Origin of the sequence: Paenibacillus sp. FSL R5-0766 (assembly GCF_037971845.1) — a bacterium.
GTDB lineage: Bacteria > Bacillota > Bacilli > Paenibacillales > Paenibacillaceae > Paenibacillus.
In genome coordinates this window covers 3,748,293-3,805,963 of record NZ_CP150227.1, presented here as the reverse complement: position 1 = coordinate 3,805,963, position 57,671 = coordinate 3,748,293, and the positions used below count along the sequence as shown (strand labels likewise).

The 57,671-nt window shown below is 49.4% G+C and carries 15 protein-coding genes (2 of these 15 cut by a window edge); all 15 read right to left on the bottom strand.

The window, feature by feature from the left end:
* Positions 1 to 5,367 carry the 5' portion of an SDR family NAD(P)-dependent oxidoreductase gene (locus tag MKY66_RS16240; RefSeq protein ID WP_076216840.1) on the bottom strand. The gene continues 1,950 nt to the left of window position 1, outside the view, so only the first 5,367 of its 7,317 coding nucleotides appear in the window; its start codon is at positions 5,365 to 5,367; its stop codon lies off the left edge, out of view.
* A gap of 19 nt (positions 5,368 to 5,386) precedes the next feature.
* Entirely contained in the window at positions 5,387 to 16,420 is an 11,034-nt protein-coding gene (locus MKY66_RS16235; protein WP_076216841.1) for an SDR family NAD(P)-dependent oxidoreductase, read from the bottom strand.
* A gap of 111 nt (positions 16,421 to 16,531) precedes the next feature.
* Positions 16,532 to 34,141 carry an SDR family NAD(P)-dependent oxidoreductase gene (locus MKY66_RS16230; RefSeq protein WP_076216842.1) on the bottom strand — a complete coding sequence of 5,870 codons (17,610 nt, stop codon included), beginning with the start codon at positions 34,139 to 34,141 and terminating at the stop codon, positions 16,532 to 16,534.
* Between the two features lie 41 nt (positions 34,142 to 34,182).
* Positions 34,183 to 40,092: a type I polyketide synthase gene (locus tag MKY66_RS16225; RefSeq protein ID WP_076216843.1), complete on the bottom strand. Its 5,910-nt coding sequence runs from the start codon at positions 40,090 to 40,092 to the stop codon at positions 34,183 to 34,185.
* A 35-nt stretch (positions 40,093 to 40,127) separates the two neighbouring features.
* Positions 40,128 to 45,395 carry a beta-ketoacyl synthase N-terminal-like domain-containing protein gene (locus tag MKY66_RS16220; protein ID WP_076216844.1) on the bottom strand — a complete coding sequence of 1,756 codons (5,268 nt, stop codon included), beginning with the start codon at positions 45,393 to 45,395 and terminating at the stop codon, positions 40,128 to 40,130.
* Between the two features lie 48 nt (positions 45,396 to 45,443).
* Complete coding sequence (locus MKY66_RS16215) at positions 45,444 to 46,685, bottom strand: NAD(P)/FAD-dependent oxidoreductase (RefSeq protein WP_076216845.1); 1,242 nt, start codon at positions 46,683 to 46,685, stop codon at positions 45,444 to 45,446.
* A gap of 409 nt (positions 46,686 to 47,094) precedes the next feature.
* Entirely contained in the window at positions 47,095 to 48,381 is a 1,287-nt protein-coding gene (locus MKY66_RS16210) for an IS110 family transposase (protein ID WP_339805241.1), read from the bottom strand.
* Between the two features lie 171 nt (positions 48,382 to 48,552).
* On the bottom strand, positions 48,553 to 51,834 hold the full coding sequence (fabD, locus tag MKY66_RS16205) for an ACP S-malonyltransferase (protein WP_083657009.1): 3,282 nt from the start codon (positions 51,832 to 51,834) through the stop codon (positions 48,553 to 48,555).
* Positions 51,835 to 52,513: 679 nt separating this feature from the next.
* Positions 52,514 to 52,843: a metal-sensitive transcriptional regulator gene (locus tag MKY66_RS16200; RefSeq protein WP_047843212.1), complete on the bottom strand. Its 330-nt coding sequence runs from the start codon at positions 52,841 to 52,843 to the stop codon at positions 52,514 to 52,516.
* A gap of 142 nt (positions 52,844 to 52,985) precedes the next feature.
* On the bottom strand, positions 52,986 to 53,225 hold the full coding sequence (locus tag MKY66_RS16195) for a glutaredoxin family protein (protein WP_076210396.1): 240 nt from the start codon (positions 53,223 to 53,225) through the stop codon (positions 52,986 to 52,988).
* A 33-nt stretch (positions 53,226 to 53,258) separates the two neighbouring features.
* Positions 53,259 to 53,462, bottom strand: coding sequence for a heavy metal-associated domain-containing protein (locus tag MKY66_RS16190; protein WP_076210398.1), 204 nt, complete (start codon positions 53,460 to 53,462; stop codon positions 53,259 to 53,261).
* A 5-nt stretch (positions 53,463 to 53,467) separates the two neighbouring features.
* Positions 53,468 to 54,097, bottom strand: a complete 630-nt coding sequence (locus tag MKY66_RS16185; RefSeq protein WP_179088508.1) for a nitrite reductase — start codon at positions 54,095 to 54,097, stop codon at positions 53,468 to 53,470.
* Between the two features lie 16 nt (positions 54,098 to 54,113).
* Positions 54,114 to 54,971, bottom strand: a complete 858-nt coding sequence (locus MKY66_RS16180) for a hypothetical protein (RefSeq protein ID WP_256704202.1) — start codon at positions 54,969 to 54,971, stop codon at positions 54,114 to 54,116.
* A gap of 51 nt (positions 54,972 to 55,022) precedes the next feature.
* Positions 55,023 to 57,461: a heavy metal translocating P-type ATPase gene (locus MKY66_RS16175; protein WP_256704203.1), complete on the bottom strand. Its 2,439-nt coding sequence runs from the start codon at positions 57,459 to 57,461 to the stop codon at positions 55,023 to 55,025.
* 29 nt (positions 57,462 to 57,490) lie between these two features.
* Positions 57,491 to 57,671 carry the 3' portion of a cation transporter gene (locus MKY66_RS16170; protein ID WP_047843207.1) on the bottom strand. It continues 20 nt past the right edge of the window, so only the last 181 of its 201 coding nucleotides appear in the window; its start codon lies off the right edge, out of view; its stop codon occupies positions 57,491 to 57,493.

Genomic DNA, 57,671 nt, shown 5'->3' with positions numbered 1-57,671 from the left:
CGGTGCATAACCTGCATCTTCAATCACTTTCCACACATGCATCATCAGCAAGCGCTGTTGCGGGTCCATGTGAATGGCTTCCTTGGGAGAAATGCCAAAAAACAGTGGATCGAACTCACTGATTCCGCTCATAAATCCCGCATGTTTTACGTTGGTTTTGCCGTTCTCTCTAAGTGGATCACCCATATAATCCTGCCAGCGCCAACGTTCCTCCGGAATCTCCGAAATGCAGTCTTTGCCATCAAGCAGATTATGCCAAAATTGCTCCGCGTTATCGGCCATCGGAAACTTGGCGCTAATACCCACAATGGCTATGGGCTCGGGGGAAGACAGCTGGTCTGAACCCGAATTAAGCTGGCTGTCCGTCCCTGTATGGGAACGGGCAGATGTGTGTTTCTTCTCTTCTGAAGCCGTTGACCGCAATGAAGTTTGCAGCAAATGAACCGCCAACTGGCGAATAGTGCCATGCTCAAAAAAGATGGCGGGTGTCAAACCCAATCCATGGTCGCGGTTCAACCGATCCGCGAGCTCTGTGAACAGAATGGAATCAAAACCGTATTCTGCCCATTCCGCATCACTGTCCAAATCGTAGGTGCTGACTTTCAACAGAGAAGACACCGTTTGGGATAATAAGGATAGAACCTGTTCTTCCCCCTGCTTTTCCTGAAACGAAGGCGTCATTGCAGATCCCGTAACAGGATTGGATGTTTCATTCATATGCTGAACAATGTCCGCGTCTGCAACTTTGGAAGGGGATGTTTCCGCACGGTTCAATTGCGATCCCTTTTCCCTCGTTGTCTCTCCAAGTGATTGATCTTCAGCCTGAATCCAGTAACGATTTCTGGCAAAAGGATACGTGGGTACACGGACAATAGTAGGTTTTGTCTGAAGATCATCATACAAAGCTGTCCAGTCTACCCCATGTCCCTGCTCCCACAAGGCAGCCCATTGATGAAGCTTCTCCTGCGACGAAGGACGATCTTCCAGCAAAGTCATATCATCAAATTTTTCACTGGAATTTTGTTGCAATGAGGATTGACCGTGTAGGAAGCGATCGATCTGTTCCACCAGTTCACTGTGGCTGCTGCCCGTCCAAGCAACCCTGTATTTCATGTCCGTTCTTCCAACCTGAAACGTGTAGGCGATGTCTATTAGGCGCTCAAACAAACCACCGTTCTCCAAATAAAGACGAACCTGGCGAGCGTATTCGATCAATCTTTCCTGTGTTCTGGCCGAGATTGGAAGAACCACTTCCCTATTCCCTGAAGCTTCCGCTCCACTGGAACCCACATCTAAGGCAGAATGATCTGTCCATGAGACAGCAGTTGGAATATATTCCTCTACGATCAGATGTGCATTGCTTCCGCTTGCGCCAAAAGAACTCAACCCGGCACGAACAGGCCACTCCGCATAGCGCCCATTCTGTTTCCCATGACGGCGCTCCCAGGGCGAGGTTGTCTGCTGCACGTGGAAGCAGGTGTTCTCAAACGGAATAAGCGGGTTCAGCTCCTCAGCATGCAGCGAAGGAAACAGCTCCCTGTGCTTGATTTGAAGGATAAGCTTGGTTAGCCCGGCGACACCTGCCGCTGCTTCCAGATGTCCAATGTTGGACTTCAGGGAACCGACAGCACAGTTTTGGCCCGGATTGCGGCTATTTCTAAAGGCACGATCCAGCCCCTGAATTTCAATGGGATCACCCAGTGACGTTCCGGTTCCGTGGGCTTCGATATATCCGATGGTTCCTGGCTCAATGTCTGCTGCCGCGAGTGCATCTGCGATGACTTCCGATTGGGCCACTGGATCTGGTACCGTCGTTCCGGACGTTTTGCCAGCATGATTCAGAGCTGAACCCTTAATGACGCCATAGACCGGATAACCTTGCTTGCGGGCTTCAGCCACCGTTGTGAGCAGGACAGCGCCTACCCCTTCACTTGGTACATAGCCGTCCCCATCCTTGCCAAAGCTGCGACATTTTCCGTCCGATGACAGAAACTTAGCCTGTTTCAGAAATACATACTTATGGGGATGGGTGACCAGATTCACCCCTCCTGCTATGGCATACTGGCTCTGTCCATGCCGGATGCTCTCACATGCCAAATGTATCGCTGTCAGTGAGGAAGAACACATGCTGTCTACAGCGATGGATGGCCCATGAAAATTCAGGTGGTAAGAAACCAGATTGGCGATGGCTGAAGCGTTGCTGCCCATAGCCGTAGGCGTGCCTTGCTGCGTCATGGCTGCGCCAAGCAGTTCATAATGGTTCCAGAACACGCCAGCAAATACACCGACATTCCGCTTGGCTGCTGAAGCATCATGATGCTTGTCACGTTCAATAGCAAAGCCTGCATCTTCACAGGCTTCCCATGCCGTCTGCAAAAACAGGCGTGCCTGCGGGTCCATCCTCTCGGCCTGAAGCGGCGAAATTTGAAAGAAGGCCGGATCAAAGTCATCGATCATGTCCAGAAATCCGCCAGCCGGGTAATATTCAGAAGCGGAATACGGAAGATGCAGCCCCGCCCAGCGTTCATCTGGCATGGGCGTGATACAATCTCGTCCCTCTTTCAGAATCCGGGCCAATTCGTCCATGTTGTTCGCCGAGGGATACCTTCCCGCCATGCCGATGACAGCAATATCTTCCGGATCAGATGGCGGCGGCAAATGAATAGCCATGTCGTCTCCCATGACGGACTGAATCCGGGATTTGTTTCCATAGAGAAGTACGACCTGCGAAACATCCTGAGCAATAATCCGGTCGATAAGCGCCATCCCCTCTGCCAGCGGCAGCGGCATTGAACCGGAGGAAGAATACATGCTGCTGCGAATGTGATCATTCACTTGCATGCCGCCATCTGCCCATAACGGCCAGTTAATTGTAAACTGGCGTGTAATTGTCCCGTTTGTTCCACCTCCCTCCTGATGATTCAACAAAAGTCTGTCCATACAGCTGTTGGCCACAGCGTAATCAGCCTGCCCTTTGTTGCCTACAATGGCTGACAGGGAGGAAAACGCAACCGTGAACTCTGGTCTGAGATCATTTAAGGCCTGCTCCAGATTCCAGAGCCCATCCATTTTGGGCTTTAACACCTGCTCCAGGTCGGACAAAGGCTTTTGCAGCATCAACTGGTCTTTGGCAGTTCCTGCACAGTGAAATACCCCCGTGATTTCGCCATACTGATCCCGAATCTGCAGGACAGCCTGCTTCATCTCGGCCTGAACGGTTGTATCGGCCTGAATATACATGGCTTCTGCACCGTTGATTCTCAGCGGATTCAGTTTGCTCTGAATGTTCTCACTCAGCGGAGAACGCCCGACAAGAACCAGCTTGCATCTGCATTGACGGGAAAGATGCACGGCCAGCGCATACCCCAGCCCCCCCATGCCGCCGGTAATAACATAGACTCCGTCAGGCTTATAGTTTTTTTCCAATGCGGCCCCCGGAACAGGTATCTCCACCAGCTTGCGAACATGCCGCTGAAGGGAGTCTCCTTTGTACCATATGGAGACAGCGGACCCTGACGAGATGTTTTCGGCTTCGAGTCGAAGTTGACGAATTAACGTCTCATCCATGGAGCTTTCATGCAGATCCATTCTGATTAATTGAGCCCCAAAGACTGGAAGCTCCATCGCAGCTGTCTTTACCAGCCCTTCAAATCCGTGAATGTATCCTCCCGTGTCACGGGAATCCGACAGCACTTGAAGAACGATTCGTCTGCCCTCATTCGGGTGAATTGCTTTTGCCTGGATCATTCCGTATAACGCGGTTACCTTCTGGCGGTACAGATCAACGTCCATGGACAAATGATCAGGCAATTGATGAACCTCGTATATGTCAGATTGAAGCTCCAACTTGGCAGCAAGATCCGGATAATTGCCATAGAGAACAACTATCCGGTACGGGGTAAGATCGGACTGCAGCTCTTTTCCATCTGCTATCATGTGTCGGGCAGATTCAGCCTCATGGATATCCAGTGTTTTAATCCATTTAGGCTCATAACATACAGGTTCTCCTTTCCCCTCGATTTCTCTGGCTGTTGCTGGTATTTCCGAATGCGTTGCAGGTTGTTCATCAGTCGAATGACTGCTTTGAGCCGGGAGCGTATTCAAGTTCACACGTTCCGACACCGCGGCTGCCTCATTCCAGGCGTCGGAACAATGTGTGTATAGGTATTCGGTCAACGCCTGCACGGAAGAGTGCTCAAACAGCAGCGTTGGATAAAGCGCCATGTTCACCCGGTTTTCCAGCCGTTTCACGAGCTCAAGCAGATGCATGGAATCTAGTCCCTGCTCATAGAAGCCTGCATGCTCATCCACTGTCTCAGGTAAAATGTTCAGCATACGTGCGATTTCAGCTTTCACATAAGCCGAAATCGTGGTTCGGACCTGATCTTGTGAGCCCGCAGACAATTGAGTTGTCTTTGCCCATTCGGAACTTTCAGCTATGGCCGCTTTAGAAGCTGGTTTGTTGCTGCGTCCAGTTGTCATTGGGTTTGTCAGTCCGGTAATGGATGCGGCATGGCGAACCCTTTTTGCCTTCAAATGCACAAACTCCGCAAGCAATCTGCCCTCCCGATCCGTAACAGCAATGCTGCGGGAGATGATATCCCCACCGGAAAGATCACTTGGTGTTTGTTCGGTAAACGTGCGAATCTCAGCTGGAAAACGGTCGTATATAACAAATCGTTCAATCATGAACGGAATGTATGGCGGAACTTCTGCATCCAGACCGTCGACATGCCCCAGGCGGAAGGACGACCCGGCAAAGGTCGCCCCATCCAACAGGGCCACATGAGCGTGGAACTTGTCCAAATACTGCTCGGCCAGGCTACTCAGCTGGATATCCATCCACTCCATTTGGTCTTGTCTGTAGACTTCTCCGTTGTTTTTCATAAAGGAAAAATGTTGTATATCCGCCTGTCGGGCGAGCTGATAGATCTGATCCATATCCCATGTCTGAAGCCCGTCTGTGTCTTTGGAAGGTAGCGGTTGTGTATGCTGTAGAGGTTGTACAGGCTCCCTCCCTCCGAGCAAATACAGCTTGCATTCCATATTCAGCACATCAGATGAAGGCGGCTCACCGTCTTTTGGTACTTTGCGGCTATGAATCGTGACCTGACCCTCATCTACCTTCATGGACAATGTCAGCCTAATATCCACATCAAAATCGGTCGAAGTGACAATCGGCTGTGTAAACACGATATCCCGAAGTTCAATGGAGGTTGTACGCAGATGGCTGTTGCTCAGTCGATACACCATATCCAGCAGTACTACACCCGGAAGGGTGCAGACGCCGTGAACACGATGATCTCTCACGAAATAGTCGCTGTGGCGCAATCGCTGTAAAAATGATTCGGTTGCAGGCAATGTCATGATCCGCGTCACTCCCTTCTCATAGCTTGATAAAATCAAAAAAGCTTGATTGCTCCGAATGCTCCGATAGCTGTTGCATCGACGACGCAGCTGAAGCAATGGACGATGCCTCCACCGATTCCGTTGCCTTGACGGGTGGCCAGCAATACTTGCGTTGAAAAGGTGAATCAGAGAAACGAAGCGGCAGGCTTACCATACGTTCGGTAGGAATACCTTCGTTGCTTACAATAATGTGTGCGTTATTGCCTCCAAGTCCGAATGCACTAATGCCTGCACGCAGTAAGTCGCTGGGACCACTTCCCCATGGCTGGTGCTGCTGTACAATATAAAAAGGAGATTCCCTGAACTGGAACCGCGGATTGGGCTGGTCGCAGTGAATCGTCGGCGGAAGCTCGCGGTGAGCAAGCGAGAGCAATACCTTAATCAGGCTGGCAATGCCCGATGCGCTCAGCAGATGCCCGATATTGCTTTTGACACTGCCTACGCCGCAAAACTGGCGCTGATTTGTATATTTTGCAAAAACACCTGTCAAAGCCTTAAGTTCGATGGGATCACCAATTAGTGTCCCTGTTCCATGTGTTTCAATATAGCTGATGGTGGAAGGATGAATCCCTGCATTTAAAATCGCTTTTTCCAGCAATTCCTGCTGGGCTTCCGGGTTAGGTGTGGTAATGCCCATCGTTTGACCATCATTATTGATGGAGGTACCATCGATGACCCCATAGATCGCGTCCTGATCGGTGATGGCTGATGACAGCGGTTTAAGTAATACAACGCCGCAGCCTTCTCCCAGCCCGATGCCGTTTGCGTCCGCACTGAACGTTTTGCAACGAGAATCCGGAGATAATACGCTGGCAGCTCCAAGCATCTCGTAGGGCGCATCATCCAGCAGAATATCCACACCGCCCGCAAAAGCGAGATCGCATTCCCCATCCAACAGACTTCGTACAGCAAGATGAACTGCGGTAAGTGAACTGGAACAAGCGGTATCCACCACCATGTTGGGGCCTTTCAGATTATAAAAATGGGACAGATGTGCAGCGATAAAGTTTTGGCCGATGCCAACGATTGTATCTTTGGTGCTACCGCCCAGCTTGGACGAAAAGTTGCTCGCTCTGGAGCCAACAAATACGCCGGTCTGCGAATTCCATAAACGTTCCCGGCTGTATCCTGCGTCTGCGGCGGCCTCCACGCTCACTTCCAGCAGTTGGCGCTGGAGCGGATCGAGCTGTTCTGCCAGCGTATCTGTAATTCGGAAAAATGCCGGATCAAACTGCTCAATGTCCCGAATGAACGCCCCAAAGCGCTTGCTGGAAGCGAAAGTCCTATTGGTGCTACTACCTGTCAACCTCAAGCGTTCCGCCGGGATCTCGGTCATGCTATCTTTGCCCTTTTGCAGATTGGACCAGAATTGCGCCGGATTCTCGGCATCAGGAAAATGACAGGCGACCCCAACAATTGCGATTTTATCCGGTTTTTTGGTTTGCTCCGGCTTCGCTGGCTCTTCGTATGCTTCATCCACAGCATCATTCGATTCGATCAGTCCGGTGTGACCATCCATACCTTGTTCAGCACGTTGCACAGGAGGAGTGGAAGTCATTGAACGAACATCGGAAGGTTTTCCATTCGAATTTTCCGCCAACTTAGTGTTGGGTTCCATCAACAGGTCAGTCAAAGATTCGGGATAGATCCGAACCAGATGTTGTGCTAATTGGCGAAGTGTTGGGTGTTCAAGCAGCAGCGAAGGATCTGTTGCAACATGCTGCAGCTCCCGGTCCATGACCGTCAGAACCTGGACAAGCAGGATCGAATCCATTCCGTAATGCTGAAAAGGGGTATCTTCATCCAGCCGGGATTCATCCAATCTCAGTTCTTTTGCCATCAAAGCCTTAAGCCACCCCAGTGTCCTGTTCTGCAGCTCCGCCGGGAAGCTTGCGGTCATCCGCTCAGCCGGAAGTGGAATTAACGGAATGGATACCTGCTGTGCTTCACTTAACGATGCCTCTGCCTGATACTCCGCTTGTTGCTCTCCCTTGTGAACAGTTTGCGATGCAACTATAGCCGGCAGAATAACAGGTCCCCTGTTTTCCCGAATAATCCGATCCAGCCATAACATTCCTTCCGCATCGGTGATGCCGAGAAGGCCGCTCTGGCGATATGCTTCGCTTGTGACCTCACCAAAACCGGATTCCTCCCAGCTTGGCCACTGGATGCTGATGACCGGGAATGGAGAGATCGCACTTTCCCGGGATGCGGCTTCCGCAAAATAGTCCATATACGCGTTAGCCATCACATAATCGCTCTGTCCTGCTCCCAGTGAAGGCATCGCTGAGGACACAGAGGAAAACAGCACAAAGAAGCGCAGTCGCTCATGCCTGAACGCATGAAACAACGTATGCACCCCGCCTGTTTTTGGATCAAGCACCCGCTGCATGGCATCCGCCTGCTTGCGAATAAAAGCCGGATTGGCAGTATCCACGTTGCCAGCACAATGAATAACCCCTCCAATAGGACCCATTGAGCGCTTAACTCTGGCCAGTTCTGCCTGAATGGCGTTCTCGTTTGTAAGTGGGATATCCGTAACAAGCACCTCGGCCCCCAGTTGTTCGAGTTCCAACAAGGATCTGACTTTGGCGCCCATCGCAGTGTCATGGCTTGCATATACGTCCCATTCCTCCCGCTGAGGAATGGCTTCCCGTCCAGTCAACAACAGCCGCTTCACGTTGTGATGCTTCACGAAATGGCGAGCACATGCCATTCCAAGTCCGCGGGTACCTCCGGTAATCCACAACACCTGATTTGCTTCCAGGAAAGGTCGTTCCGGATCGATCCAAGATTCCATAACATCTTTGTTCATACCCGTCCCATAAGGCAACTCACGCATATAGGAACGCCAGCGTTTACCATCACGGTAGCATATCTCCGGTTCCCGATCTGTTTGCCGGAACTCTGTTGTAATACATTCTATCTTTGCCTCTTCCGATGCCGATGGATCAACATCCAGATGTCTGGATTGGATGCTTCGGTATTCGGATTGCAACATGCGGAACAGACCCGCACGAGAGGCGTGGGCCAGATTCACTTTCGAATTGCGGAACGACTCCAAGCCACAAGTCACCAACAGCAGCAGCATCCCCTCATGACCATGGACTTCAATGACGTCCTGCACAAGCTGCAACCATCCTGGCCGGATCTGTTCTTCGCAAGCATCATCAACAGTGGTCTGTTTCATGCATGCTGTCAGATCAATCAAACCTGTCAGTCCATGCTTTAAACGTTCCTCATCTTGGAGCCAATGGCGTCCCGGATCATTCAACTGTTCTTCATTCAAAACCACCGTATGTTTAAAATGTTCTGTTAATCTCGCAGCAAGGGCTGCTGAATCCCGATTGGCAAGGATCAGAATCTTTCCAACAGGGTTGCTTTCATCGGAGATGGGTGCAATGTCCGTAAGCAGCCAGTCTTTGTGATAAGCAGTCATTTGGCGCTCCGGTGCTGCTTTCTGAATTCCAGCAGATGCTACAGAGTTGAGACGATGCACATGTTCAGGGATAGCGGCTTCCTCAGGCAATTCAAACCAGCAGCGCTCGCGCTCAAACGGATAACCAGGCAGACTAATTCGACGAGGTTGTCCTGTGGAGTATAGAACACTCCAGTCCGCTTGGATGCCTTTCACCCACAGATCCAGCACTTTGCCGTAAATTCCTTCATTTAACCAACGGCTCACCACTTCGCCAAAATGCTCATCCATGGCCATTGCTGCCTGCACAGCCTGATTGGATTTGACATTTCCGAGGTACACTCCGTCTATTCCATCTACTGTCTCGTTCGTGTTCTCATTTCCCAGGAAAAGTTGAAGACGTTCCTTCAACTCCTGAACGGATCGCACTACGAATCCGAGGCGCTCTTCCATCTCCTGTCTTCCGGTTTGAAGCGTAAATGCCAAGCGCTCCAGCAAACGTTCCGGTTCTTCCTCTGCTCCTGCGGTGAGATGCTTCTCATCCACAGCAGTGAGCAAACGTCTGGCTCGTTCCCTGAGAGCGGATCGGGTTCGCGCGGAGAGCACAATGATGACAGCTCCTCCTCTTGTTGCTTCGTTTAACGTTGCCCCCTCATGTGGATGGTAATGTGCTTCCTCAATAATCAGGTGGGCATTGGAACCACCCGCACCAAATGAAGACAAGCCCGCCCTGCGCGAAATCTGGACATGCTTGCCGTTTTCCATCCGCTGCAACGGCTTCCACGGTTCAGCGTCCCGCTGTACACGAAACGGGGTCTGCGCAAAGTTGATATGCGGATTGGCCGGGTCTGAATGCAAAGAGGGCACCAGTTGCCCATGTTTCAGCTGGAGCAAAATTTTGGTCAGTCCGGCAATACCCGCCGCACTTTCGGCGTGTCCGATGTTGGACTTTACCGACCCGAGAGCGCAAAACTGCTGCTGGTCCGTGGATTCTGCAAACGCTTTGCTCAGACCGGCAACCTCAATCGGATCACCAAGCGATGTACCTGTCCCGTGTGCCTCCACATAGGTAATGGTATCGGCGGAGATGTCCGCCTCAGCAATGGCTCTCCCTATGACACATGACTGTGCCGCCGGATTGGGCACGGTATAGCCATTCGTTTTTCCACCGTGATTCAGTGCGCTGCCTTTAATAACCCCGTAGATATGATCTCCGTCTTCCATTGCCTTGTTGAGCGGCTTGAGTATGACTGCTCCGACACCCTCGCCAGGAACATAACCGTCCCCTTGTGCACCAAAGCTTTTGCATCGGCCTTCACTTGAAAGGAAGCCTCCTTGGTTCAGTAAAATATACTTGTTTGGATGAATCGATACGTTGACACCGCCCGCCACCGCCACCTCGCATTCCTTCAATATAAGACTCTGACAGGCCAGATGAATCGCAGTCAAGGAAGAGGAGCACATCGTATCAACAGCCATGCTTGGCCCATTGAAATTGCAATAATACGATATTCGGTTGGCGATGGATGCCGGATTGCCACTTAAAGCGATGGACGAATCTCCCATGGCCTGAGCCTGGGCGGCGTACAGCTGGTATTCTTCGTACATGACTCCAACATATACGCCAACCCTGTTTCCCCAAGTATCTCCGGTTGCGGAAGCCAGACCCTCCGGTGTATACCCCGCATCCTCAATCGCTTCATACGCCGTTTCCAGGAACAGCCGCTCCTGCGGATCCATCATCTGTGCTTCTCTGGGCGAGATTTGGAAAAACAAGGGGTCAAAACGATCCACGCCCTGGAGGAAGCCTCCCCACTTGCTGCCAGGCTTCGGTGAATTAGGGTCCGCATGGTGCATATGTAGCCTGTAATCCCAGCGATCCAACGGAATTTCAGTGACACTGTCCCTGCCCTGCATCAAGTTTTCCCAAAATTGTTCCAGATCGTCCGCCTCGGGATAACGTCCGGACAGGCCAATAATGGCGATATCCTTGGCAAGTGAACCCACTTGAGCATCTGCTGGTGCCAAGGGGCGCTGAACTGGACGATGGAATGCACGAAATGGAGGGTGTTGCAGACCAGATCGGGCATTTTTAGTCTTATTCGAACGCTCCTTACGTTCTTCATATGGCAGTGCAGGAACCGAAATCAGACGATTGACGGTATCGCGGTGGGTCTTGATCAGATATCCACTTAACTCTTTGAGCGTCTGATATTCAAAAAGAAGTGTTTTGGACAACGGCCCGAAAGTACCCTCGAGCTGATCCGTCAATTGGGTAATGCTAATCGAGTCTATACCATACTCTTCCAGTCGGGCGTGGCTTACAATTTGATCTGTGGGCACTTTGAGTACCGCGGATAAGGCCCTTTTCAGAAAAGTATCCAATGCCTCCGCCAGTATATTGTCTGCTGCTGTGGTCTGCGCGTGCTTCAGCAAACGATCCGTTGGCAGGCTGGTTTGACTTGTACGCGGTAATGGTACGCTCTCAGGATCTAACGGTGCTGACGGGAAAGCGCTGGGGTATCGTTGGCTCAGAAATGTGGAAGCAGATTGCAGCGTTGGATATTCCACAAACAGAACATGACTCAGATCCAGCCCACATTGCTCGTTCAACCTTTGGGCCAAGAGCGTTAATTGAGGCTGGTCCAGTCCGCATTCAAGCCAATCCGCTTCGCGGCTAATCTCATCTGGTCCCACACCAAGCAGTTCCGCAGCCAATTTTTGCAGCACAGACATGGCATCTGCTTCTGAAACGAATGGGGTATCCCGCGTTGCACGGTTCATATTCCAACGTGACTCCAGGCTGGAAATCAGCTTCGGAATATCTCCTTGTACCCCAATGATTTCACATTCAGTTGACTGAAAACCTCTGTAAAGCAGCATAATACCTGCTTCGATATCCAGTGGACGCATTCCCGTACTTTCCCATAACCCCTTCTCTTCAGCAGGGCTTAAATGCATGCCGCCATCTTTCCATAACGGCCAGTGGATGGCCAGGGTTCTTCCTTGCCGTTTACCGGCAAGCATTAATTGATGACGATACTGTGCATAGCTGCCCATATATCCGTTGGCTGCAGCGTAATCGCATTGGCCCGGATTTCCATATACACCCGACATGGAGGAAAACAGGATAAAAAAGTCCAGCTTCATCGCCCGGGTTGCTTCATCCAGATGAAAGGTGCCAGCAACTTTCGGAGCAAGCACCTTCTCCATTTCGGCTTTTGTTTTGTTCAAGATGTACTGATCTCCCGTTAAACCTGCGCTATGGATGATTCCATCCAGACGGCCGAAGCTATGCTGAATATAAGCAACAAGCTCTGATGTATCTTTTTCGCGGGATATATCCCCTTGGCGATAGATGATCGTGGTGCCATTTGTTTTCAAGGGTTCCCACGCTTGCTCCTGATTCGCTGATATGTCCGATCTACCTGTCAAAATCAGCGTTGCGTTGACTACCTTAGAGGCAATCTCACGGGCAAAAATATGGCCCAGGCCACCTGCCCCTCCTGTAATCAGGTACACCCCGCCATTCTTCCAAGGCATGGCATCCGTCTCGGCAGGCAGATGGAGGGCTTTCCAGTGAAGCACTTGTCGTTGTGGGCCTTGGTAGCCGATACATACATGCTCAGACTCCCGGTTGGCCTTTATTAGTTCGGCAGCACGCTTGGCATTACGCGGTTCTCGAGGCCGGTTCTTCGATTCTGAATACCCCTCTCCCTCTTCCATATCTTCAATGAACTGAACATGAATTCGGGGATTTTCCAGTGCCGCGGTTCGCAGCAATCCTGTTAATCCGCTATACAGCTGAAAATGATTTTCACGGCTGTACAGCAACTGAATAAGCACATTCTCGGCATTGGATGAACTGCTCACCAGTTGTTGAAGTACGTGGAGAACCTGGGTTGAAGCAGACGCAAAACGTTGGGAACTTGCACTAACGTTGTTAATTTCAGCAACCTTTTCAGGTCCAAGCGCTACGATCTCCGTTGGTATTTGCTCTCGTTTCAGTCTTTCCTTTATTTCCTCCGCCAGTTCGGCCCAAGGTTCAGCCAGCATTACGATATGCCTGTCATAAGGGTGGTTCCACTCATTCAGGGCAGCGGCGTTTTTTTCCCAACGAGGTACCAACATGGCCGTTTCCCACCCATGCGGCTCATCCCCCGGGACTATACCGCTGTTCAAGGCTCTGCAACTAAGTCCCTGAATAAGAACACATGGAACCCCGGTACTGGAGAACAAATCAATATCCAGCTTAGGCATGTCATCCGCAGCGCATGAAGCGGAATCAGAGCTGTAACGCACATGAGACCACATTTCTTCAGTGCAGGAGCCCAGAACCTGAATTTCATCCATGGCATAGGGAATCGGCAGCAAAGAATTTGCGTTTTCCAACTCTTTGCCTTCTTCTCCCTCCTTGTCCTCCATCCACAGTCCGATCGCGGATTGCAATGCCCCGTCCAGGATGGCCGGATGCAGAACATAGGATTGCATTTCATGTTTTAGTATAGAAGGCAGTCGAAGCTGTCCTAACACCTCGTTATCTCCCACGTGTACCTCAACCAACAACCGATGGGCGAGTCCATAGTTGAGACCACCTTGTTCGTAAATTTTGTAGCATTGATCCGCAGTTAATCGTTTAGTATTGCAACGTGCCTTTATCTCGTCCGGATCAATCGTCGTTGCTGCTACAAGCTCGGGTTCCAGTGAAACGATGCTGGCATAACCGCTGCTGTGCACCTTTTCGCCCGATCCATCCGAAGACATCCCGCTGTACATTTCATATTGAATAGGCTGCTCCTCTAATGAGGCATGTAATCGAATATGCAGAGGCACCGGAGTGTCCCTGACAACAAGAGGACGCATCCACACATGGTTTTTCAATATAAGTGAAACATTCTTTTGCTGCTCGCCTAGAGCATCACTGACTGCAGCGTGCGCCATTTCAAGGTAGGCCGCACCGGGTAGAATCCGCTCTTGTCCGATCCGATGATCATTCAGGTAAAATTCCTGGCCGGTCAGAACCGTCACGTATTTTTGTTCCGACAAGTTGGACTTATTTTCGTGAAGCAGTGGATGAATAAAAGGAATATGACCGGCGTATCCGTTATGGGTAAAATTCCCCTTCATCTGGAACTCCGCAGAAGGTTCACCAGAGACCCAATACCGTTCTTTGGCAAATGGATACGTAGGCAGGCTGATCTTGCAGTGCCTGAATCCGTTATGGAGCAAGTTCCAGTCCACATTCAGACCTTTCACCCAAAACTCCAGTAATTTTCCGAACTTGCGTTTGGCAATCCAGTTCATCAGCGTATGGCTCATGTCTGCATCGGTTGAGAGTATGGATAGCGGCTGTTGTGCATCGCCTGCATATCCCACATACATGTCGTCCATATCCTGATCTCCCGAACAGTAGCTTTCCAGTTTCGAGCTCAGTTCCTGTAGCGAACCTGCCACAATGCCAAGGCGCATGTTCATCATCTCACGTCCGGTTTGCAGCGTATAAGCGATGCTCGCCAATTGTTCCTCTTGATATCGATTGGATCGCAGAGCTGTTAACATGCGTTTACACAATTCACGAAGCTGCTCTTCATTCCGGGCTGACAAAACGATAAGCGCCTGCTGTTTATCTGGTTTATTCTGCTCAGCCAGAAACATATCTGACTGCCCGGGACAATACTCCTGAACAATGATATGGGCATTGGAACCCCCGGCACCAAATGAGGAAATTCCCGCAATCCGCGGGACTTCCCGTGTAGAGTCTCCTGACTCAATCGTTTTTCTGTCCCAGTCACTTAATTGCTTCTGTACTGCAAAAGGTGTCTTGTCGAATTGAATGTGTGGATTAGGCGGGTCCGCATGAATGGAAGGAACCAGCTGCCGATGCTGCATCTGCAAAAGGACCTTGGTCAGGCCAGCAATGCCTGCTGCACTTTCGCAATGACCAATATTCGATTTGGCTGAGCCAATGGCACATTTGTTGTCTGCTGCTTTACCTTTCCTAAATGCCTGGGTTAATCCTGTAATTTCGATGGGATCTCCCAGTGAGGTGCCTGTCCCATGAGCTTCGATATAGCTGATGTCCGCAATGTCGATTCCTGCCTCCGCGACAGCTGTTTCAATAACCTCTGCCTGTCTGGCTGGATTGGGAACCGTATAACCGTTTGTTTTTCCGCCGTGGTTAACGGCAGTTCCTTTAATGACGCCATAGATATGATCACCGTCGGCTATGGCACGACTTAAAGGTTTGAGCATCACAGCCCCTACACCTTCTCCGGGGACGTAACCGTCACCGCCTTCACCGAAGCTTTCGCAGCGACCTTTCGAAGACAGGAATTGACCCTGTGTTAACATCACATATTTATTGGGGTGAACAGATACATTAACGCCTCCGGCGATTGCGGTTAGGCATTCTTTTTTACTCAGACTCTGACAGGCCAGATGAATGGCAGTGAGAGACGAGGAGCACATGGTATCTACTACCATGCTAGGCCCATGAAAATTACAAAAGTACGAGACACGATTGGCAATGGAAGCCGGATTACCGTTTAATGCAAAGGGCTCTTTACCCGCAATCCTGGCTTCAGCGCCATAGAGCTGATACTCCTGATACATGACTCCTGCGAACACACCGACATTCCCCATCTGATCCGGGGGTGCATCTGGACCTGCGGCCTGTTCGCGGGTATATCCCGCATCCTGAAGTGTCTCGTACACACATTCCAGAAACAGTCGCTCCTGTGGATCAATTCGTTCAGCTTCCTTCGGAGAAATCTGAAAAAAGAGTGGATCAAAACGATCCACTCCATCCAAAAATCCACCCCATTTTCCAGAATATTTTCCTTTACTGCCATTCATCTCGGTATGAATCCGGTAATCCCAGCGATCTTCCGGTATTTCGGTGATGCAGTCCTTCCCAAATTTCAGGTTCTCCCAGAACTGCTCCAGATTACTAGACTTCGGATATCGTCCAGACATGCCAATGATGGCGATGTCCAGAGATTTGCTGTGCAGATGTTCTTCGCTAGTCGATTCTCCGCTTGCGCTGATCGCTGCTGGAATTTTTCTCCGCGATCCAGCAGATCGCTGGCGCTTATCGAACGAATTCAGGCTTTCAGACTTCCGTATTGTGCTGGACTCCAGCTCTGAAGTACGGAGTTGTACGTCTGGTTTGCTTTTTGCCTGCACCCCTGTGAGCTGCTCCAGTCGTTCCCGGTGATGGCTCATGAAATACCCGGCAAGCTCCGCTATATTTTGGTATTCATAGAACAATGTCTTGGACAGCGGACCAAATTGCTGTTCCAATTGATCCGTCAATTTCATCACCATCACGGAATCAATGCCATAGTTCTCCAGAGGCGCATGTGCGTCGATCTGCCGTTCCGGCAGCATAAGGCTAGAGGACAATATTTTTTTGACATAACGAATGGCTTTTTCGTTGATATCGTCCTCTCTCTCTTCATGGAGCGTCTCTTTCAAGCTCGACTCCTGTTCTCCAGATCCGGACAACAGCCTTTGCAGCTGCTCCGCTGCCTGCTGATCGCTGAGCTTTCCTTGCCGAATCTTTCGATACAATGTGGACAGTTGGTCTTCCAAAGCGATCACCTCCTTAAAGAAAAACGTCAATCGATATCATTGCTGAAAAAGTTAATCCGCATTTCGCGAAAGTCTTAAAAATCGGCTTGGAAGCAAGCAAAGCAATTACCACTACTTGAGATGCATTAGCTGATCAAGGGTACATTCGCCGCTGCGAATTTTCTCTACAAGGTGGAGGTAATTCTCGTCATCGGAACGGTTGTATGCTTCCTCCGTATTCATAATCGGTGCTGTTCCGGAAATACCCATGAAGCTTCGTATTTGATCAGCCTGCCCCTGCATAACGACTACAGGTGACCTTCTCTCATGCAGTGTCTGCTGGAGAGATCGCATCGCATTTGTACGCTCCAGTGGAGCCGCTCCTGATATTCGCTCCATGTTCTGTCTCACATGATCATTCATATGCATACCGCCCTCTTCCCACAAGGGCCAATTAATGGCGAGTGTAAACCCGTGACGTTCTCCCTGCTGGACACGTTCATTGCGGTATTTGGAATATTCGTCCATAAACGCATTCGCTGCCGCATAATCGGCTTGACCCACATTGCCATGTACCCCGGCTAGCGAGGAAAATAATACAAAAAAGTCCAGCTTGAAATACTGGCTTGCTTCATCCAAATGAACCGTTCCAGCGACTTTTGGAGCCAGCACCTGCTCGATGTCATCAAGCTCCTTTCGGATCATATAGCTGTCGCGAATTAGGCCTGCATTATGAATAATTCCATGCAATTCGCCGTAGTTTCGGTTGATTTCCAGCATCAGTTCATCTACAGCTTCCCTCTTCGAGACATCCGAACGCCGATAGATGACCTCTGCCCCCATCTGTTCCAGCAACGCCATTCGCTGGTGATCTGATTCATCCGGTTCCGAGCGCCCCGTAAGGATAAGCACGGGATGTTCCGCCTGCTCGGCGATATGCTCCGCTATGATAGATCCGATTGCTCCCAGACCACCTGTAATCAGATACACGCCTCGATTTTTCCAAGGCAGCTCGACAAAGGATGAATGTGAAGATCCGACCTCTTTCCACAATGATGTATATCTTTTATCGTTCTGATAGCGGATATGTGTGTCGCCAGCGCTTTGACTGCTTTCCGTTAGAATCTGCACCACTCGTTCGGTGCTCTGAAGATCATCTGCTTCAATGATTTGAATGATGATTTTCGGATTTTCCAATTCAGCCGTTTTCAGCAAGGCAGATAATCCTCCGAATAAGTTGTACTGTGCCCGCTTGGCAACCAGCAGTTGAATGAGTACAGCACCTTCCGGTCTAGCTTTGAGCAACTGTTGCACATAACGATAGGCCTTCTTGACAGCAAACAAGTATTGCTCATCCATCAAGTCGGAATGACCAGCCCGATCCGCCGGGTCTGGACCAAGGGATACATACTGCACATTCGGAAGGTTGGCAGCCAAGACGTGTTCCTGCTCTGTCCAAGGGCCGGATAACATGACGATATGACGACTGTATACCACCTCAGGCACAACTACCGCTTCCTGCTCCTTCCACTCTTTTGCAAACATCAGTGTTTGTGATTCGTTTGGAGATGATATTTTCCCCATGTGAATCTCTCCCTTCAATGGTTTGCTGGTGAAGCCCTCGAATTGCACACATACATTTCCTTCTTCATCACACAAGTCGATGTCCAGCTTTTGCAGTGAATAAGATGGTTTATGTCCCTTACTGTAGCGAATATAAGCCCACATGTGGGCTGTGCAAGGACGGCGGAAAACGACTCGCTCCAGTGCAAAAGGAAGCAGCGGACTTGGACTTGTTTGCAGTCTGGGTTCATCAGGCATCGAATGTGCAAGCAGCAATCCAATGGCGGACTGCAAAGCCGCATCTGCCATGGACGGATGCAGGACGAAGTCACGAGCGGAGTCCCTTACCCGGGCAGGCAGAGCAAGTTTGGCCAGCACCGCGTTTTCTCCCGTGTAGACTGTTTCGATCCCTCGCATGGCTGTGCCATAATGCAGTCCCATCTGTTCAAATGCCTGATAGCATTCATCCGCTGTCCACGGTTTGATGCATTTGTTTCGTATTTCTGCCAGATTCAGCCTTAAGTCTTGAGATTCGGCTTTCAGCAAAGCCAAACCCTGACTGTGCAGCAACTGGGCTGACGCATCTTGAGTGTAGACTTCATAGTGAATGTCTCCCTGCTCTTCCGTATACAAACGCACATGAACGTCGGTAGCCTGAGCGGCGATTATCACGGGTCTGCCCCAGATGATATTTTCCAGCACAATCACCTCTGGTAGGGAATCAGCATGTTCTATAGAGCGTTTCACAGCCTCGCGAGCCATTTCCAAATAGGCAACTCCCGGAAGTACCCGATAGGTTCCGACCTGATGGTCTGACAGGAAAAATTCATCACCGTTGAACCGTGAGGTGAAGCGCTGCTCCGATAACAGGGATGTATTATGGTGAAGCATCGGATGAAGCATAATGGTATTTCGGGAATCTGCCTCAGTGGTATTAGCAACAGACAGCAACATTCTCTTAGCGTCAGGCAGCCAATATTTTTCCCGCTCAAACGGATAGGTAGGCAGACTCATTTTGCCTGGCGTAATTGCACCATATATTTGCTTCCAGTCCAACTTCGCGCCATTCACCCATAATTCCAGCAATCGATCCACGTTAACTTGTATCATCGCCAGTCTGACATCCTCAGAAGCAGGTTTGTTCGCTTCTTGCTCGGTGTCTAAAGGCGTATACGAGGTTCGATTAACCCGTCCTCTGTATATCCCGGGAATGGCTTGTTTTAACTTTCCGGTTTGAATGGTAACAAGTCTATCGATCAGTTCTCGTAACGTGCTTACTGTAAAAGCCAAACGTTCCTCCATTGCCTCTCTGCCGGTTTGAAGTGTATAGGCCAGATTGGCTAGCATCTGATCATCGAATGATCGGCGGCTAATATATAGTAGAAGTTTCTCCGCCACAGCAACCAGCCTTTCTTCATTTCGGGCAGACAAAACGATCATTACCGGTTGCTCCGACTTACGTTCAGTCCTGCCAGAAGAGCTTTTTATCACAGGAAAAGAAGGCTGAGCCTGAGCAGGAATGTATTCTTCAACGATTACATGAGCATTTGCGCCCCCAGCGCCAAATGAGGATACACCAGCAATGCGCGGTATTTCCCGCATCTGTCCGTCCACCTCAACCATCGGTCTTGACCAATCACTCGCCCTCTGCTGTACGATAAACGGCGTGTTTTTGAAGTCGATTTCCCTGTTCAACTCTTCGGCATGCAGGCTGGGTGCAATCTGACCATGTTTCAATTGAAGAATAATCTTGGTAAGTCCGCCAATTCCAGCAGCCGATTCCATATGTCCAACGTTGCTTTTCAGTGACCCAATGGAACAGTATCCTTTATCCTGCGTATCCTGGCGGAACGCTCGGGCAAGTCCGGCCATTTCAATCGGATCGCCCAGGCTTGTCCCGGTTCCATGAGCCTCGATATAGCTGATCCAGCGGGCGTCAATGCCTGCCTTGTTGATCGTCTCCCGAACCAGGTCTCCCTGTGCTGCAGGATTGGGGACCATATACCCATTTGTCTTGCCGCCGTGGTTAATGTGGGTTCCGCGGATGACGGCATGGATCTGATCCCCATCTTCAACGGCTTTGGAAAGTTGTTTCAGGATAACCACCCCGACGCCTTCCCCGGGTACAAAACCGTCTGCCTCCTGAGCGAAGCTTTTGCATTTACCGTCCGCTGCCAGCATCTGCTGGGCACACAAGGCAACATAGCTTGAAGGATGCAGATACAGGTTCACCCCGCCTGCAATCGCTGCCTCACATTCGCCGCGGCGAATGCTTTCACATGCTTCATGGATAGCCGTGAGTGAAGAGGAGCACATCGTATCCACCGGCATGCTGGGACCATGGAGGTTTAGCAAATAGGAAACCCGGTTTGCGACGGAACTGAACGAGGTCTGCGGGAACCATTCACTGCCTTCATTCCATAGTGGCGGGCCGTAAAGGTTGAAACCACTTTTGGTAATGCCAGCAAACACCCCTACTTTGCCATTGTACTGTCGATCCATCTGCTCCCTTGTATAGCCCGAGTCTTCAAGCGCTTCCCATACGGTTTGCAAAAAGAGCCTTTCCTGTGGGTCCATGTTCATGACCTCTCGTGGAGAGAGCTGGAAGAACAGCGGATCAAAATCGGCGTATCCTTCAATGAAGCCGCCCCATTTGCTGTAGCTTTTGCCTTTGCGCGCGGCTTCCTTGCGATCCGGTTCATAGAATCCTTCAAGTGACCAGCGTTCTTCGGGAATTTCCGTGATGCAGTCCTTGCCTGCAATCAGGTTGTCCCAGAACTGTTCCAGATTATCTGCCTGCGGATATTTGCCGCTGATGCCAATAATGGCAATCGGTTCATTGGCAGCCAAGTGGAGAGCTGCCGTGATGGGTACAGGCTTTACCGGATCTAAAACGGGCTCCTGCATCGTCCTTTCCACTGCTGATACGGTTGGCTGAATAAGGGATTCGTGCGTTTGTTCCGGCTCTTTTTCCGGCAGATTCGGTAGAGCCGCCGCCAACAGCTTCTGTCTGTGCTGTTTCATAAAATAATGAATTAATGATGCAAGTGTTTTGTGCTCAAAAAACAGCGTGGTGTTTACGCCGTCAAAATGTTTGCGCAACTGATTTGTCAGTTGAACAATCAGGATGGAATCGATGCCGTAAGCCTCCATCGGTTCGGACTCATCGATGTGTTCAGGTGACATTCGAATAACCTCTCCGACCAGACGTTTGAAAAATGTCAGGCTGGCCTGCCACATCTGATCGGAATCCAGTTCTGACTCTGACTGTGACAGTTGTTCTGTCTGCATTTTGTCCATGTTCATGACCGATATGTTTTCAGAAGTAATCGGCTCATGATTGGACCTGGCCTCCGGCGAAGGTATGACCATGGATATATATCCGTCGCTGAAGGCGGTGATGATCTGCTGCCCAAGGCTCTCACCTGGTTCAGCTGGCAGCATTGCCTGTCCAAACCCGGCTTCTTGTAGCGTCTTCTGCCACTGCTGCTTGCCAAGAATAGGGGAGCCCCCGATACGGATATCATCATCTTCATAGAGCCACCAGCCTTCCAGCAAACCAAATGTCAGGTGGCTAAACAGTGAGCTGTGGGTCAATTCATTCAGCAGAAGCAGGCCGTTTTGTTTTAACAGATGGTGTACGTGACCCAAGGTGCGTCTGATGTTCCGGGTAGCATGAAGAACATTGGCTGCGATGACCAGATCATAACTCCCCAGATCGTAAGATTGATCGGCAGGAGGTTTTTCGATATCCAGCATGGTGCAGTTCAGATAAGGGTGATTTTCCCCATAAGTTTTTTCTCCATATAGCAGGAATGCTCTCGAGATGTCCGTGTATGCATACTCTGCAATAGAGGAGGCAAAAGGTTTTATCCGCTCAAGCACCTTTTCGGTCGTTCCTCCTGTCCCGGCACCGATTTCAAGAATACGCAAGCTGGCCTTTGGATTGGATTCAAGTCGCTCGGCGAGGTACGCTGCGACGGTATCGGCAAGTATTTCGTTGAAATAGTCTGCTGCTGAATTATGCTTGTAAATGTTCTGCACCATATCCATTGCTCCGTCGGGGAACATGATATTGGTCGCAGCCAGCTCTCCTCTGACAATCTCCGGCAGGCTGCGTATCATCTGGTCGACTAACTTAACCTGAGGCGCAAAATCCGGGTCCAGCAGCCAGTGATTCATACGCTGCTCCCATGCAGACCACATCGAGTCAGAAACAAGAGACTGTTTCGACAAGGTATACTGCTCTATACGCTTTTTGCTTTCCTTCATCCAGCGATCATAGATGGCAACAGGACGGTTTGTCGAATCAGCTGAGGCCATCTGCTGTAACTGAATCGACAGTAGTCCGGCCAGCATCGACTCGAATTCATCGTTAAAGGCGGCCCACTTTTGTTGAATCGGCTTCACGTTGAGTTGTTGCCCAGAAATTCGATTCATGAGCTGATGGCGTCCTACTTGCTTTGCTTCAGGCGCAACCATAAACATACGATCAGACGCTGTGCCTTCCACTGCCCCTGGTTTGTCCGTCTGAATGAACGCCAGTTGATGCTTGCCTCCTGCCATCAGCAGTTCCAGCGCCCGCATGGCATCCTCAGGATGTATGGAGCCAATTCCCGACTGATTCAGTCTTTGCTTGAAAGTGGCAGGCACCTGACTGGCGATACCGGTCTCAGCCCAGTAACCCCAATTCATCACTTTTACAGGGAATTTCCAGGCTTGTGCTGCAGCGCTCATGCCATCGATAAAGGCACATCCGGCGGCATATCCAGCTTGCCCAGCTGGTGTGGTGAACGAGCTCATGGAGGAGAAAAACAGCATGAAATCCAGAGGCTCCTGTCCAAAAACGTTCATCATATTCACACTGGCATCCAGCTTGGATGACAATACATTGCGGAAATAATCTGGAGTCATCTGAGACAGACTTTGATCCATCAGGCCTACTGCAGCATGGACAACCCCGTGAATGGCTGGTACCAATGATCTGATCTGGCGGTATGCCTCCTGCAAGCTGTGTTTGTCGGATGCATCCGCAGAAATATACAACGGTTCGGTTCCCAATTCGCCAAGGCGTCTGCATAGCTCTCCGATCCGTGCATCGACCGCCCTTCGGCCAATCCAGATAAGCCGCGCCTGATAGCGCCGAATCATATATTCACTCCATGCTTCCCCAATGCCGCCCGCACCGCCAATAACGACGTAGACGCCATTTTTTCTAAATGCTTCATGCGTGTCACCTGTAGAGCAGACGTTCACCAGTACACTTTCATACCCTTTTCCATTCCGCCAGGCGCGCGTATTCCCATCCCATATCCCTGGAAAATGGCATTCGGGATGCGCTCCGATGTCATGGACATCATCCGCATCCAGATGGCAGACCCTCCAATCCGGCATTTCTTTGGCGAGGGAACCTGTAAGTCCGCTAATTCCGGCGTGCGCAGGATAGATCGTTTCTCCAGCCGATACGTTGCAGGCCTTCTCCGTTATGATGGTCAGATCGAGTCTGCGTGCGTCGTAGCCCAGATTCAACAAGACTTTAATAAGGAGAAATGTCTGAAACAATCCCTGGTTCTGCTCGTTGATCACTTCCGCAGCATGCTCCGGCCCCTGAACGATGCTTGAGGGCGGTACAATCCAGATCAGACGGCTGATTACGCCATGGCGCTTTAACTCGAGTTCCAGTTTTGTTTCTGGTGCATCCCCTTCAACCGTAATAAGTCGCAGGCCGGGATGCCATTGCTGAATAACGTCCTGCTGCCTCGACGTCCCGCCTACGATAATCCCCGAACTACCGAAAGACATGGACATAGGTTCGGTTACATCGGGATTGGTCGATACTTCTCTCCAACTTGGCGCATAAGTCATCGCTCCCGAGAGCGGAATTGGTGTCAGTGTCTGCTTCTCCGAGGTGGCGTAAGCTATTGTTTCATCCGGTAGTGGCTTCGCAAATGTATTGGACTCTTCCTGAATAACATCGGATGATTCCCCGGGGTACGGTCTGTGCAAAATCGTCAGCCCTCTAAGTTGCAGGACTATTGTTCCCTGGTCGTCACACAGATCGATCTGCACTTTGCTAGCCGTTCCGGAAGAATCCTGTCCTGGCAAAAGACGCACCCATGCCCAGACGGAATCCGGGCAGTCTCGATAGATTACAGCCTGATCCAAGGAAAAAGGGGTAACTCCGCCTTCCTTGAATTGCGGCAATCCGATGCATGCCTGTATAGCTGAATCCACCAGAGCCGGATGCAGTCCGTACTCCTCAGCCGTGGATGCAAGAGACGGCGGTAGTCTTAACTGTGCGATGACTTGTCCCTCTCCGATATGAAGACGCTGAATCCCCTGATGACCCGGTCCATAATACAGGCCGGACTGCTCAAAGAAACGATAACATTCAGCTGCCGTCATCGTTTGTTTTCCACATTGCAACAGCAAGGATTCCAGATTGATCGTTGGATAGGATGAGGTTTGACGAGTGGACGTCGAAATCGTTCCTAAATGATGTACATTTCGTTTGGATGGTTCGGATCTTACGGATCTCGGATTGTTTTCCCCGCTGGTTATTTCATAACGGATCTCCCCCGCATCCAGCGGAGTTAATCTCAATTCCGCCTGTAACCTGCCCGGTGTGACTGAATGCAGTTCCATCCCCAGCGGCACAGTCCAGTAGATGTCGCGAAAAACGATGACCCTGTCCTGCCGGGATGTATCTGTCGGAATAACCTGTTCCACCGCTGCCCGGGCCATTTCGAGGCAGGCGGCCCCTGGCATGATTTTACGATTGTGAATAACATGATCGTTTAGAAAAAATTCCTGTCCGCTCCACTCTGAACTGAAACGAATCCCTTGCAGATCCGATGTATTTCGCTGGAGAAGCGGGTGAAGATAAGATGTCGGTACAGGTTGTCCTGATTCTCGCTCCTTCTGTTCAGGCACCCAATAACGTTCTGTGGCAAACGGATAAGTGGGCAGGCTGATTCGCTGGGGTGTCCTTTCCGTGTAACCTTCAGACCACGGAACATCCAGACCTTTCACCCAAAGATCCAGCAGCTGTCCATACTTGCGTTTGCGGACCCAGCTTTTTACCGTTTCCTGCATATCGGCATCCTCTGCCAGTGCAGCGATCGAAGCTCTGTGGGACTTTATTTTGCCGAGATAGATGTTTTCGGCTTTCTCCGGATCATGAATATAAGCGTCCAGCCGGTCTTCTATTTCAGCAATGGAATCTGCCACCAAAGCCAGTCGCTCTTCCATCGCCGCACGCCCTGTCTGAAGTGTGTACGCGAGCTGAGGCAGATGACAATCCTCATATCGTCCCGATTGCAACGCCGCCAGCAATTGCCGAGCCTGCTCCTGAAGTCTTTTTTCGGTTTTGGCTGACAGTACGATGCATACCGAAGTAGCTTTGTTCATTGAGTCCCGGTGAGCTGGATGATCGGTCCGGTCAGAATTGTCTACCGATTCAGCCGGAATATACTCTTCAAGCAGCACATGGGCATTTACACCTCCGAAGCCGAAGGAACTCACTCCTGCACGTCTTGGCAGCGTTCTTCCGGCAGAGTCATTGAGCGCTTCCCATGACTTGTTCTCATCAACGATATAAAAAGGACTTCCTTCCAATTGAATGTAAGGGTTAGGTCTCTGATAATGAACTGTCTTCACAAGCGTTTTGTATTTCATTTGCAGTAGTACCTTAATGACCCCCGCAATGCCCGCAGCAAGCTCCAGATGCCCAATGTTGGTTTTGATGGAGCCCAGTCCACAGGAGGCTGAGGTTGTTATATTTGGTTCTGCGGTTGCAAGAGTCTCCTGAAACGCGATCTTCAAGCCATTAATTTCAATAGGATCACCAAGTGGCGTGCCTGTTCCGTGAGCCTCAATGTATCCTATGGTAGAAGGGTGCACACCAGCCTTTGAATATACGGATTTAATCAAGTCGGCCTGTGCTCGCGGATTCGGTGCGGTGAGTGATGCGGCCCGTCCACCGTGATTTTCATCCGTAGCACGAATCAAACCATATATGTGATCACCTGCTTGCTCAGCGGCCCGTAACCCTTTCAAAAAAATCATGCCAACGCCTTCTCCACGTACATATCCGTTAACCTCATCGGAGAACGTTTTACAACGTCCATCTGGACTCAGCATACCCGCTTTATTGAAACTGATATGATAGTCCGGGTCCAGAATGGTATTAACTCCACCCACGATAGCAGTATCACAGTCTCCATTTCGTATCGCCTGAACAGCCCTGTGAAGTGCCACCAGCGAACTGGAGCATGCCGTCTCCACGGGTTCGCTTGGACCGTGTACATTCAGGAAAAAGCTCATTCGGTTAGGACCTACGGAAGCGACATGGCCTGTCGAAGTATATCCTTCGATTATGGTATCCGCCTGTGCCAACAGACGATGATACCCGCTGCTCGCAGTGCCAACAAAGATGCCCATTCTTGAACCGGACAAGCTCGGTGGTGCATAGCCCGCATCTTCAATTGCTTTCCAGGCATACATCATCAAAAGCCGCTGCTGCGGGTCCATCAATTCCGCTTCACGCGGGGAAATGCCAAAGAAGCCAGGATCAAAGTCGGCGACACCCTCCATAAATCCGCCCCATTTGATGTTGGTTTTGTTGTGAGCCTGATCGGGATCTCCGTAATAGGCTCTCCAGTCCCACCGATCGGGTGGAATCTCTGAGATGCAATCCCGTCCCTGAAGCAGGTTATTCCATAAGGCGTCAATGTCCTTCGCCATCGGAAATCGGCCGCTCATGCCAATAATAGCGATGGGTTCCGGTTCCTTATGATTTTGATGATCGGATTCAGGCAGGTTGGATTCTCGATGGCGTTCGGAGGATATTATTGAACCTCCCATTTGCTCTTTCTGCTCAGAGGAATCTTCTGTTTCCTTCTCCTGTGATGAGTCATCAGTATGCAGTCCCTCGGTATCCATGTGCATCTCTGGCAAAAGTGCATCCCACTGTTTCGGATAGGCTCCGACAAGATGTCCTGTTAAAGACCTTAAGGTGGAGTGCTCAAAGAAAACAGTAGGTGTAAGTTTAAGCGCATAGTTCTCATTGAGAATACCGGCGAAATCGGTAAACGAAATGGAATCAAATCCATATTCGCCAAATTCCACATCTGGAAAGATGTCGGTCCGGTTTACCTGCAACAACTCAGACATATGATCCGTTAAAGCGTCTTGGACTTTGGAAACGAGCAGACGTTTTCGCTCATCCCCGGTTGGCCATGTTCGTTTTTGCGACTCGGGGACGTCGCCTGGGACGGCAACAGACGTCATGGATTGTGAAGGAGTTTTTGACACGTTCGATACCGATGGCTGATCCACCGAACCTGCGGAATCTGACATCACACCTGACAGAAATACGTCCGGCTCACCGTAAAAAGCCAACACTTGGGATGAACCGCTGTTCATGGCCATATGCAGCAATTTGATTCCGATAGAGGTGTCCATCGGGTGCATTCCCCATTGGCGGCGAATTTTCTGTTCCGCTACTGCCCCTGGTTGCATGCGTCCTTCCCTCCAGAGCGGCCAGTTGATTGCCAGCGTTGTGCCGTTACGCTGTCCGTTCCGAACCAGCCCATCTCGGTATGTGGCATAGGCATCCATAAAGGCATTCGCACAGGCGTAATCCGCTTGACCCGGATTACCTGTCACAGCAGCCAATGAAGAGAACAGGACAAAAAAATCGAGCGCCATGTGGGCGGTCGATTCATCGATCCATATCGTACCGTCCACTTTGGGAGCCAAGACGGATCGCAGTTCTTCTGAATCTTTGTGCCGTAAGGCACGATCTTTCACGACACCTGCCGCATGAATAATGCCGTTCAGCTCACCATAATCAGACTGAATTTCCTGTACCAGTCTCTGAACTGCTTCACGTGAAGTGATGTCCGCTTTCCTGTAAAGTACATGATTTCCGTTCAACTGAAGCTGTTGAAGATGGGCCTGCTGCTCTGCGTTTGGAGTCGAGCGGCCGTTTAACAGAATCGTGGCATTCCTGATCTGACTGACAAGCGTACGTGTCAAAGCTAATCCGATTCCTCCGATGCCTCCGGTTATCAGATATACCCCACCGTCTTTCCAGGAAAATGAATTGCCAGCGGAGTGAGCAGACAACTCCTGCCAGACTCTTGTCTGCCTGATGCCGGAAGCCGGATAGCGGGCAATTACGTTTTCTGAATGACGGCTCTCAGAAGCCATTTTATCAATCAGTTCTCCTGTTTGTATGGAGGAGTGCAGCTGAATGAGCTGACATGTTAACTGTCGATGCTCTCTAGAAGCCGTCAATAATATCCCGGCAAGGCCGTTGAGCAGACCGCCCTGCCCCTCTTCCTCGAAAGGAATAACGAGCTGAATAAGTGTACTTCCGGTTTCCGTGTTCACTATTTGCCTAATTTCTTCGAGCAGGTGTGCAGCTGACTCAGTAAAAAAGCTTGCAAGCGGGTGCAGCAATGCATTGTCTTGCTCAAATCGCTCTACGGATGCAAATATGTCCGTTGCCAGTCGTTCGCAGCGGGCGTGAGGAAACGATTCACGCAATGAAGATAGCTGCCCTGTAAAGTGATCCGAAATCAAGATCAGATGACTGTTGTACTTAGCGGCTGATTGGTCGGAAGAGATCTCAAGCGGCTTCCATTCCGGCGCCATTAGAATCGGCCTCACGTTTTCTTCCTTCTGTGTATCGAAATCTTTCTCCAGAACACGCGGTGTAAATCCGGTCATGCGTATACGTACCACTCCGTTCATGTCACACAGATCTACGTCCAGCTTGTGAATTTTGCTGTCCCGGCTGTTTCCTGAACTGTACGTGGCAACCGCCCACATCTCCGCTGAGCAGGAGCCCAGAATATCCAACTGCTCCAGCGCAAACGGCAGCGCAGGCCTGCCTGAGGCAGCTTGGTCAGTCACAATGCCGAGCAGATATCCGATGGTGACCTGAAGTGCTGAGTCCATCAAGCTCGGATGAAGAATATAATCTTCACCCGAAGCAGTCAGAGATTGCGGGAGTGACAAGTGTGCTATGACACGATCCTGCCCAACATATACAGACTGTATCCCGCGCAAGCCCGGCCCAAGGACAATGCCCGTTTGAGCGGATGCAGCGTAGAATGCTTCGGCATGGACCGGGCTGGGTGTGCAAGCCGCAAGTTCGGTTTGAATATCCCGCTCCATTTGGGCAGGAAGCTTGGCGAGCATAACTTGGCCTTGACTGTATACTTGTTTATATTGATCGCTTTCCTTTCCCTGCTCCTGAACAATTTCAAAGTGCATCGTTTCGTCTTCCTTTGTCTGCTCGACAGGACGAAAACGGATGGCAAAGGACGCTGATGTTTCATTCAGAATCAACGGGGCAGACCAGATCACGTTTCTCAAGCGAATCATCCTCGAATCCGAGAACTCACCCCATGCCGTATCTGCTGCAAAGCATACCCACTCCAAATGAGCTACACCCGGAAGCACCTTCATTCCCTTCACCAAGTGATCCTTGAAAAAGAATTCCTGACCGCTGAAAGCGGACGAATATTGCAATTGCTTCACGCTGGATGTGTTTCTGTGAACCAGTGGATGCAGCACTGTTCCAAAAGCATGTTCGGCACTCGGCGGTTGTTTAACCTGCTGAGTATCTTCACGTGCCGGTACCCAGTAGTCGTCCCCTGCAAAGGGGTAAGTCGGGAGCGGGATACGCTGTGCAGATATTGGAAACAGCTTGTCAAATGAAAGATCGTAGCCCTGTACATACATTTCGCAGAGGGCTGACAAATGTTCCAGATAAACAGAGGAATCCTCCGTTTCCCGGCACTGCCTTATACATTCGGTGGCGTATCGTTTCAACGAGGCGTTGCCGCGTTGTTCGTTTCGATTAACGAACCCGCTGGTTACTGAATTGCTCTCCCCTTTTGCAAGCCACTCACTCAACTGATCTACAAGCTGCTCCCCGTTGCGGGCAATGCAGATCATTCGATGGGCCAAATGAGGTCTGCCTGTAAGTAAGGTATAACTCATGTGCAGACTTTCCACCGCGGAGTTTACTTTTGCATAGGACACAAACTGCTCAGCTTGCTGACGTAGTTGATCCGCGGTACGGGCTGACAGTGCAATCAGATATCCGGGCCGCAGGTCGGAGCTGGCAGCCGGACGCGGGGGTGCCTCCTCAATGACCATATGGGCATTGGTTCCGCTGAATCCAAATGAACTGATCGCAGCCCTTCTCTTCTGGCCTTTTTCGGTGTCCCATGGCTTGGTCTCCGTATTGACATAAAAAGGGCTGTCCCCGAATGTAATGTTGGGATTGGGCTTTTCCATATGCAGTGAAGCTGGGATGCGCTTGTGACGCAAGGAAAGCAAAACCTTGATCAATCCGGCAATGCCCGCAGCGGTTGCCAGATGCCCGATATTGGTTTTGATGGAGCCCAGCGCACAGTATTGCTTCTGATCCGTATATGACGAAAATGCGTTAGTGAGCGCCTGGAACTCGATCGGGTCCCCGAGCCGGGTTCCGGTTCCATGCGCCTCTACCAGCTGAATGCTTGCCGGATCAATACCGAAGCGATCATAGACCTGTTTCTCCAAAGCGGTCTGTGATTTGGCACTTGGTGCAGTAATTCCGTTGGTCGTACCATCCTGATTGATGCCTGTTCCGCGAATTACGCCATGTATGTGATCTCCATCACGTACAGCATCACTGAGCGGCTTCAGCAGAACCGCTCCAGCTCCTTCTCCTGGCACAAAACCGTCTGCCCGTTCATCAAACGTACGACATCGCCCGGTGGTTGAGAGCATGCCTGCACGGTTGGCATCCATATAGAACTGGGGAGTCGATTGAATAAATACCCCGCCCGCAAGCGCCATTTCCGTTTCCCTCGCCCAGAGCGATTGACATGCCAGATGAATTGCCACCAATGAGCTGGAGCAGGCGGTATCTACCGCAATGGCAGGACCTTTCAAATCGAGATAATAGGCAATCCTGGCTGGAATGATGGACCCGGCTTTCCCCCAGAACGACTGAGCCGGAGGCTGTTCACCCATCAGCTGTCCATAATCCATTTCCGTACAGCCAACGTATACGCCGCATTTACGGCCCTGCATCGAGTCGCCGGCATAACCGGCATCCTCGAATGTTCTCCAGGCTTCCTCCAGAAAAATCCGTTGCTGAGGGTCCATGTAGGCAGCCTCTTGCCCGGAAATGTTAAAAAAGAGCGGATCAAACGCATGAATATTATCCAAAAAGCTGCCCTGGTCGCAAAAGGAAACATCAGCTCCATAATGCTTGGCAAGATTCCAGCGCTGCTCGTGTTGGATCAGGTCATCTCCCTTTTCGAGATGCGACCACAATTCCGCTACGTCGCGCGAACCCGCAAATCGGCCGCTCATGCCAATGATCGCCACCGGCTCATATGTTGTCAGCTCTTCGCTTTTGTTTCCCAATCCGTCACTTTCAATCCGGACTCGAGTAGTGACACCGGCAGAATCGACTGGAAGAGCAGCAGTGGCAGGCTGATAGCGCATATATTCCGGCACGTTAATGACAATTTTTCCGATATTTTTTCGTTGATCCATACAGCGATAGGCTTCCTGCAATCTGTCCATCGGGAATGTCTGACCGATCAGGGGACGGATGACCCCTTTTTCTACCCACTGCATCATCTCTTGCCTGTATTCCTCGAGCATTTCAGGCTGTTCCATGCCTAGCTTGCGCAGATCCAGACTATAGAAGCTCTGGTTGTGATTGAGTCCCGACAGGTTGATCGCATGGGCGCTTTTGAGAGCTGTCATTGCAATCTCGATGTATCTTCCGTTCCGCGCGAGACAGTTTAATCCTTTTTGCAGTGCCTTGCCTGGCAGGGTATTCAGAATGACGTGTACTCCTTCTCCGTTCGTGAGCCGCTCTACTTCCTGTTCAAAGTCCGTAGTGGCATAGTTGATTACATAGCTTGCGCCCATTTCCTGCAAATAATCAAGCTTGTGCTGCATGCTGGCCGTGGCGAAAATTTCTGCACCAAAATGGCGGGCAAGCTGAATGGCTACAAGTCCGACACCTCCGGTTGCCGTTTGGATTAGAACCCGTTCGCCGGGTTGAATATTGGCTTTGCGGAAGGCGGCAATGACAGTCATGGCTACGACGGGCAGCGAGCAAGCTTCCTCATGAGTAAGCCGATCAGGTTTGGCAAACACTTGCTCTGCTTTACACGTAATGGCGGTGGCATGCGCTCCGAGAGAGGCATCTGCATAGAACACTACTTCATCGCCGGTTTTTACCGTTGTAACGGAGGAACCTGTTTCGACTACAATACCAGCTGCCTCAAAGCCTGGTGTAAAAGGATACGGCGGCATGGTCGGATACAGACCCCGAATACAGAGTAAATCCCCAAAATTCAGGGAAAACGCTCTGACCGAAATACGCACTTCGTCAGGCAACAACTCCTGCACAAGGGTCTGATGAAGCTGAAGATCGTTGATCTCCGAGGGGCTGCCAATATGTGTCCGATAAAAATAAGACCCCGAGGTCTTGTCATTGATTCGTGTATTAGGTGCTTTCGCGTTGCTGCTATCTACAAAGGGAACTGATGCATAATTGACAGATTCGGAAGGCAGCGATGTGCCCTGGAAAATGGTTGTTGCTGTATCTGATGCTATTGCAGCTGCCGGTTCTGGCTCCCTAGACTGACTCTGCAAGAGCAGTGATTCGATCGTTTTTCCGTATTCCTGCAAAATGTGTTCTGTCAGACGATCCACATTGTTATAGTCGAACAGCACGGTCGTCTGCAAGGTCAGTTGGCACTTCTGATTAAGCACGTTGACCAGATGGACGGCAATAATGGAATCGACGCCATAGTCCGAGAAGCTGCGATTGTTCTGGATTCTGGACTGTTCCATCTTGAGGTCCTCTGCGATGCTTTCACGGATCGCCTTTTTCACAAACTGTTCAGTCATCTCCGTGGTGATGATCCCATGATCCGCAGCGGGCTGCTCCTGTTCATAGAACGATTCGTTCTGGTGTAGGATATCGGCAGGATGACTGGGTTGAAAAACGTTTTTAACAACAGGTGCAGAACCGTTAGCGCGAATGACGATACCGTCACTTTTGGCGGCTATTATGTGCTGTCCATAGCGGTCTGCCTGTGCTGACGGGTAATGAACGGAATGATAGCCTTCCCGCTGAAGCATTTTTTTCCAGTTTGCGGCCGACAAGGCCGGACACCCCGGGATGCGGACATTCTCATCCGTGTATTGCCACCAACCCTCCAGCAGTCCAAAGGTCAGGTGATTTATTACGGTTTTGCGCGTAATCTCGTTTAACAGCAATTGTCCATCCTTTTTGAGTGATGCCTTGATCATGCGAAGTGTGTCTCGGATATCCGGAGTGGTATGCAGTACGTTGCTCGCAATAATGAGATCGTACCTACCCGGTTCAATGCCTTGCTCGGCAAAAGGAATTTTCAAATCGGCAATTTTGTATGTCAAATAGGGTACTGAGGGTCCATACTGCTGCTCAGCATGCATGAGAAAGGCACGGGATATATCCGAATAACAGTATTCTTGTATTTTGTGTGCGACGGGTTTTAACTTTTCAAAAACGACTTCGCTTGTGCCTCCCGTACCGGCGCCAATTTCCAGAATGTTTACTTTCCTGTGTCCTGTGATCTCGGACGTCAATTCATTGATTACGCTCAGCGCCTGTTCCGCAAGAGTTCCGTTGAAATAATCGGCAATGGCATGGTGTTTATAAATACCTTCAACCATATGCATCGACGAGTCGGGAAACATCACCTCGGTAGCGGCCCTATGTCCTTTGAGAATGTCCGGAAGAGCACGAATCATCGAATCGGCCAATCTCGCATAAGCGCGCACATCGGGATGTGAGGTCCAGCCCGGAAGTCTGCTCTCCCATGCCTCCCAGGATAACCGGGTCCATGCCGCAATCTCTTCTGATTGGAGGCTTTCAACCGGACCAGGCAACTCCTGGGCATATTCGGCAAGCATCAAGCGACTTTCATTCAGCCATTTCTGATAGAATGGGCGAACCGTTTTTTCAAACTTTTCAAACACAAAATGTTCGTCCATACATCCCGCATTGTGCAGCTGGCCCCATAATAACCGAATAAGAAGCCGTTCGATGCTGCTCATCTGCTCCTGAACCGAATCCATATGTTCTGTAATGATCATCTACTACACTCCCTTTGCATATCGGTCAATGTGCACTTGGTCTAACGATATACCGTTAACATTTGATTTTCATTTAGTACAAGCATTTCGGGTTTGCGGGTCATCTTGAGTATGACGGCCTGTTGCAGGGAACCTGACATCAGCCATTCCAGAATGGGATGGGCTTCCTCAGCTTCAATAGAACCAATGCCTTTCTGATGCATGCTTTGCCTTACCTGCTCAGATACGACCGAACCAACACTGCCCCAATATCCCCAGTTGACCACTTTGATCCGTCCAGGCCATTTCCTGTTCATCTGCGAGGCCAGGGCATCGGCATAACAGCAGGCAGCTACATAGTTGCCCTGACCTGGCAGTTTCATAAAGGAGTTCAGCGAAGAGAAAAACAAGACAAAATCGGGTTGCTTCCGAAGTCGACTCATTAATGCATTCACTTGTTCACTAATTTGAACTTTGGCTGACAGCACGTTGTTGAAAATCTCCTCATCCATACGCGCCAAACTTCTGTCAGACAACACTAGTGCAGAGTGGATTATTCCATTCACCTGTCCATACCGCTTTATGACAGACTCATAAGCCTGTTCCAGACGACCGGGGAGCGAAACGTCTGCCTGGATATATAGAGGTTCCGGCCCTAACTGGCCCAACTGTTCGATTTTATGGCGAATCTTGGGACTAAGGGGACTTCTTCCTAGCCAGATCACTTGGGCGTTGTAGGTCGCAATCATATAACGTGTCCAGACTTCGCCAATTCCTCCGGCTCCGCCAATAACCAAATAGACCCCTCCCTGCCGATAAGCGGCTAGTGGAACGGAATCGTATTCTATAGGCACCAATTCCTGGCGATACCATTCCTGATCCCTCCACACATATGCGTTTCCGTGGGGGTCCGGGGTCATATCTGCAATAGCATCCATTGGGAGAATTTCGCCACCATTCAGATCAATGACGCGAATGGACCAATGCGCATATTCCTTAGCAAGTGAACCCGTCAACCCATGAATAGCAGCCTGGTCCGGATCGATCGTATCATCGAAGGCGAGCGCTTGCGCATTCGTTGTAACGACCGTGAGGTGAAGACTTCTGGAGCCATATCCCAGGTGCAGAAGGCTTTTGACAAATCTGAAAAAACGAGTAAGTTCGGGTACGAAGCTTTCCTGCTCTTCCCTGTTTGTTTCTGTCATGTGATTCTCGGACATACCGGGGCGACAATGCCAGATCATATGATCGCAATCTCCTTCGGCAGCAAGCATATCCACCATCTGTGCCACAGATGCCTGTCTCGGAAAGACAATCTGTCGAAAATCATCCCCTCTCGGGAACCGAATGTTCATGTCGGCATTTTCGCAGAGAATCAGAAGTTTTCCCGCCGAAAACGCCTCAGTGCCGGAAACGTCTTCACTTGATGATTGCTGCTCTAATGGGAAAGGGGCCCATACCGTTGTAAGAACGGCCAGTTTAGCATTATTTTCAGCTGCTGCCGCTGCCGCCGACATGGTCAGATCTTGTGTCCAGGGCTCCAGGGCATGCAGATTATTGAAATGATCCCCAAACGGATTAGTCAAGCCAACTTCCTCTCCGGTCCAATCCTGCTGGGATTGGGGCGTGGCTGCCCACTTCCGTAACGCCAAACCTTCAAACTTTGCGCAAAGCAATCCATCATCACTATAGAGCGTGAGATCATAACGAGGCATGGAATTCCCAGGACCACTGCCCGCAGTATAACGGACTTCTACCCACATAACAGAAGAACATGGTCTGTAAATCTCTGCTTGTTGCAGTGCATATGGCAGCCAGGGCTCAGGCGAAAGACCTTCTTCCTTGCTCAACTGACTCAAATCCATAGCAAGTGCCAGACAGGCCTGAAAAGCCGAATCTAGCATGGATGGGTGGAGTCCGTATTCCTTCAGACTTTCTGTACCAGACAATGGCATGGCTAGTCGTGCCATAACGCTGTGCTGTCCTGTATACAAATGTGAGATGCAGCGGTGAGTGCTTCCATAAACCAGACCTATTCGAGAAAAAAATTCATATCCTCTCTCAGGTGGAACGGTCTTGTTGCCATGACGCTTATGCCAATCAGCAGGTTGGAATACAGGCGTGTCCCCTGTGGAGTGAATTAGGGAAACGAATCCTTGACTGCATAATACGGATGGAGCCTCAGCCTTCGTATTGCTTGTAATTTCAAACCGGTACCCCTGTTGGTGTCGCTCGGCCTGCAATTCAAGATGTACAGACAACGGCTGATCCTCTACAGATGCGGGATGCAACCATACCAGATCATGCAGACGAATATGATCGTTTCTGTTTTGCTGTCTGTTATGTTCTTCGGGCGGCAGGGAATGCCGTAGAGCTGCTGCAGCCATCTCCAGTTGAGCCGCTCCGGGTAATATGCTCACCCCTCTTACTTGATGATCACGCAGAAATGATTCGTTTCCGGTAAAACGTGAGCTAAACCGCTGACTGCCCAAATAACTGGTGTTTTTATGCAGCAGCGGATGCAGCCATTCTGGCTGGCTTCGCGCTACGACGTTTGTGGCTTCAAAGCCTTCATTCCCCGATGAGGAGGAGGATAAAGAAGGTATCATGTAATGTTCTTCCGCAAAAGGATATCCCGGCAGGCTGATTCGCTGTGGTTTAACCGTTCCATACCATTGGTGCCAATCCAACTTCATTCCGCGAACCCATTGCTCCAGAAGCCGAACTGTTTTTCGTTTGCGCATCCAGCTGGATGCCAGCTCCTGCATATCGTCATCGTCTACAAGTCGATTGTCATTCCGTTCAATGTCGATCTCTCCGGTGAATATCTGTTCATGTGCCGTTTCCTCGTTGAGATACGCCTGCAATTTGCTTACCATCTCCTTGATGGTATACGCCGTGAAAGCGCATCTGCATTCCATCTCTTCTCTTCCGGTTTGCAGTGTGTAGGCGATCCGGGCGAGATGTATGTCCGTATAAGCGTTGTCCTTAACGGATTGTACAAGCTGTCTCACCTTTATCCTGAGGCGATCTTCGGTTTTTGCCGATAAAACGATCATTACCGGTGCATTGGAATCCCCTGCCATCATCGATTTCTGGCCCACCTTGTTATCCGTCCTGTATTCCTCAAGGATGACATGGGCATTGGCACCGCCTGCCCCGAATGAGGAGATACCCGCAATCCGTGGATATTCGCGCATGCCTTCAGGTGTATCCAGTACGGGACGAATCCATGGAGTCATGTGCTGCTGAACGTGAAATGGGGTTTGACTGAACCGGATATTCGGGTTGCTGCTCTCTGCATGCAGTGAAGGCACCAGGCAACCGTGACGCATTTGCAGCAATATTTTGCTGACCCCGGCGATGCCAGCCGCACTCTCGGCATGGCCAATGTTCGACTTCACCGAGCCGATCGCGCAAAATTGTCTATCCGCGGTATGTTTCTCAAATGCCCTGCGCAAGCCTTCGATTTCAATCGGGTCACCCAGTGCAGTGCCGGTGCCATGTGCCTCAACATAACTGATGGTCCGGGCATCTACGCCAGATCGTGAGATGGCTTCGCTGATCACCTTTGCCTGCTGGCCGGGATTGGGCACGGTGTACCCTTTTGTTCTACCCGCTGCATTAATCATGCTTCCTTTAAGGATGCCGTAAATAAAATCCCCGTCGGCCTCCGCCAGATGAAGCGGTTTGAGCAGTAATGCACCAACACCCTCCCCGTCCACAAAACCGTTGGCTCCCTCTCCAAAAGGACTGCACTCGTTGTCTGGAGTCAGCATGGTTTTTTCGGATAACCTGACATAATGAACAGGGTCAACGATCAGATTCACACCGCCTGCGATGGCTACGTCACAGGTGCCGTTGCGCAGACTTTCCATTGCCAGGTGAATGGCCGTCAAGGAGGAAGAACATGCCGTATCCACGGCCAGGCTTGGCCCCGTGAAATTAAACGTGTAGGATACCCGATTGGCTATGGACCAAAAGGAAGCTCCCGTAGGATAGTTGCCATTCATTACACCTGCGTACACACCAACTGTACCCGCATCGGCAAGAGCCTGAGGCGTATAACCCGCATCTTCGATGGCAACATAGACCGTTTGCAGGAACTGCCGCTCCTGAGGGTCCATTTGTTCGGCCTCTTTAGGAGAAATATGGAAGAACAACGGGTCAAAGTGATAGATACCACGAATAAATCCTCCCCACCTGCTGTAAGACGTTCCTTTTTGTCCTTTCTCCGAATGATAGTGAGTTTTCCAATCCCAACGTTGTGAAGGTATTTCTGTAATACAATTTTTGCCCTGCATCAAATTGTCCCAAAATTCTGCCATATCATCAGCCTGAGCGTAACGCCCGGCAAGCCCGATGATGGCTACTTCACCTGTTGCCTCAGAGGGTTGTTGCTGCTTGTAACGATCAGTTAGGTGAGTAGCAGCTTCTGCCGAAAAATCACCAATTTTCAGTTCAGGCTCTGTTATCGATTCCTGTTGCATTTCCGTTAACCCAAGCATCGAGATCAGCTCAAACTTGCGCTTTTCCACAAAATGATTGACCAGTGCGTCAAGAGTTGTATATTCAAAAAAGAGCACGCTGCTCACATGCTCCCCCATTTCCTTATTTAGCTGCTCAGTTAACTGGATGATGAGAATTGAATCCAGTCCATACATTTCTAGAGCTTCCGCGGGATCGATTTGCTCTGGTTCTACATCCAGAATGGCACCGATCATCTTTTGTAAATACATCATACATGCTTGTTTTAATTCCCTGTCATCTACAGCAGGGTTTTTCGAGTTTAACGCGTTTAAGGCTGGTTCTGGTTCTTGAACTGTAATAGTCTCTTGTGGCTTTAGAGGCTCTTCCTTTCCCGCCGCTGGCAGCATCTGAGTCGCTGATGAAAAGATGTGTTTCTGCCGGACTATTCCGTCACTCGCTGCGCTTATAATTTGCTGGCCCAGTCCTTCGGCGTTGGATGCGGGAAATTCTATGTCAAAGTAACCCTCCAGTTCGAGTGCCGTTTTCCACTGATTCGGATGCAATAGCGGAGTGCCGGGAATACGCACCTGTTCGTCTTCGAACAGCCACCATCCGGTCAGCAAGCCAAACGTAACATGGTTAAACAGGGAATCCTCAATAATTTCGTTGATTAGCAGTTTACCATTCAAGGTCAACAACGCTTTGGCATTGCGCAAAGTATTGCGGATCTGACGTGTGGCGTGCAGCACGTTGGTAGCCACGACCAGGTCATATCGTCCCGCTTCAACTCCCTGAGAATGCAAAGGCTCTTCAATATTGAGCAGGCTGTACGTAAGGTAGGGATAATGCGGTCCATATTGTTTCCTTGCATGTTGTAGAAAAGATTTGGAGACGTCCGTGTAACAGTATTCCTGAATAAGTTCACGGTAGGGCTCGAACTTTTGAAACAGCATGGAGCTTGTTCCTCCAGTTCCAGCGCCGATTTCAAGAATGCGGATCTTGCGATTGCCATGCCCGGAGAAATCCCTGATCAGCTTGGCGGCCTCATCTGCAAGCAGTGCATTGAAATAATCAGCAATTGAATTTTGTTTGTATATTCCCTCGACTCTTGACATGGAGCCACCCGGAAACATGATCTCTGTTGCGGACTGTTTGCCTGTAACAATGTCGGGCAGTGCCCGGATCATCACCTCAGCAAGCTCCACCCTTGCTCTCATTTCTGGCTGTGTAATCCAGCGCTCCTTGTGCTCCTCCCAATCAGACCAAATGTTGCTTCGTTCAAATTCACCGAGTTCCGGGTTACGCTGAAGAATGTGAAGCGTGTGGTCCATCCATCGTTGGTATGCAGGAAGCACACCAGGATAAGAAGTGCAGTGCGAAGCTCCTGCCATCGTTCCAACATCTCCAAGCTGTTCCATCTGAACAATCAACACATGCATCAGCTTCTGGTTTAATGAATTCCACAGCTTGTGCTGTAAGGATAACCGCTCGTTATCTTGCATGATTTCGCCCTCCTGTTGGATTACACGCTTCATGCCTAAAATACTGTCATGAATTCTTGCTCGCTAATCGCGTATGGTTTTGCCTCACCATTGATTTTGACCAATCCCAGTTGAGGAAGTGAACTGGCCAGAAGAAGTTCCAGCGCAGCCATCGCTTCGGGAGGCTCTATCGAGCCAATACCCTGTTTGGTCATCCGCTCACGATAAGCTGGAGAAGCCACCGTTCCGGCGCTTCCCCAATACCCCCAATTAATGGTTTTAACAGGGTAATGAAGACAACGATGAAGCCACTGGGCGAATGAGTCTTTGAATGTACAACCGGCTGTATAATTGCTTTGCCCGGCAGGTGTGGCAAACGCATTGATGGAGGAGAAAAACAGCATAAAATCAAGCGACTCCTTCTCAAAAACCTCGAGCATTCCCGCGCATACGTTGACTTTTGCATATAATCCTTCATTGAATTGGGGCAAGTCCATTTTCATTACACTGCTGTCTCTGAGTGCGATGGCAGCATGAATAACACCATGAATGGTTCCGTGGCGTTGTTTGATTAACCTGTAAGCCTCATACAAGGCCTCAGAACTGCCTGCATCTGCTGATATATATTCTGGAGCCATGCCTGTCAGAGCAAGCCTCTCCTGCTCTTTTATAATCTCAGGGTTGAGCGGTGTTCGTCCGATCCAAATGATCTGAGCGTTGTAGCGACTAATCATATACTCGCTCCATACTTTACCCAATCCGCCAGCACCGCCTATAACAACATATACGCCGCCGTGACGATAAGCCGATTGCTGGATGGAAGGCAGTTTAACAGGCAGCAATTCGCAGCGATGCCACTGTTTGGCCCGATAGACAATCAGATTGCTCCAAGTGTTCTCAGCCACAGTAGGCATATCGCTCAGCGCTGGCAGACTTCGATCTGCAAAATCCAGATCAACTACCCGGAACGTCCAGTTTTTGTATTCTTTGGCCAAAGAACCGAGGAAGCCATGTATGCTTGCATGGAGCGGATGCACTTCATCCTGGGCATGAATGGCTATGGCACTAAAAGTAACTACGGTCCATTGGAGAGGGATTCTGTCATACCCTAGCTGCAATAGACTTTTGACCAAACTGAATACAATAATCACGCCTTCTTCCTGGCTCTGAGTGATCGCGCTGGCATCCTTCCCTTCTGCGCTGCCCAGCCCCGAGACCCACACCAGATGGTCAAACTGCCCGCAGTTTTCCAGTTCTTGGGCCATTTGCTCCACAGTTTCGCCAGGCTTCAGCAATATCAGTGAAGCTCCCGGATATTGCTGTCTAACCTCATCAAGGTATCCGCTCATCTCTACTGTCTCTGCAACAATGAGGGCCGTTCTGAGGCTCTCGAAAGGAATCCTGCTGTCTTTCTCCGATGGAAGCACACTCCACACAGGAGCCAGCAACTCTGTACCAGGTGGGAAATCTTCGTGCAAATCCCTGGTGATCGTTACCCGCTCTGCATCCTGCATCACGCGCTGCTGCCTCGTCTCCCCCGGAATGCTGCGGCACATGTAATTCCCAATCCGGACACAGACGGTTCCCTCAGCATCCATTAGATCCATGTCCAGCTTCGCCACGTTCCCTTCGATTGGACAATCATCACTGAAACGCACATGCACCCACATCTCTGCTGTACACGGCAACAAACAATCCATTTCTTCCATATAAAAAGGAAGCTTCGTTCCCTTCTCTTGATCCTGAAGGGTGGCGTTATCGTTAAGCAACAACATCGCTGCCTGCAAGGCCCCATCCATCAGGCTAGGATGCAAGGCATAATCGCCCAATGTATGCTCTATATGGGAAGGGATGTTCAGATGTGCCAAAGCCTGACCCGAGCCGATGTACATTTGCTTAATCGCCTGATGAGCTGGTCCATATTCCAGCCCTTGTTCTCGCAAGCGACCATAGATGGTCTTATGATCCAACAAACTCTCCTCTCGCATGGCTGCAATCACAGACGAAATATCAAGACGATCAACAGGGGCCAATGATCTCAATGCGACGCGGCCTGTGCCGCAGGTCAGACGATCTGGGGCTTCGCTGCCTTCCGCACTGATCTCATATCGCAGAACTCCCCGTTCCGTGTCTTCGTAATGTAGTCGAACAGATACCTCAACCGGTCGTTCATCCACGAAAATCGGACTTGTCCAGGCTGCATTCTTAATCTGGAACGCTGCAAAAGAGGAAGAGGGTGATTCGTTTACACTGTGCAAAGCCATGCGGGCCATCTCCAGATATGCCACACCTGGAAGTACCCGTTGCCCTCGAACCCGGTGATCGTTGAGAAAGAATTCATGCCCTGTAAAGTCCGAACAGAATCTTGTGCCCTGATTAGCCGAAAGGTTGCGATGAAGCATTGGATGAAGCCGATCATATTCTTTTTTGCTTTCCGTTTCTTGGAAGGAATCCTTCGCTTTTCTACCAAAGTTGGCAGACCAACGGAATGTTTTTCTTTGAAATGCATATCGTGGCAACCGTATTTTCTGATAAGGCTCCTCTTCCGCAAGCTGACGCATATCGAGCTCCATGCCCGACAGCCATAATCGCAGTACAATTTCGTGAAATGGCAATTCCAAGGTCACTTCCTCTGCTTCTTGTCCGGTCTGCTTCATCCAGTCAGTGGCTTTTTCTGAATGAGGTAGAGGTATGTTGCGATCTATTTCATTTTCACTACCGGGTTGAAGGAAGTCATTTAGAAATTGGACTGCGTTGTGCATTCCACCTGTCTGCTGTTGATGCTGACGAATGAGTGTGTATGCGCGTTCTGGCAGCATGAGTCCGGAATTCTGGTTTAACTGTGCTGTGATCCGTGAAAGTTCATGATGTTCCCCTGTCTCATTCAACAACAACTCGATAATGTCTCTGCGGGTAATAACCTTATCCGCCAGAAGATCAAGCAGTTCCTGTACAGCCGGAATGTCTGACTCTTCCGAGACCTGAAGCTGCCACTTTCGTTTCACCCTGCGCAGCGCATCCATGACTGCAATGCATAACACAGCCGACGTGGAACGGAAAGATTCGCTTGTACTGCTGCTGTCAGACGTTGGTTGCAGCTGCCAAGCGATGGTTGTCCCCGTGCTCTCCTGCCATTCGTCATTCCATTCATTTATGTAGTTCCTGAACGTATATTGATGGGTGTATAAACGATGCGCACGATCCATCAATTCGTCTCTGAACCCGTCGTAAGCCTGTTCCTCCACGATCCGTACAGATTGAATCAAATCATGTACATAGGAATCATCAAAAGCAAAGGGCATGATTGGGGATGAGCTTCCCTCCTGTATGACAGGCCATATGGGGCTGCATTGTCTCACGTCTTCAGCACGCTTCTGCTTGAGTAGCACGGAGATCATATCTTCAACAGATATGTGACCTCCAATGACCCATGCAATCAGCATGCCAATTCCTGTTCCCTGAATCCAACGAGGGGCAAAACCCAGTTGAATCAAGGAAGCAGCATGAACATATCCGGCTATAAAACAATACAGCTCTCGCCGATCTTCATGCCACGTATCCTGATAGTACCCTGCCATCAAGTCTTCCCATTCTTCTCTCATGCCGTTTGCTTTTAATGCTGCCTCGATTTGCCTTTCCGCCTTACGCAGTAATAACTGAGACGTATGTCCAGAGCATTTCAATTGGGCGTATCCCTCCCATGTGGGACTCTGAATGTTCAGATACCTTGCGGATACTCCAATCTGTGGGCTGCCGTAACAGTCGGAATTCAGCAATGTCCTGAGCTCTTCCCGGGTATGAGCCCATCCGCCAAACCGATATTTGAAATGCTCTCTGCCTTTAAGCAGCGACAGGCTGATGGCTTGTAGTGTATCTTCCGCATTAGAATGCCTGTCTAACCACTGCTGCCAATCGGCGACATGCTCCTGCAAGCTCGCTTCCGACTTGGCAGACAGCAGAAATAATCGGGAGGGCTCTTTGGAATTCTGCTGAACAGATAGCTTGGAGGTAACAGATGGTTGGAGAGCAGGTTCGTAGTGTTCGACCACAATGTGGGCATTTACACCTCCGAAACCGAATGAACTGATCCCTGCGCGCAAAGGCTGTCCCTGCTCCCGACTGTGCCAAGTCTCTTGTTTCCGTGCAACCTCCAGCGGTGTACGCGAAAAAGGAATCATCGGATTCAGTGTCTTCACATGAAGAGAGGCTGGAATTTTCCGATGTTTCATCATCATTATCACTTTAATAAGACCAGCTATGCCGGCTGCACTCTCCAGATGACCGATGTTTGTTTTAACCGATCCAATCTTACAGAATGACCGATCCGGGGTATAGTCCCGAAATGCCTGGGTTAACGCCTCGACCTCAATCGGGTCCCCCAGCGACGTGCCAGTCCCGTGTGCTTCAATATAGTTAATAGTGCGAGGATCGATATCCGTAGCCTTCCACGCAGCCAAAATGACATCACGCTGTGCCTCCATGCGAGGTGCCGTAATGGACAAACTTTTCCCCGTGTGGTTGACAGCAGAGCCTTTAATGATGCCATAAACCGTATTTCCTTGTTCAACTGCTTCCTCCAATCGCTGTAGAAGCAATACAGCAACCCCGTCTCCCGGGACATATCCGTCCGCACTCTGGTCAAATGTTTTGCACTGCCCTGTTGGGCTTAACATTCTGGATTGGGAAAAGGAAACGTATTTGAGCGGGTCGAGATTCAAATTCACGGCAGAAGCCAAGGCATAATCACATTCTCCCAGAATCAGGGCACGTCTCGCTTCGTGAATAGCCACAAGTGAGGAAGCGCAGGCGGCATTAATAGGCAGGCTCATGCCACTCAAATTAAACGCGTAGGATATCCGGTTCGCAAGCAAGCTCTCATAATTGCCAAGACAGGCATAACTGTCTGCCTGCGAGGCTTCCATTTGCTGCAAATAACCCGCTGTCATCACGCCGGTATAAACCGCTGTCACCTTCTGCTGAAGCTCCGACAGAGAAATACCCGAATCCTCGATGCAATGCCATGTATCTTCGAGAAGCAAACGCTGCTGTGGGTCCATGCTCGCAGCCTCGCGCGGGGAAATGTTAAAAAAGCTGTTGTCAAAATCATATGCTCCTTCCACCACCCCGCACCATTTGCTTAAGGTTTTGCCTGCGCCATTCGAGTTTGACGAATAAAACTGCTCCAAGTCCCAGCGTTCCGGGGGAATCTCGGAGATGGAATTGCGGCCTTGAATCAGGTTTTCCCAAAATGAATCATATCCGCTGGCTCCCGGGAAACGGCAGGCCATACCCACAACGGCAATTTCCGTCCTTTTGCTTCCCATCTGAATGTCTCCTCTCCTTTGGTATCTGCATACTGATCTTTCATCTCATTATGGCTTCATAATTCCCGCAAAGCGCAGCATGTGTGAGAATGACGGTGGTTTGTCACTGTATCCCGACGTAGTCAGCATTTGTTCCTTCAGCAGATTAGGACACTTGCCAATTCGACGAAAAGCAGCATTGCGAAGTGTCACAAATGCACGGTTCTTCACAAACCAGCAATAGGTATGAGCTGTGCTGTTGCGCTGGATGAGACGCACATATTTCCTTCTTTTTTTCTCATACAGGCGAAGCTGACGTTCCGAGCAGTCATCGGTAATGAGCGCTTCCTCCAACGTATTCGACAGTTCGACAGCACCCTGAATCGCCAGATTCATTCCCTGTCCCAGTGCCGGACTTAGAGCATGGCATGCATCTCCTAGCAGAACGGCGCCGTTAATCGCCCATTTTTCGGTATGCAGATAATAGGCTGGAATGGACTGAACCTGTTTGAAATCCACGATCTGTGATATTTCTTGCTGCAAGTGTGGACAGAGGGACAGCAGCATGCCGCGCAACGATTCAATACCGTCCTCCCGGATGCGCTGCCATAGATCCTTTCGCAAAGCTAGGTAGATCCGCAGCCTTTGGCCGGGCAAAGGAAAGACTCCGCAGCTTACACCTTCGCCAAAGAAAAAGCTGGCTTCTTCCCTGGTTTGTGTGACATCCTGAAAAGTAAAAGCGAACATTTTTGCCATCTTTTCCTCATAGGGATAAAGGTGATATTTAAGCCCCAACTGATCCCGAATTTTGGACTTGATGCCGTCTGATCCGACAAGGATTTTGCTGCCGATGCGTACCGTTTTGCCCGCTGAATCTGCTTCGATCCCGCTCACATAATGATCGCTGAACAACAGTTTGCCTGCGTTCATGCCGGGGTAAAAGCGTACGTTGGGCATTTCCTCAATGGCGTTAAACAGGCTTTGATGAATGTGGTGATGGTCCCCGTTCAATGCATAACGCACAGGTATGTCCATTTCCTCATAGCTGCCCGTAAAACAGTTGACACCCCCAAGCGTGCCGTAGTTTACCCGTGCTACATGAGCGCAGTGTTTGGTTACTTCAGGAAGAACGCCAAGCTTGTCCAGCAGATCAATCGTTACCGGCTGAAGAAAATCACCTTTGGGAATGTTGGGAAATTGTTTTGAGCGTTCAATCAACACCACCTGTCGACCTTTTCTGCCCATGGCCAGTGCCAGCGCCACGCCTGCAATGCCCGCCCCCACAATAAGCACTTCACTTTCAATATCCATTCGATTCCTCCCACTATAAAGTAATGTTTTCGCCTGTTTTCTCGTCCATTCGTAGATTTACAACTTCGACATCTTGGCTTGATGGGAGAATATTGGTTCAGAACCAGATTTTGCTGTAATGACCGGTGACGGGAACAGAGCTTGGACTCCATTTTTTATCCAAACTGTGGTCATACTTATGATCGCACAGTGGATCTCCACATCTCCCTCGGGGTTCACCCTCCCATGTCACGCGGGGTCATTGCCCTTACATTCCTTCGTTCTACCTGCCAAGGGGTGGAGGCCGATTCTTGCTCCTAAACGGGGTCGTTGCCCTTATGGAATGGTATTCTTCGGCTTCTCCGGTGCTTCAATTGTCTCGTTATACATCTGTGAACGAGTCGAGATTTCAGGCTATTGATTCTTTGAACTAAGCTGCAATCTGTTGTAACTGCGCTTGTCGTACAGGACCAAGAACTTCGTTTGCGTTGTACTCTATTTCCTTCGTCCCCAGCGTGTGCAGGACGCGTATCAGTTTGCCGCAGAGCGCGATTAGCGACTGTTTTTTCTTCAGCGGATTTTGACTTCGTGTTGTGAAATACTTGTGAAGGGCCTTGAACTCCTCATTCTTAGCTACCATTGGCATGACGCAACGGAACAATAGAGCTCTTAGTCGAGATCGTCCACGCTTGGTAATGCCAGTTTTACCCTTACGCTTACCAGAACTATTTTCTTTTAGATTCAAGCCCGCCAATCGGATGATTTGTTGTCCGTGGTCGTAATGACTCAAATCGCCAACCTCAGCCAGAAATCCTGCAACGGTAACCGCGCCAACGCCTGGGATATTCAACATCTGCGTTGTTCCCGGTATCTCACTTAAGATGTCCATGACCTGTTTCATGGTCGTTTCCACCTGTTTAGAGAAAAGCTCATACTGGTCGAGCAAGCTCAGAAGCTCCAGTCTCGCAGCTCGTAACCCTTCGGTAAGCCCGATGGATATCCCGGCTGTCGCAAAGAGCTTTTCCGCTCTCTTAATACCGACTCCGCGCTTCACTTCCGTTTTCCAGTGTGCGAGAACGCCTCTGGCGCCTGTAGAGACGATCTCTTCCGGTGTCGGAAACTGGCGCATGGTCATCAAGGAAGTTTTGCCTTCCCAATCTTTAAACACGCTCAAATACTCTGGAAAATAGCGGTCGAACCAATTATGCACACGTGCCTTGACTTGGTTTAAACTCACCATAACCTTCTCACGGAAATTCATGAGGATGCGTAGTTCGGCATATTCCATTGCCGGCAATTTGGGCTCCGAGTACTTCCCGTTTCGAATGAGATCTGCAATGACTTTGGCATCCTTATAGTCACTCTTCGTCGGCGAGTTATCCTCAAGTTCCTTGCTCTTGTTTACGTGATGCGGGTTCACAATGACGATCTTGATATCTCGAGCTTGCAGAAAAGCGGCTAGCGGAAACCAGTAGTGCCCGGTAGGCTCGATTCCGAAAACAATGTCCGTTTTCAGATGAACCTCCTGAAGTTCTTTCATCCATGTTACTAGCTTCGTTAACCCTTCCTGATCGTTGTGGAACACGCAGTCTTTTCCTAATTCAATGCCACGGAAATCTACCGCTCTAGCTACGTGAATCTTTTTAGCAATGTCTGCTCCAATGACTAGCGTTTCTTCCGTAATTCGCGTAATCCGTTGATTCTGTTTCTGTTTCATCTTATACTTCATTATGTGCGCCTCTTTTCGTATGTGGGTATTGTTCTTGTCCGGAACAACGATTCCCAGTATACTAGAGGCGCATTTTTCATTCAAAGCTCAAATTACTTCATTACAGGAATGGCTCCTTATTGACTTGTCTCACTGCGCATCTAATTGTGCTGGGCCGTTTTATACCAGTTGAAGCAGGCTTTCGTTAAGTAGCTGGGCTGTTTCTTCCATTAACTTCTCTCCGATCAGATGCACATGGCGCTGTGTCCAGGATTCGAGCGTTGTTCCTTGTACCCACTGATTAAAAGCACCGAGTGCCGGACCGCAATATACTTGAAAGTCCACCCTGTGCTGATGATTCTCATCCCCCTGAAGCGCCAGTTTGGCGGAGTGCTCCAGATACCATTTGAAAATAACGGCCATTCTGGCCTTGGGACTACGTTCGGCAAGTGCTCTCTCCTGGGTTGTAAGAGCGGATTCCATCTCCGCGTAAATGCTGTCAAAGCTCCTTTTGAAATACTGCTCCTGAAGCCTTGTTTTTGTTTTCTCATCGATCTCGTCGATGCTGTCGTACTGGCGATACAGTTCATGCAGTTTGTTAGCACGCGCAGGAAAATAAACACCTTTCTTCAGCACCTGTACCTTGCCTCCCAGTTCAAACATGCCTGCTGCGGGCGCATATCCGGTATCCTGAACGTTGATTTGCTGAAGCAGTTCCTTTACGAGTTGGCTAGTATTGGCTTCGACCGTACATTGATTAATCGAGCCGGTCAGAATAAAGTCTGCCCCCATGACAAATACTGCCGCAGCCGCCTGGGGTGTACCAATACCTCCAGCTGCACCGACTCGGAGTGCTTTGGCGTAGCCATGTTTTTTCATCATCTGATTGCGCAGGGACAGCATGGCAGGCAGCAGGGTCATGGATACTGCACCATCGGTATATCCTGCACAGTCGGCTTCTGCACAGATGTCATCTGCCATCGGCAATTGCTGCGCCCATTGGGCCTGTTCAGCAGAAATGCGTCCTTCAACCAGCAATTGGTCCAGCATATGTTGCGGAGCTGGACTCATGAACAGCTCTGCCACCTCTGGACGAGAGCATTTGGCGAGAAGAAGATGAGATGAAGCCACAGTACCATCGGATCTACGATAGATTCCTTTGACCCGATATTGGATAAGTGCCGGAGTCATGCCCAGAAATCCTTTAGCTTCCATCTTGTTCAGGCCCAATCTAAGCATTAACTTGATTATCTCTTCCTCGCGCTGAGGGTGGAGAGGATCATGAAGCACATTTAATCCCCAGCAATGTTGGACAGGCAATTCTTGCCGGATGGACATCACCGCCTCTTCCACTTCTTTAGCGCGCAGTCCACCTGTTCCAAGAAAGCCGACCATACCAGCTTTTGCAAGTGTTGTGATCATCGCCACAGATGAAATGCCGCCAAACATGCCTCCCGCAACGTACGCCAGCCTGGCACCATAATCCTGCCTGAATTCAGCGCTGCCCATCCGTTCAGATTGGAAACGCCGCGAACTGCTGAACGGATGGGCAGCGGTCTCAGACACTCGCAATGATTCATCTTTAGGTACGTCCTTTATCACTGCGAGTGAAGCCGGAGGCGGTTCCACAGATAATTTCTCCACAAAAAGTGGCTTGGCCTGAGCCTGGATAGCCTTTACGAGTTTGCTTAGAGCCGTCCCGGGTCCAATCTGTACAATATCGTTAACCCCTTTTCCCATCAGATATCGAATGGTATCGGTCCATTGCACAGAGGACGTCAACTGCTCCACCATGTTGTGTTGCAGATGATCGATTGTATAGGGTCTTGCCCCAACATTGGAAATAACGGATAGCGTCGGGGCAGCAAACTGAAATTGCTTGAGATATGCAGCAAATTGCTGCTTGGCTGTTTCCATATATCTGGAGTGAAATGCGCCGCTCACATTCAAGATGACGTAATTGGATGCACCTTCCTGCTCAAACACAGACTTCGCCTGGACTAGCAAATCCTGCGGACCTGAAATAACGATCTGACTGGGACTGTTCATATTAGCAATATCCAAGTGGTCAAGGCCATGCTGCGCAAGAATCTTACCCACAACATCCGAATGCAGCCCGATCACAGCTGCCATCCCACCGCCCTCTGCCCTTCCCATTAATTCACCGCGGAACTGGACGATACGTAGTCCGGTTGCAAAATCAAACACGCCTGCAGCCAGCAACGCATTAAATTCACCCAAACTGTGTCCCGCAACATAGTCCGGCTTCCCCTGTTGCTCAAGTTCCCTGTAGTACATCAGGGCATTCACGGTGTACAGGGCCGGCTGGGTGTATTCCGTACGTTTGAGTCGGTCTCCGGGGTCCGCAAGACACAGCTCGCGTATGGAATATCCCAATATTTCATCTGCGGTGCGGACCAAGTCCGGATAAAGATTCCAAACGTCGTGCCCCATGCCCTTGAACTGCGAGCCTTGCCCTGGAAATACATAAGCCCTCATGTTCTGCTCTCCCCTCTGAATGTTCATGGACGGCTGTTGATATTGCCTAGCCACGCTCTCCAATTGTTCCTTATCCCTGTAAAAGGGAGATAACAAAACGACCGCAGCTGATGAAGCTTGTTTGTCTGCAAGCCGCTTCACAAAACCTGCAAGCGTACCGCCCGGACTGATATCGATATAGTGATGCGGTCCGGCAGATTCAAGCTTTTGTATTGCTTCGCGAAAGAGAATTGGTTTTCGCGCAACCTGCCAGAAGTGATTATGTGCAATTCGGCCAGCCTCCCCTCCAGTCATACAGGAGATTAACGGGATATTAGGGGCTGCAAATGTAAATGCCTGCAAATCTTCCGTGTATGCTGCCTCTGCGCTATCAATCCATTGAGAATGATAGGCAAAAGAAACCGGGAGCATCTGACTAAACACAGCATGCGATGTGAGCCACTCCTGTGCTTTTTCCAGTGTATGCACCGATCCGGAAATAACAAAATGCCCGTCATAATTGACGGACACCAAGGTACAATATTCAATTTCCGGAAGTTCCGGATATAGAGATGCATCTCCCAATATCGCTAACATCGCGCCAGAAGGGCAATGTTGCTCGAATCGTATTGCCTGCTTCATAACACAGCGCAAGCCATCTTTTGCACTGAATACGCCTGCAATCGCAGCGGCGGCAAATTCCCCAAGGCTGCTGCCAAGGACGTAATCAGGTATCACGCCACGAGTCAATAACGATTGGGCAAGTGCATACTCCACCATGTAGATGGCGGGATGCGACAGAATTGTACGTTCGAAGCGGTCCTCATCGGTTGACGATTCGCCGTACATATACTGGACGATTGACTCGCCCCCGCATTCCAAAACCGTTTGATCCAGAGCAAGCATCGTTTCTCTGAACAATGCATCCTGCTCAAACAGCTCCTTCCCCATCTGCGGATACTGCGATCCTTGTCCAGAAAACATAAAAACAACGGAATCGCTCAGTCTGAGCACCTCCTTACAAGCACATCAATAGACATATCAAATAAACTCCGCTATCCCCGTTGATCAGGGACAGAAGTTTGTAATTTAACACAAAACTATCATTATATGTGCATTTTCCTATCTTCAACGTGCCGAAACAACGATTGAATTAGTTGAAAAGCTTGTTGAATATACTATAATCAATTTTGTAATTTTTGTAAATGATGGATTTTGTAAATGTAGTCATTGCATATCGTAAAGTGATGAATAACATCGTATTTTAAAAATAAAAATAGAAAAATGGTATGGATTTGTATTATTTATTTTCCATAAATCAGAATTTCGGAATGATTTGATAAATAGATAACGACTAAATAATTAACAATTGATGTTACTTTTATGCTTTGTCTATCTGATAGAAAAGCTATATTAAAGCTCCCGCCGTTTTTGCATATGTTAACGAACGTTTTAAACTTTTTCACCGAATCTATAATTGTCAGCTTAACAGCTGCTTTTATCTCGCCACATCACATTTTTTTAGTAAAACAAAAAAAGCCGCTATAATAGCGACTCAACGGAAACATATTCTCGTTCCTGACATTCTTTTCACCACTAACCCTAATAAAATTAACCTTGATGGGGCATTTGCCTGAATACAACGAGAGGTACCACCCATAGCTTATTTAATTAACTTATTTACAGTGATCATCAATTCATCCAAAACTTTGTGATCGCCCTCTGAAATGCGTTCAATGACACAGCTTTTCATATGATGTTCCAAAAGCTGCTTTCCTACTCCATTCAACGCGGATTGAATGGAGGCAATTTGGTGTAATACGTCATCACAATACGTATCCTTCTCAATCATTCCTTTTACTCCACGCACTTGCCCTTCAATCCGATTCAAACGGCTAATTAACTTTCGCTTTGTACTCTCCGAATGATGGCTTTTCCGCTCGTTTGAAGATGTATGGTCACATGAGGCGGCCTCAAGTATCGTATCATCCAAGTAGATCAACTCCTTTATTTACACATTACCATCCCCCCCTACCCTATGTAAAGGGAGCAAGAAGTTCCTACAACAATATATCAGTCAAAGGGCTATTTATATTAAGAATAACCCCAGTCGGAAGTGACCGGGGTCATAAGAGTTACTTAACTAACTCACTGATTTCAGTGAGATTTTCGGCAAAGCCTACAAAGACCTTATCTCCAATGACAAGGGTTGGAACAACCTGTTTGCCAGTCAGGTTCCAGACTTCCTCAGCGTACTTGGCGTCTTCTTCACAATTGTAATCCGTATAGGGAAGTTCACGCTCTTTAAAGTAACGTTTAGCATAATTGCAATCGCTACAGGTTGGGATTGAATAAATCTGAATGGATTCCGTCATGCCCAATTACTCTCCCTTGTATTTCAATATATATTACGCTCCGACGTTATATCCTTTTTTACGGATCGCTTCTTCAATTTCAGCGATTTGAACTTTAGAATCGTCAAATCGAACTTCTACTGTTCCCTGTTCGAAATTTACGTGGCCTTCAGCGCCAAGAGCGCTAATTGCACCTTCAATTTTAGATACACAAGAACGGCAAGACATACCTTGAATTTTTACAGTTGCTTCTTTCACTGTTTTCACCCCCTTTCAAGCGTCATAGACTTCAAGTTTTCCAGTGTCATTCGATTAACGAATTTGCTGAATTTTTCTTTGCCTTTCGCATGGTTTTTATAATAATCAATAATTGCAGTAACGAAAGGAATAAGCTGATCCTCCGTTAATCCGGAACTTAACAGCGTGGCAAAGGAGGTTTTAAGCCCCTTCGACTCGCCACCAACATAAACATCGAACTTATCGCGCATCTTGACGATCCCAATATCCTTAATCAACGGTTCACTAGTGCCTAAGGCGCATCCAGCATATCCAATCTTGAGTGGTGTAGGCGTATCGATACCGGAAATGGCTTGATTTAAATTTTTGGCTGTTTCCATTCCTGCTTCTTCTGCACCTCTACAAAAGTTGCAAGCGATCAGACTTTTGGTTACAAATCCTGCAGGGTTTATTTCAAGACCGTGATCTTCAAGTTCATTTTTGATCTGATCTCGTTGTTCAATCGATACTTCTGCGTAGAGTTGCTTAAAGGGTGTCATCTCCACTTTTGAATCTGGACCAATAATCTCGCCAATTTTAACTAGTTGCTCTGGAGTGAATAAGCTTCCACCCAGTTGGATTGCTGGACTAATCGCTATTTTAATTGTATCTCCCATGCTCATACCTCTCTACTCACTTTACATCTACGACGAAAGGTACTGTAAAGACTTCCCCATCATGTTGGAATTGGCCCCAGATTTTATAGATTCCGCTATGCGGGAAGGAGGTCATAAATTCCGCTTTTGGACCTGTTGCCTTTTCCTCTGTTGGATGAACATGCAGATATTGCTCTGCATCCTCAGAAAGGATAACAACATGACCTACAGCACCGAGGTATTGTTCCAGGTTATTAATCCCTTCGTTCGTTGACGCATCCATGATATTAAAGGTCAGATTTACGTCTTCGTTGGCCTTTTTGGTACTCAATGAAAGTTCGATTTTTTTACCATCCACTTCTTTTACAAGTTTGGAATCCGCTTGAACAAGCTCTTGGGCTTTTTCTGGACCCCCAACGTTCACCCATTCACTGGGTGTAGTACTCGCTCCACCTTTTGGTACAAAGTCGGCAAGGATTTTGTATTCGCCACCGTCTGGAAATGAAGTTTCAATCGCAAACTTTCCATCGCCTTTATAATCAGGATGAATGTGATTAAAGTAAGAAAGATCTTTACTCACCACGATAAGGTGCATTCGTTTTTCATGGCCCATTTCAAATTCATTAACCGGATTGCCATCGACGTCCTTGATTTGGATTGTCAGATGTGAATTTTCATTGGCCTTCACTCCTGATGCAAAGGAGAACGAGGTTTCAAGGGCACTTGCTGTTGTTGAATCAGCATGAGGCCCTGCATGATCATGACTCGCACCTTCAGTTTCAGAATTCATCTCAGTATGATTCATACCACCATGTCCATCTGTATGTGCACTTTCTTTAGGGGTTCCGCAAGCAGACAACATACCAAAAGCTAAAACACCGGTTAACATTAGCATGATTTTTTTACTCCTCCTCATCATTATGTTCGCTCCTGTTCTAGTACTTGACTAGTGACGTACTTTTACGCGTTGCAATCGCAGGGCGTTCAGAACGACCGATACCGAACTCAACGCCATGGCTGCGCCTGCAACCCATGGTGCTAACAGACCGATAGCTGCAATAGGAATGCCTAAGGTGTTGTAACCAAGTGCCCAGAACAAGTTTTGCTTAATGTTGCGCATGGTCTTACGACTCATGTAGATAGCATCAGGAATACTGGATAGATCGCCGCGCATGAGTGTTACATCAGCTGCTTCCATCGCTACATCTGTCCCCGTACCAATCGCCATACCAATATCTGCAGTTGCCAAAGCGGGTGCATCATTGATACCATCGCCAACCATGGCCACTTTTTTACCTTGAGATTGCAGTTTTTTCACTTCTTCCGCTTTTCCTTCAGGTAAGGCCTCTGCACGAACGTGGTCAATACCTACTTGAGCAGCGATGGCTTTTGCCGTCCGTTCATTGTCACCTGTAATCATAATGACCTGAATACCCATTTCTTTCAGACGGCTCACTGCAGCTTTCGAAGTTTCCTTAATCGTGTCTGCTACAGCCACCATACCTGCATACTGGCCATCAATGGCAACCAGCATCGCAGTTTTCCCCGCTTCTTCCAAACGTGACATCGAATGATAAGCTGCTTTTGCATCAATATTATACTTTTCCATTAGTCGACGTGTACCCACGAGCAGTTGTTTACCTTCAACCATTGCCTGGATTCCGAAACCCGGAAATGCTTCAAAGGATTGAGTTCCTGGTAGTTCGATATTTCGTTCCTGGATGCCTATAACGATGGCTTCTGCAAGTGGATGCTCAGAATTTTTCTCGGCAGCTCCAACAAGTTTCAGGAATTCATTTTCATTGCCAAGAGCGACGACGTCAGTCAATTCAGGTTTACCTTTTGTAACAGTACCGGTTTTATCGAGAAGGATCGCATCAATTTTATGCGTCTGCTCCAGATGCTCCCCACCTTTGAACAACACCCCTAGTTCAGCCGAACGACCAGACCCCGCCATAATGGATGTTGGGGTTGCAAGTCCAAGTGCACAAGGACATGCGATAACAAGAATCGCAATTGCTTTTTCTAAAGAACCTGCAAAATCGCCTGGTGTAACCCAGAAGTACCAAACCACGAAAGCAACTATTGCAATCCCTACAACGATCGGGACGAATATGCCTGAGATCACATCGGCTACCCGCTGAATTGGTGCTTTTGATCCCTGAGCTTCTTCAACAACCTTAATAATTTGTGCAAGAGCGGTTTCTTTACCTACTTTGGTTGCTTTGATCCGAAGAATACCGTTTTTATTAATCGTAGCTCCAATCACAGCATCTCCGACTTTTTTCTCTACTGGAAGGCTTTCACCCGTAAGCATGGATTCATCTACAGATGAGATCCCTTCAAGCACCTCTCCGTCTACAGGAACTTTATCTCCTGGGCGAATAAGGACAACATCTCCTACAATGACTTCATCCACTGGAATGGTAAGTTCTTTGCCATCCCGAACTACTAATGCCGTCTTCGCCTGCAGACTCATCAGTGATTTAATTGCCTCTGATGTTCGACCTTTCGCAAGAGATTCAAACAATTTACCCATAAGAACCAAAGTAATAAGGACCGCACTCGTTTCATAATACAGGGATGGGCCATGATGCATCCCCTCAGCCATACTTGACCATTGAATGGTCAAGTATAAACTGTAGAAGTACGCTGCAGAGGTGCCAAGTGCTACCAACACATCCATGTTGGCACTCCTGTTTCGGAGAGCCTTATATGCACCCACATAGAACTGTCTACCAATGTAAAATTGTACTGGTGTAGCCAGGATTAGTTGGAACCACGGATTCATAAACAATTCCGGCACATAGATCCATGAAGTGAACGAGAAGTGACCTACCATAGTCCACAACAGCGGCAAGGAAAGAATTGCCGAAATCAGTAATTTCCGTTTTTGATTACTCAGTTCTTTAGCACGATGGTCACTTGCACCATTACTGGTACCGTCTTGCTTGACGATCGCCGTATAACCGAGTTTATTCACCTTGTTTTTCATGTCTTCGATGGAAACTTCACCAGGGGAAAATTCAACTCGGGCCGTTTCCATGGCGAAGTTTACTGTAGCGTTAGTCACGCCGGGCAGCTTATTCAGCCCTTTTTCAATTTTGTTCGCACATGCTGCACAGGTCATGCCTTCAAGATTGAATTGCGCAACCTCTGAAACGGAACCATATCCAAGTTTTTTGATTTTTTCCTCAAGTTCTTTCATTTCCACTTTCGTTGGATCATACGTTACACTTGCTTTTTCCAAAGCGAAGTTAACATTCGCTGATGTGACCCCGTCCATTTTGCCGAGGCCTTTTTCGATTTTGTTTGCACAAGCTGCACAGGTCATACCTGTAATTTGTATACTCGACTGTTTCGTCTGAGCCGCTGCTGTTGCCACAATAACTCACTCCCCTTATCGTCCATTAATCACGCTACTTCGTAGCCTTGTTCTTCAATAACTTCTTTAATTTGCTCCAAGGAAACTTGATTTTCATCATACGTCGCTTCAACCGAATCATCACTGAGGTTCACCTTGCCACTCACTCCAATTTCTTTCAGAGCACCTTCGATGGAGTTTACACAATGTTGGCAGCTCATACCTTGTACG

Excerpts from the sequence above, each read along its gene's own strand:
- MKY66_RS16215 (WP_076216845.1), bottom strand. The coding sequence starts at position 46,685 with ATGGATATTGAAAGTGAAGTGCTTATTGTGGGGGCGGGCATTGCAGGC.
- MKY66_RS16210 (WP_339805241.1), bottom strand. The coding sequence starts at position 48,381 with ATGAAACAGAAACAGAATCAACGGATTACGCGAATTACGGAAGAAACG.
- MKY66_RS16225 (WP_076216843.1), bottom strand. The coding sequence starts at position 40,092 with ATGCAAGATAACGAGCGGTTATCCTTACAGCACAAGCTGTGGAATTCA.
- MKY66_RS16180 (WP_256704202.1), bottom strand. The coding sequence starts at position 54,971 with ATGCTAATGTTAACCGGTGTTTTAGCTTTTGGTATGTTGTCTGCTTGC.
- MKY66_RS16230 (WP_076216842.1), bottom strand. The coding sequence starts at position 34,141 with ATGATCATTACAGAACATATGGATTCGGTTCAGGAGCAGATGAGCAGC.
- MKY66_RS16220 (WP_076216844.1), bottom strand. The coding sequence starts at position 45,395 with ATGGGAAGCAAAAGGACGGAAATTGCCGTTGTGGGTATGGCCTGCCGT.
- MKY66_RS16185 (WP_179088508.1), bottom strand. The coding sequence starts at position 54,097 with ATGGGAGATACAATTAAAATAGCGATTAGTCCAGCAATCCAACTGGGT.
- fabD (WP_083657009.1), bottom strand. The coding sequence starts at position 51,834 with ATGTTTTCTGGACAAGGATCGCAGTATCCGCAGATGGGGAAGGAGCTG.
- MKY66_RS16195 (WP_076210396.1), bottom strand. The coding sequence starts at position 53,225 with ATGACGGAATCCATTCAGATTTATTCAATCCCAACCTGTAGCGATTGC.